Genomic DNA, 57671 nt, shown 5'->3' with positions numbered 1-57671 from the left:
CGTTATGTCATCCAATACGACGGACATACTAGCGAGCTGACTCAAAAAGAATCCGTTCTGCTGGAGGCCTTATTGCTAAAAGAAGGACGTGTCGTTAACCGGGAGCGTCTACTTGATCTCATGTGGAAGGATCAGCATTTTATAGATGACAATACATTAAATGTGTACATAACCCGTGTCCGCAAAAAACTCAAGGATCTTGGTCTTGGCGATATTGTGGAAACTGTAAGAGGCGCTGGGTATCGGCTTAATGTCACTAAGGATATGCCATGAGGCTATTTTGGAAAGACCAGATTCCGCTAATCCTGTTCTATCTGCTTCAAATGTTGCTTATTCCCTTGCTGTATTGGCTGTCTGGTGAGAACCGACCGATCTCTATCATGCTCTATGGAATCGCTCTTAGCACCGTAGTTCTTTTACTATTTTTAGGCTACCGATATGTTCAGCACCGGAAATTGTATGCAGCACTAAGCGATCCTATGGACTCACTCCAAAATCATCCCGTATCCTTAGGGGAAACGCCTCTGTCAGAAGCAATTCATGAGCTATTGCAGCTTATTGACTGTCAGTATCAGGAGCAGGTAAATGGGCATATCCGTCAGATGAATCAGCATATCGTATTCATGAATCGCTGGGTTCATCAGATGAAGACTCCACTCTCTGTCATTCAGCTCACGCTAAAGGATCTTGAAGAGGAAACCGCCGCAAGTATTCAGGAGGAATTAGAACGTCTGCGCGGGGGGCTGGAGATGGTTATTTACACGGCAAGGCTTGACCGATTTGAAAATGACTTTCAGGTTGAACCGTTACTTCTGCGCAAAATAGTTAGTGAGGCGGTAGCCGAGAATCGCAGACTATTCATACGCAGAGGTATACAAGTAGATGTACAGGTGGATGCCAATCTAGCAGTATATAGCGATGCCAAATGGTTGATGTTTATTCTTACCCAAATCTTAACCAATGCCGTGAATTATACCCCCGCCTCCAATACTGCCAAAACTGTTACCCTCTCAGCCCAGCGTGTGGGCACCGACACGGTTCTGGATATTACCGATCAAGGCATCGGCATTTCTCCTGAAGATCTAAAGCGTGTGTTTAATCCCTACTTTACGGGGGATCGTGGACGCCATTATCATGAATCGACAGGTATGGGTCTGTACCTCGTAAGGGAGATTTGCAGCAGGCTTGAACATAAGGTGGAAATTCAATCTCAACTCGGAGAAGGAACCCGTGTGCGACTCATATTCAGCAATAGTAATCATCTATAGAGATAAGAACGAGAGGACTTCGTAGTCAGCAATCATGGCTATGAGGTTCTTCTTCTTTGCATATCTGTTCATCCCAGTCCAGTACGAACATAACCTTAAGCACGTTGTAAGATAACGTTAAGGTAAATCCATAGCAGCTTATCGCTCAATTTTATACATTATACACATAACCCGTCCCCGCTTCGTGAGGGATGAGAAACTCACTTTTGCAACGGAAGGAATGGATGATATGAATGTTTTAGAGGTCAAAGGACTTCATAAGGTATACCCCGGGAAAATAGCGACCCAAGCTCTCACCGATATCCATCTCAATATTGAACAAGGTGAATTTGTAGGCATCATGGGCCCCTCCGGTAGCGGTAAAACAACACTGCTTAACATGGTTTCCACGATCGACCAGCCCTCCTCTGGCGAGGTGAATATCAATGGCAGCAACCCTTATCTTTTGAATAAAAAAGAGCTCGCACACTTTCGCCGCAAACAACTAGGCTTTGTGTTTCAGGATTTTAACCTGCTTGAGACATTAACCGTTGCTGAGAATATTGTACTGCCCCTAACGCTGGACAATCGTAAACTCTCGCAGATGGAGATTTTGCTGCAAAGAGTCGCAGAACGCTTAAACATTACCGATATTCTGAGCAAACGCACCTATGAAATTTCGGGTGGCCAACGTCAGCGGACCGCAATTGCCCGGGCAATCATCACCTCTCCTTCAATTATATTGGCAGACGAGCCTACAGGTGCGCTTGACTCTAATTCTTCACGTACGGTGATGGAATCGCTGGAGAATATTAATCATAAAGAGGGCACGACGATAATGCTTGTCACGCATGATCCACTGGCAGCGAGCTACTGCAACCGAATCGTCTTTATAAAAGACGGAAAACTAGCGGCAGAAATTCATCGTGGAGATAACCGTCAAACCTTCTTCCAAAAAATCATCGACACACTTTCATTTTGGGGAGGGAATAGTCATGAACTTTCCTCAATTCGCGTTTAACAATGTGCGGCGTAATTCGCGGGCTTATTTTGCTTTTTTCTTAAGCAGTGCTTTTATGGTCATGATCTTTTTCTCATATTCCGTGTTTATTTACCATCCTGGGGTTACGAACATCAAGCTAGGCCTGAATTCAGCCGCCGGCATGCAAATCGCTTCTTATATTGTGTTTATCTTTGCTTTCTTTTTTGTCCTATACTCGATTAGTGCTTTCCTGAAAATGCGTAATTTGGAGTTCGGCCTACTGATGATCTTAGGTGCACGTCCAGGCCAGATCAACAAGTTGATTCTTATCGAAAATATGCTCATCGGACTGCTCTCTATCGTCACAGGTATGTCTTTCGGAATGCTTTTATCCAAGCTATTCTTGCTGTTGAGTACGACCATTATGGGCATGGACCCTCTACCATTTTATTGGCCAATGAAGGCATTAATGATGACCTCTATCTCATTCATTTCATTATTCTTGGTCATTTCGATCTTCACATTATTGTTCATTCGCAAGCATCAAGTCCTTGAACTACTTAAGGGAAATGTTAAACCTAAAAAAGAGCCCCGTGTCTCCTGGTTGTTCTCGCTGTTCGGATTTCTACTGTTGACTGCTGGAGCTCTCGCGATTCGTAAGCAATTATCTCCGAGCTCACTACTGGTTGCTGCTGTCACAGGTATTGCCGGAACCTATTTTTTCTACTCTCAGTTATCCGTACTAGGGATACGCTTGCTTAAGCTACGCCGTAAACGTCTTTGGCGTGGGACCAATCTGCTGTGGATTTCTGAGATGAGCTACAAGATCAAAGACAATGCAAGAATGCTGTTCCTTGTTACAGTAGTCACCTCGATTGCTTGTATGGCTTCTGGATTTCTTTTATCCATTAATCAAGCGAATACGGAGCACTATAAAAAAACACCATTCGCTATAAACTATTCGAGCTATAATCCGAAGGGAAAAGCGCCAGACTTAGAACCTATTCATAATAAATTACTGAATGCTAAAGTCGAATATACAGAGAATAAAGTTGATCTAATCTCCGCTTCCATTCAAGGAATCGATAAAGAAACCCTCCTTAACCTTGATATCATCTCCCGATCAGAGTTCAATCAATTGGCTCCGCAAATGAATGTGCCCGAGGTGGGACCCCTATCTGAGAAAGAAGCTGTATTAATGCTAAGCCCTCATATAGAGACACAGAATTACGCTGTGAATCGAACGATTCTTTTGAAAAATCAGAAAGATGAAGAGCTGCTGCTAAAAGAATTTCGAACGCCAAAGATACATCCAATGGACCCCATGGCAAGCTCACTCTTAATCGTAGATGACGGTTTTTATGATAAGTTTTCTTCAGCAGCGGAATACACAAGGCCCTATGTACGATATCTATATAAAATCCCTGCATGGGATGGCCCTACGCCTGAGGATAACTCCCCTGAAGCTGTGATCACCAGAGAACTTATCCAGTGGAGTAAAGTATCCAACAGTGCTAATAATCATCAATACAACGGCTTACTAACAGCGCGAGCGGACAGCTATCTATCAACCAAACAGGGAACAGCCATATTTAGTTTTATTGGCATCTTTATCGCTTTGATCTTTTCACTTTCATCGGCCAGCTTTCTCTTTTTTAAGCTTCATACCGAGCTGAACACAGATAAGCAAATGTACACCGCTTTATCCAAAATCGGTTTAAGTACCAAAGAAATGTCAGCTTCTGCTACCAAACAGATCTCTGTGCTCTTTTATATTCCGATTGTGATTGCCACCATTCAGACCCTTGTCGTGATTCGGCCCATCCTGAAGCAAATGAATATCACCGATGTCACGCTTCCCGTGCTAATGACATCCGGTACATTCCTTGCTGTGCAGACTCTTTATTTCATTATTGCACGATCCCGGTACATTCATAGTCTTAAAAAAATAATGGTATAGATACTTCTCTTTGTGTTGGCGGAACCGTGCTTACACGTTACACTTGCTATATTATTCAATAAACCTAGCAAGGAGGTTCCGCATTCATGTCTAAGGCTGATCACATGTTATCCATTCTCTGGATGCTCAAGCAACGGGGAAGAACGGCCGGGGAACTGGCGGAAGCGTTAGAGATCAGTGTCCGCTCCGTTTACCGGTACATTGACGCACTATGTATCAGTGGCGTTCCAATTATCGCGGATAGCGGACCTGGTGGAGGGTATAGCCTTCCGGAGCATTTTTTCGAGGCTCCATTATTCTTTGACACCGATGAACAACGTTCCCTTCTGCAAGCGGCCTCCTTTGCCCGAGGAACCGGATATCCTTATGTAGAAGCGCTAAATCAAGCGATTTCCAAACTCAAACGGTACAGCAATGCACAGCAATTAGAACAAATGGAGCGCCATGAAAGTGGGATTGAGACTATCCACTCCCCTGCCGTTCCGCTTCCCCATCTACTGCAAGAGCTAGAATTAGGGACGGCTAATGGACATACCCTTCAAATGGAATATCGCAAAGGAAATGGAGAGACAACCTCCTCCCGCGCCATTGATCCTTATGGGCTTGTACTGTGGAAAGGGCAATGGTACACCGTTGCTTATTGCCATCAGAGACAAGAGATTCGTAGCTTTCGAGTCGATAGAATAACTGAACTACACCGTACAGAGGCTGTCTTTACTCGTCCTGCTGACTTCTCTGCACGTGATTTTTTGTTAAAAAGCCTACTGCCAGCGTCAACTACTCAGGAGAAATGGATTACCGTAGTCATTGCTTCTGACGAGGGAATTTTGAACGATCTATGCAGCCACTGGTTGTTCGGACATACACTGGTACAGCGCATGGAAGGACAAGCCCGCTTTCAAGTGGACGAACCTTCTTTGCTGAGTTATATGCCATATTTCTTATTGCCTTATGGAACAACGCTACGAATTCTAGAGCCTCTGGCTCTGAAACAAAAACTTTTCTCTATCGCTACCGATCTAGCAGCTTATTATAAAGTTTAAGATCATTTTCTTGGGATCACTGACCGTAGTTGTCAGTGATCCTTTTGTATAGTGTAAATAAGTCTATGGGAATAAATGAGGCTACAAACCAAGGAGGAATAACGAATGAAAGAACTTCACTATGAATTTTATATTGGCGGCACACCTGAGCAGGTATGGGACACTCTGATCTCTCCGGAAGGTACCAAACAGATTTATTACGGGAGCGTAATCCATTCAACTTTTAAGGAAGGCGAATTATTGGAATATGTAGGTCCTGGAGAAGATGGAGATGAAACATTACATGTGTATGGAACGCTGCTGGAGTTTACTCCGCAAAAAGCACTGCGTTTCACGCATAATGTCGGCCCCTCCTATCATCAAGGACATGAAAGATATGAATCGCGTATTTCCTGGCTGCTTGAAACGGTAGGTGAAACCACTAAGCTCACGCTTATACATGATGAATGGCATCCTGAAGATCCTTCGTATGCTGGCAGTATCAACGTATGGTGGCAAGTTCTAAGTAATATTAAAACCTTGGTGGAAACCGGACGCACGCTTGATTTTGGCAGCTGGACGTAACTTCACGACTAATAAAACCTTGGATTAGACTATTCCAATTAAAGACAAGCCTATGAGTAGACTCAATCTTAGCCCCTTGGCTGGAGAGCGCAAGCCTTCTTTCCGTTAGGGGCTTTTCTGCGTCTAAATTAATTTTGCCTTAGGGAAACATTCTTGTTGCAGGGACAAAGTTGTTCACATATACTAATATTGTGTCAGTCCACAAGAAAAATTCCATTGCACAAAATAATAACCATAAAAATACAAATATACAATAACTGAAAGAAGGGGGTTCTTATGTCGGGAACTAGTATTCCATTATCAGAAGCGGCTAAAGGCAGTATGTTGCGCATCAGCGGCATTGAAGTTCAGGGTGTGCTTAGAAGAAGATTACTGGATCTCGGGTTTGTAGTCGGTAATGCCGTTGAGGTGTTGCGCCGTAGTCCTTTAGGAGATCCTATAGCTTTTCGGGTAAGCAACACGACCATTGCATTACGTAGAGAAGAAAGCTCTTTAATATTTGGAGAAGTCATCGGAGGTGTAGAAGCATGAGTCATTTCACTGTCGCTTTTGCAGGCAATCCTAACACTGGAAAAAGCACGCTTTTCAATCTGCTGACCGGCATGCGCCAGCATACAGGAAACTGGGCAGGTAAAACCGTCATTACTGCTGAAGGCGAGTTTAAGCATAAAGACCATACGTATCTTGCAGTAGATCTTCCTGGTACCTATTCCCTATACTCGAATTCTGCTGATGAAGAAGCGGCTAGAGATTATATTATTTTTGAACAGCCAGATGTGACACTAGTCGTGCTTGACGCTACCTCGCTAGAACGAAATCTCAACCTTGCCTTGCAAGTGCTGGAGATTACCGGGCGGGCTGTAGTCTGCATCAACCTCATCGATGAAGCCCGTAAACTCGGTATCGACATTAATCTGAAACGTATTTCCAAACGTCTCGGCGTGCCAGTTGTAGCGATATCGGCTCGCAATAAAATCGGTATTGAAGCGTTATTGGATCAGGTGGAGCGAGTGGCTACCGGCACTTTCACCGCACAGCCGCTGGTTATTACTTATAACGAAGAGATTGAACGAGGGATCGCAGAGCTTACACCTCTGGTAGAGCAAACCATTGGCAGCAAATATCCAGCACGCTGGATTGCACTGCGCTTATTGGATGGTGACGACAGCTTGCTAACTTCGCTTAAGGAGAATATGAAAAATAAAGAATTGCCTGAAGCAAAGGAGGTCATCGGTCATGGAGTCACCGCCTATCACTAAGGGATTAGATCCTCTAGATTCCTTGCTGTCCACAGCAAAAAAGCTCGCTGACGGCGGAGCGATACGGGATGAGATTGTCAGTGGTATCTATGGCGTATCCGCAGGCATCTGCGGGGATGCAGTCACCTATAGGGATAAGAAGAAGCTGAACAGCACTTATAAGCTGGATAATATCGTAACTTCAAAAATATGGGGATTCCCCATTATGCTCGCCATCCTCGGTATCGTGTTCTGGATTACGATTGCCGGCGCCAACTATCCTTCAAGCTGGCTTGCTTCTTTCTTCGGCTTCATTGAAGGTTATCTGACGGCCGGATTTGCGGCGATTCATGCCCCCGCTTGGCTACACGGTGTACTTGTGCTTGGATTATATCGAGGAACCTCATGGGTTATCAGTGTCATGCTGCCACCAATGATGATATTTTTTCCAGTGTTTGCACTGCTTGAGAATTTCGGGTATCTGCCGAGGGTTGCTTTTAACATGGACCGGTTGTTCAAAAAATCAGGTGGTCACGGCAAGCAAGCTTTGACCATGTCTATGGGTTTCGGCTGTAATGCCGCCGCGATCCTCTCAACACGAATCATCGAATCGCCGCGTGAACGGATGCTCGCGATTTTAACTAACAATTTCGTTCCATGTAACGGCCGTTGGCCGACATTGATTCTATTGTCTTCCTTATTCATGGCAGGAGCGGCTACGACAGGCGCACTCCGTACCCTCACCACCGCCTCCGTACTTATGGGGATGGTGCTAATCGGTATCATCGTTACCCTGACGGTTTCCTGGGTCATGTCGAAAACTGCGCTACGCGGTGTTCCAACACACTACACACTGGAGCTCCCGCCCTATCGCCGGCCGCAAATTTGGAAGACCATACTTATTTCTTCAAAAGATAAGTCGCTTAACGTACTTACTCGGGCTATCGTTGTTGCTGCCCCTGCCGGTATTATCACTTGGATTCTTGGCAACCTGTTTATTGGTGGAGATTCTGTCCTGAATCATATGGCTGCCTTCTTTGATCCTTTTGCACACATGCTCGGCATGGATGGCTTTATCATTATGGCCTTTATTCTCGGACTTCCCGCGAATGAAATCGTACTGCCTATTCTGCTTATGGGCTATATGTCCTCAGGCGCTATGGTCGATATCGACAGCTTGGGCAGCATCAAAGATGTCTTTTTATCACATGGCTGGACTTGGCTGACTGCGCTTAACATGATGCTGTTCTCCCTGCTCCACTATCCTTGCGGCACTACGCTCGTGAACATCTATAAGGAGACGAAAAGCATGAAGTGGGCTGTTCTCTCAGCAGTCATTCCGCTCGGTATCGCCATAGGAGTAACCTTTGCAGTCGCACAACTCGCTCGGTTGTTCGGGTGGGTGTAACGTAAGCTTGCGGTATGAAATTCCCCCTCTTCACCTTGATTACCTGCAGCACCTTACATCACCTTCATTACCTAACTTCAGCTGGTTTCACAGATTTCTAACCTCCTTGAAATATTTATAGGGAAATCCTCCCTCTAATTCGGACTTTATAAGTGAAAGTTGAACTTTTTGCGGAAATTCTCCCTATAAATGAGCGGATTATTGCCAAAATGGGCAATTTCTGCTGAATTAAAGGGAGGAATTCCCTGAACATTGATGATATCGATTAAAACAAGATAAATTACAGGGAGGAATTCCCTAATTATTGATCTCATTAAGATCAGCTTAAATAAATAAGCGGCCGCCCGAATAACTCTCCGGCGACCGCTTATTTCATCACCACATAACGTGACCTACAGTTAGTGTCATTTTTTTCGCGTTCCACCATCTCTACGACGGTAGAGCACAGCGCCAGTTATCGCTATCAGAACGATAATGACTCCACTGATCCCTACATTAACAAGTGGTACGGAATCGCTCTCCGCAGCTGGTTTCCCCGCCACATCCGTCGACTCATTATTCCCATCTGCAGATTTCGGCGAAGGATTCGATGTTGCCTTCGGAGAAGCTGTAGGTGTTCCTGCCGATATACTAGATCCAAGCTCCTTCAGGTCCTCCGATGCCGAAGCAAGCAGCTTCGTTCGACTGCATAAACTGGCCTCTAATTTACCAGAGTCATCTTCGTCATTAGCATACGCATAGACGATATAACTTTCCCCTTCCACGAATTCAAACCCACAGCTGGCAGACGATAAAGCAGTGGTCAATGTTACTTTATTCCCCTCGACCCCTTTCCAGCTGGAATCGACTTCAAAGGTTACTTTTACTGGATCCGCAGATGAGATTATAGTCCCCTTCGGCTCCTTTATGCCCACTACTTTCCCAGTAAAGACGGCTGAACTTGATTCAAGCGCCTCAAGTGGTTCCGCAGGTACAACACAGGAACACGCATAAGTAACGGAGGGGCGCACCGTCAGCAAGGCCATAAATATTAACGTTATACTTAGAATGATCAGCACTGGATTTCGCAGATTACCCTTTCGCACCTTAATGACCTCCTTCTTTATCTTACAGACGGAGCAAACGTGGAAAGTGTTACAACAATTCCCAAACAAGTTATACAAATCTAATCCATTCCGTCCGAATTAGACTTCACTAGTCTCTCATCTCTTCTGAATTTACTCATCCCCCCCGCGCAATTGCAATCAACCGCTGAATCCCCTCACGTAGCACCCCTTCGCTTGCAAAAGAGTAGCTTATTCGAATGCTCGACTTCATTTTCCCCAGCGGATCGAACAGCTCTCCTGGCACAAAAGCAATCGACTGCGCCATACTTGCGGCAAACAATCGCTCCACCGAGAGATGATCCGGCAGCTTCACCCACAGATTTAGCCCCCCTTGCGGAGGCGTCCACTCCCACCCGGTCCCAGCCAGCTCCTCCTCTACAATCTCCTTATGCACCTGAAGTGCAATGCGCAGCTTACCGAGATGCTGTTGCAAACGTGATGACGTGTAGTAATGTAGGAATATCTTCTGGTTAAGCAGCGGAGTACCATTGTCCGCGAGTGATTTGGCCGTGATCAAGCGCTCCATAAACGGATAACGACAAGCCACCGCACAGATCCGTAAGCCTGGGGCTACATATTTACTGAAGCTGCTAATATAAATCACCCAACCTTCGGTATCGTAAGCAAAAAAGGGCGGCGGGGGCTCCTCTTCAAAATACATATCGCGGAACGGATCATCTTCGACTAACAGACAGCGATAACGCTCGGCAAGCTCGACCAACAGTTTACGTTGCTGCGCTGGCACCGTATATCCAGTTGGATTATGATGAGTCGGATTGATATAGAACATGCGCGGTCTATGCTTTTTCATCAGAGCTTCAACTTCCTCCAAGTCATAGCCCATCGGAGTGATCTCCACCGGAATCAGCCTTGCCCCCTCCCGGCGAAAAATATCCATGGCCACACTGTAGGTCGGTCGCTCCACCAGCACCGTGTCCATAGGCCCGAGCACAATTCGTGATATCAGATTGATCGCCTGCTGCGCACCTGAAGTAATAAGCAGCTCTTCCGAGGATAACTGTAACCGATGCTTCTTACGAAAATGACGACTTAGCGTCTCCCGTAACTCCTCATCTCCCTGAACCGAAGAGTACGTCCCCATGACCTTGGGATATAAATCGAACACTTTTTTGACATAGTCGGATAGAAAAAGATTTGGCAAAAGACCTGGATCAATCAGCGCCTGTGAGAACTGATACTTAGCAGGCATTCTCTGTATATCCGAAAGAGGATTAGTGAGCGCATAGGCAGTGACTGCTGCGCCTTTTTCTACAATAGGAACCAAGCTAACAGGCGATACGTAATAACCCGATTTATCTTTTACATAAACTTTCCCATCCTCTGTCAGCATTCTATACGCTTTGAATACTGTCAGTCGATGTACCTTTAATTCCTCCGCCAGCAGCCGTATAGAAGGAAGCTTATCATGTGCCCCCCACTCCCCTCGCTCTATGCGATTCACTAAAAATTCATATACCTGCCGGAATAAGGGATGATTATGCTCCACGCTCGCTGACTTTTTCACTTCACTGCAACTCCTCTCCGAACAACTCCTATTTACAGTATTGTACACGATTTCTAAAGTCATCTGTTCTATTCAACATCATCTGTTCTATGTTCTCCCCTATATGATTAACGGACTGGTTCAAGGATCGCTATATACACACACTAAAGGGGACTTTCAAAATGATCTTATTCGCTTATGCACTTGTATGTCTGATCTTCGGCACGACCTTTCTAGCTATCAAAATCGGTGTGGATGCTGGTGCGCCGCCCTTCTTTTCAGCAGGCTTACGCTTTTTTGTGGCAGGTGCTGTTCTATTTCTATGGATGGTCTGGAAACGAAAGGCTAGCTTCTCCCTGCTCCTGCGTAAAGAAATGCTCTTCACCGGATCTGCGTTAACCTTTGGCACCTTTGCAGGTCTCTACTGGGCCGAACAATATGTATCTTCTGGGTTAGCAGCTGTCCTCTCTGCCACTGGTCCGATCATGATTCTGTTGCTCCAAACTTCTATTCTTCGGCAAAAAGCACCTGCCATCTCCCTATATGGTTGTATCATCGGGTTGACTGGCGTACTGCTGCTCGTTCTTCCTAATCTTGTCGTTGATATTTCACCTTTATGGCTCATCGGCTGCGCAGCTGTCCTTATTGGGGAGTGCTGTTACGCGGTAGGTGCAATTTATTCTAAAAAAGTAATTAACAGTATGCCTGAGGTCTCTCCCATCGCACTAAATGCAGCCCAAATGATGTATGGCGGAGTGTTATTATTCATTCTTTCCTTAGCCACCGAAAATGTACATCCTGAGTTTCTGCTTTCTTTCGAGACAGCAGGTTCACTGCTCTATCTGATCGTAATCGGCTCGATGGTCGGTCATTCATTGTTCTACTGGCTTGTCGCTAAGACAAATCCTGTGTTTCCTTCTACCTGGCTATATATATCTCCACCGATTGCCGTAGGGGTTGGCTTTTTCTTTTATAATGAAGCTGTGAATTGGGTTACGATCCTCGGTGTATTCACCATCATTGCCGGAACTATCCTCGTAAACGCTGACGCCTTGAAGCAATTAATGCTAAAGCGAAGGATCAGCACCTCTGGGTTAAAAAAAACAAATATATGACCTGACTCTTTATAAAATCACAAAAAACAGGCTATCTCAGCAGCTCACCCATGGCTAGTGAAATAGTCTGTTTTTTACTAAAAGTTATTCATTTCTTATTTATTTCTAATGCGCTCACTTGCTAAGGTATCCATGGCATCCATAGTTCCGGTAGCTTGAGCTAGGTTTCTCGCCTCTTGTTGATCAGCTGCCCGGAGCGCATCGCTTTCCTTTACACTACCATCATAATTTCGATTCTCAGCTGTATTCATATTCGCAATATCCTCAAAACGATCCCCATTCAGACTATTATGCTGTACGAAGATCCGCTTCACTTCTTCCTCCTTCTGCTCGCCCTCTACATCCACCATTACAAGAATATGGCCTTCATCCACGTAGTTATCGTAACGCTTGGCTTCCTCTTCAGGAATGCCAAGTCCAATTAGGCCGCCTACTAATCCACCGCTGCCTGCACCTATTGCCGCTCCAGCAAGTGTTGCCGCAAGCGGTCCGGCTGCAATGATCGGCCCGATGCCTGGAATAGCCAAAGCGCCTATCCCCATCAAGAGCCCAGTTAATCCACCCAACAGACCACCCGTAGCTGCACCAGTAGCTATTCCTTCCGGCGCTTGGGTCCCTGATTCATCTCTAATCGTATCCGCACTCTCTGAATTTCTCGCGATAATCGATATATCCTCTGTTCTGCAGCCTTGACGTTTCAACTCTTCAATAACCCTCGAAGCTTCGTATTCGGCAGCAAAGACACCCACTATTCTCTTATTCATCTCCATTACCTCCTAGTGATCAAAGTTAGCTCATACGTTCAGCTTCATAGCTTACTTAACCAAACTGAGCTGGGATAAACTTCTATCACAGAATTCGCAAACCATTCCAAGTAATGTTCCCACTAAAATATGCTGTATAATAAAAGAAAGTGGGCACAATCACCCTTAAGTTAACTCTATAAAAGAAAGAGACTGAAGCATTCATGGCGATATTTAATTATAATTCTGAGCGACCCTTCAGAGGTAATCCCGATCTGCATCTCCATTACTGGGGGCGGGAGCAGTGTCTGCCTGGGCATTTTTTCGGACCCGGGGTTCGTGACGTTTACAAAATACATTTCATTCATGAGGGAACTGGAAAGGTATCTGTGGGTGAACAGACCCATATCCTGCAAGCGGGACAAGCTTTTCTTACTTACCCTCATATCGTTACTTCTTATGCAGCGGACCTGACTAATCCCTGGATCTATTCCTGGGTAGCCTTTACCGGAGAACAGGTATCTTATATTTTATCCAAAACCTCCTTGTCGCCTGAGCAGCCAATCTTCCCGATGGATGAACAGCTTATGCCTAATCTCTACGAACGTCTGACAGAAGCAGCCGACACTTCAGATTGTCTTGACCTGCCGCTAAAAGCGATTATGTATGATTTTTTCTCCCTCTTACTACAAGCGGTGCCAGCTATTCCGGATGTACTTCCTTTACCGCGTCAAAAGAGTATTTACGTCGAGCAAAGTCTGCACTTTTTGCATACACATTATTGTGAGAACATTTCGGTGGAAATGCTGTCTTCTTCTCTCAAGCTGGATCGCAAATATTTATCTTCCTTGTTCAAACGGACCATTGGTATGCCACCACAGCAGTATTTATTGAATTACCGTGTCGCTAAAGCATGCGAGCTTCTGACAGAAACCTTCTGTACTATTGGTGAGATCTCGCGTTCCGTCGGCTATCAGGACCCCTTACTCTTTTCGCGGATGTTCAAGAAGGTGAAAGGTTGTTCTCCAAAAGAATACCGTGTCCGTCATCTCAAAAATGACATTGTGCTATAAACTTCTTCCTTGCTGACATACGTTTGTCCGGGATCTTTCGCTACAATAAGGACGTAACTTAATCAGAAATAAGTCTTTTTAGGAGGAACTAATGATGTATAACGCAAGCGCTACCAGATATGACAATATGAAATATAACCGCACTGGAAAAAGCGGTCTACTCCTTCCGGCGATCTCACTTGGACTATGGCATAACTTTGGCGGAAACGACTTATTCGAGAATGGTCGCGCGATGGCAAGAAGAGCTTTCGATCTTGGAATCACGCATTTTGATCTCGCTAATAACTACGGTCCCCCAGCTGGCTCCGCAGAAGAAAGCTTTGGTCAAATCCTTAAGAAGGATCTTGCTCCTTATCGTGATGAAATGGTCATCTCTACTAAGGCTGGATATTATATGTGGGCCGGTCCTTATGGCGAATGGGGCTCCAAGAAATATCTCGTCTCCAGTCTGGATCAAAGCTTGAAACGTATGGGCCTTGATTATGTAGATATTTTCTATCACCACCGTCCAGATCCGAATACACCACTGGAAGAGACAATGGCTGCGCTGGATCTTATTGTACGTCAAGGTAAAGCGCTGTATGTTGGGATTTCGAATTACAACCCTGAACAGACACGCGAAGCGGCACAAATTCTGCGTCGACTCGGAACGCCATGCCTGATTCATCAACCTAACTACTCCATGATGTCCCGCTGGATTGAAGATGGCTTGCAGGATGTATTGGCTGAGGAAGGTATCGGTTCGATTGTGTTCTCCCCACTACAAGGAGGCATTCTGACAGACCGCTATCTAAACGGAATCGCTCCTGATTCTCGTGCTGCTGGACCTAGTGTATTCCTGTCCGAGAATGCTATTACTGAAGAGGCGATTGGCAAAGTTCGCAAACTGAACGAGATTGCTGCTGCACGTGGACAAAAAATGTCTCAGCTAGCATTGTCTTGGGTACTCCGCGGAGGTAAAGTCACGTCTGCTCTGATCGGCGCAAGTAAGGTGAGCCAGATTGAAGATGCTGTCGCTTCCTTGAATGCACCGGAGCTAAGCACAGAAGAGCTGGAGCAAATCGAGACGATTTTGCGAGGATAATTATAGATTAAACCATAAAGACGGCCTATGAGGTCAGGCAGCTTAAGCTGCTCTGGCGCTTCATGGGTCTTCTTTTTGATATAGATATTGTATGTCTTCAGTACGGGTAGATTTATGCGCTACTCACCCAAAGATCTGCGTGATATACACCATAATTAATAATCCAAAAATAAATGAATACGTCGAAGGCCGTTCGTAACCATGACCGTGACTCTCCGGAATCAGCTCCTTGTAGACGATAAAGAGCATCGCTCCTGCGGCAAAAGCGAGACCATAGCCCACTACATTCTGTAGGTAGCTTGCAGTGAAATACCCAATAACCGCAGACACCATCTCCATTAGTCCGGTAAGTGTAACGATTCCCAACGCTTTTAGCTTGCTTGTTCTAGAATTCATCAGGAAGACTGCGAGTATTAATCCTTCTGGCATGTTTTGCGCACCAATAGCTATTGCCACGGTCGGACCCAGACTCGCCTGCTCGCTGGCATAACTGAATCCTGTACTGAGACCTTCTGGGATGTTATGAATAAACAGCGCAATCAAAACGAGCAGTGCCTTCGAATCCATATTGGTATATCCGGGTTTATTCTCCACGTCGATATGCGGGATGTTGTTTTCAATTAAATCAAGCAACAGCACTCCTGTAATCAGACCTAAGGTTAAAGCGATAATACCTGATTCTTTAATCGCTTGTGGCATGAGTCCAAATGTAGAAGCCGATACCATTATACCTGCAGTAAAAGCCACGAGAACGTCCTTCCATTTCTCAGATAACCTCTTCACGAACAAGATCGGAAATGCTCCAAGAACGGTAGCCATTGCCGATACAAAGCTCCCAATAAGCGCAGATTCCAAGCTTTCAACTCCTTTGGTACAAGTTCGGATAGACCAACATATGTTAACACAAAAAATATTAGTACTTATATAGCTTTTCCGAAGGATACGTTAATCATTAAAAGACCTCCCATAGGTATGATTCATACCCTAAGGAGGTCTTGTCTAACCTGTAATAATGCGATTCCGTTACACTAGCTTCTTCCGAATCATGCCGGAAATCAAATCAATAATCGTAATCATCACAATGATGCCTAATAGTATGATCCCGACACGATCCCAATTCCGTGAACTGAGTGCGAAGATTAACGGTGTGCCAATCCCACCTGCCCCAATCATACCCAGAATCGTAGCCGAACGAACATTAATTTCGAACCTGTATAAAGTATAGGATAGAAAGCCTGGCAATACCTGTGGCACAACAGCAAACCATAACACCTGCATACGGCTGGCACCAGATGAGATTAAAGCCTCAAGTGGACCGTTATCAATATTCTCAATCTCATCCGCGAACAATTTGCCGAGCATGCCCACGGAATGCAGACCCAGAGCCAGTACACCCGCAAATGAACCCGGCCCAACAGCCTTGATGAACAGCAAGGCCATAATGATCTCAGGGAATGTCCGTATAAAACTTAATACCAGCTTACCGGAACTTGAAATAGCCTTTCCCTTACTCATATTGACGGCTGCCCAAAATGCAAAAGGAATACATAAAAAGGTCGAGATAAAAGTCCCTAAGATTGAAATTGCTAACGTCTCAAGCAAGCCCCGAAGCAGATCCTCCCCATCCGGTAAATAAACGAAGGCCCAATCAGGTGAGAATATCCCAGCAAAGATTGCCTTAGTAATGATCCCGGCGGTTTCTTTAAATCCATTAAACGGTACTCCCGAAAAAGCCCAAATATATACTGCCGCTAATGCCACATAAATCAGCCAGCGGAAGCGGTTTTTACGAGGTTTGGGGACAAGGGTATTCCATGATTTACTCATATTAATTTCTCCCGCAGCTTAGTGCTTACATAATCAATAATCAATACTACTGCTAATGTGAACAAGATAATGGTGCAAGTCTTATCGTATTCTAAGAAACCTAATGTCACTTCATAGTAATGGCCGATTCCGCCCGCTCCTACCAGACCTAGAACCGCTGCAGCACGGACATTGATTTCAAAAGCATACAGCACATAAGACATGAAATGAGCCTGTACTTGCGGAATGACTCCGAAGATAATTCGTTGAGTCTTATTCGCTCCGACTGAAGTCATGGCTTCCAAAGGCCCCTGTTCAATCGTCTCCAACGCTTCATAGGTAAGCTTAGCGATCAGCCCCAGCGAAAATACTGTCAAAGCAAAGATCCCTGGAAGTGCACCGAGTCCGAAGATGGCAACAAAAATAGAAGCCAGCAGTAGATCGGGAATGGTGCGGATCAAATTCAGCAGCATACGCACCGGATAATGAAGCCATCGGCTGTGCGTAATATTGCTTGCACACAGCAGTGCAACGGGAACCGCGAGAATGGCACCAAACGTTGTACCGACTAGTGCCATCCGGATCGTCTCCAGCATCGCATCTATAATATTGTCAAAATACCCCCAGTTTGGAGGGAACATTTCCTTAAGCAGATCAAACATATTCGGCAGACCAGAGATTAGCTCTCCTAAGGATGAATCGGTCAAGACCGCACTTCTCCATAGTAATACTACTAATATAAAGGCTGTAAAATAATGCTTTATCTTCCTTGGCGGTTTGGGATGTAGCTTCTCTGCATTCACACTCATCTCACATGCCTCCGATTACAGGCTCACCTAACAACTCATCCTGATGAATCGGTCTGCCGTAAATCTCAGCAAACTTCTCATCGGTTGCCTCCGATACAGGACCATCGAAGACAACCTCTCCTGCGCGGAGTCCTATAATCCGGGTAGCGTATTCTCTAGCGAGATCGATAAAATGCAAATTCACAATGGTCGTAATTCCAAGCTCTACATTAATCTTTTTCAAATCATCCATAACCTGCTTGGTCGTGAGTGGATCCAGTGAAGCGACAGGTTCATCTGCGAGGATAATTTGCGCCTCCTGTGCAAGAACACGAGCAATAGCCACGCGCTGCTGCTGACCACCAGATAGCTGATCTGCACGGATGTACGCCTTCTCAACGATATTGACGCGATCGAGTGACTCGAAGGCTAAATCGATATCCTTTTGCGGGAATTTACCGAGTATCGTCCGTAGGGTGGAATGATAGCCCACCCGTCCTGCCAATACATTACGAAGCACAGTCGTACGTTTCACTAAGTTGAAGCTTTGGAAGATCATTCCGATATTCCGGCGAATCATTCGTAGCTGGCTTCCCTTCGCATTCGTGATGGAATGCCCGTTTATAAGAATATCGCCTTCCGAAATATCATGAAGCCGGTTAATGGAACGCAGCAAGGTTGACTTCCCCGCTCCGGAAAGACCAACAATAGCTACAAATTCCCCAGCTGGAATCGTCAGATTAATGTTGTTTAAGCCTTTAGTTCCGTTTTGATACGTCTTGGATACATTCTGAAGCTTTATCATGAAATCATTCCTTTGTGTGTTTTCGTATATTCGTATAAAAGAGATAGCCAGATCCGGGGGGGAATCCGGAGCTGGCTATCCTTAATGCCTGTTATACACCAACATCGTTGTATCCTTGAACGGCTTGAACTACTCGGTTTTTACTTTATTGTTGTATTCACGAACAATGTCAAAGTTGCTATCTTGTGACTTCACATAACCTTCATGAGAATAAATTTCTTTAACAATTGCATGTCCTTCTGTGTCAGCTGCGATATCCATGAACGCCTGTTGAATTTTCTCCATCCATTCCTTATTCATATCTGAACGGACCGAAATTGTATCATTAGGGATTTTATCCGTAAAGGCAAGAACACGGGTATCTTCAAATACTTTCGGATAATCTTTAATAACAATATTCCGGGCATCTTGGAAAATAGCAGCTGCGTCTACGTCACCGTTCAGTACAGCAAGTACGCCTTGGTCATGTCCCTTAACCGTAATGGCTTGTACATCCTTCAGCGGATCAAGTCCTGCATCCATCAGTGTTGCTGCCGGCCATACAAAACCTGCAGAGGATGTAACGTTTTGATAGGCGATTTTTTTGCCTTTCAAATCGGCAACGGATTGGATGGCAGAATCTTTCTTAACGATGATCATAGATTTATAGAAATCAGCTAATTCATCTGTTGGAGCGCCAGTTTCATCATTTACACCAAAACGTTGAGCTTGAAGAATAACTTCAGCAGCTCCTTTTTCTTTAGCTAATACATAAGCTGTTGGAGGAAGGAAACCTACATCCACTTTTTTGGAAGCCATAGCTTCGATAACCGTGTTGTAATCAGTAGAGACACTTACTTTTACAGGAATACCGAGTTTATCACCCAGTAATTTTTCAAGAGGTTTTGCCTTAGCTTCGAGCGTATCTGCATTTTGAGAAGGAACAAATTGTACGGTAAGCTTCTCTGGAACATAACCCTCTGCTACAGGAGCTGCCGTTTCCTTCGGTGCATTTGTTGCATCTGTTGATCCTTGGTTTGCAGTATTAGCAGTGTTATTAGCACCACAACCACTAAGCAATGTAATAGACATCATTAGCGGCAATACGAATTTACTTATTTTTCTCAAACGAAAGACCTCCACTGTTTTCTTTTTTTTAGTACTTCTAGACTATAAAGTTTTTGTATTAAATCTAGAGCATCTAACTATCAAATAAATGTAAAATTTATTCCAATCTCTTAAAGTTTCCAAATTATCTGATAGAATGGGGTCTGAACTTATTATCCGTAGGAGGCTACCCATGAATAAAGACAATAACTTAACCTGTGAAATCCTCATAACAAGTGATCTCCATGGGCATTTAAGTCCCATTGATTATCGTACGGGTGAGAAACAACAAAAAGGCTTAGCAACCATTGCCAGCCTCATTAAACAAGAAAGAGCCCATTGTCCGGAGCTGATTCTTCTGGATAACGGTGATCTTATTCAAGGTACACCGCTAGCTTATTATGCAGCAACACAGTACAGTAATGAATTAAATCCAGGGATCGCTGCACTGAACGAATTAAAATATGATGCCGCAATTATCGGCAACCATGAATTTAATTTTGGGAAGCCACTACTCCATAAAGCCATTCAAGATTCCAAATTCCCTTGGTTATCGGCTGGAATAATAGATCAAACGACAAGTAAACCGGCATTCGGTAAACCTTATATCATCAAATGGGTAGACGATAAAATCAAAGTGGCCATTCTTGGAGTTACCACACATTACATTCCACACTGGGAGAATCCTGTCCATATTGAAGGGCTTCAATTTAAAGATGCTTTAGAGACTGTAAAACTTTGGTGTGCCACTATACGAGAAGAAGAGCAACCCGATTTGCTCGTTGTAGCTTATCATGGCGGGTTCGAGCGCGATCTACTTAACGGAGAACCTGTTGAGAGATTAACTGGAGAGAATCAAGCTTACGCTATGTGTGCAGAGGTAGAAGGATTAGACGTATTAATTACCGGACATCAGCATCGCTCTATTGCTAGTGAATTAAATGGTATAACGATCATACAGCCTGGTTGTAATGGACATTCCCTTGGTAAAATTTCAGTAGTCTTTCAAAAAGAAAACGGGCATTGGAAGATTAAGAGTAAACATGCCGAGCTTCTTACTCTGGACGACAAAACAGCTGTAGATGATACAATTGTAGGTCTGAGCAGCACGCTCGAATCAGAAACAGAAACCTGGTTGGATGAGAGAATAGGTACAGTGATCGGTGACCTATCTATTTCTAGTGCAGATGAATGCCGAATGGCTGACCATCCCTTTATAGAATTTATGAATAAGGTTCAAATGGAGGCTTCAGGCGTAGAGATTTCGACAGCCGCTTTACTCAGTAACGATTGCAAAGGTTTCAGTAATACCATTACACGGAGAGACATTCTTTCAAACTTCATTTATCCTAACACGCTAACGGTTCTTAGGCTGACCGGGCATGATATTAAAGAGGCACTGGAACAAACCGCCAACTATTTTCAAAAGGATACTGAGGGGAATGTAATTGTTAACCCTGCTTATGTAGAACCTAAATCGCAGCATTACAATTATGATATGTGGGAAGGCATCCACTACGAGCTTCATATTGATAACCCTGTAGGCAAAAGAGTCCTCCATCTGCTGTATCGTGGACAGCCTGTAGAGGACGCTAAAGAATATGATGTGGTTATGAATAACTATAGAGCCAGCGGTGGCGGAGATTATGAGATGTATAAAGGTAAACCGATTGTCAAAGAAATACTGATCGACATGTCTGAAATTGTCACGAATTACATTGAAAACCGCGGCCAAATTGAAGCTACCTGCGATCACAACTGGAGAGTGGTTTAGGTTGTGCTGATGAATGCCTCAATATCAGTTTCAATCAGCTTTAAAGCACCTCTCCAAAAATCAATGGAGTGAACATCTATATCCATAGTTTTCGCTAATTCAACAATATCAAGATTGCTAGTGTCACTAAGGAACGCACGATATTTAGAAGCGAAATCCTTACCCTGCTTTAAATATTCTGCATACAATCCTTTAGAGAATAACAGACCGAAAGAATACGGAAAATTCATAAATTCATAACCAGCCATAAAATATCCGGCCTTGTTCATCCACATGTACGGATGGATCGTGTCAGTTGCAATGCTCTCTCCATAAGCTTCCTTCATACAAGCAATCATCAATTCATTTAATTCTTGCACAGGCAGCGGACCTAATGCTCTTTTCTCATATAATTTAAGCTCAAATAAATAACGGGCATAGAAATCCACAAGATAATATCCGGCATCGGAAATGCTTCTCTCCAAAATAAGATGAGCTTCCTTCTTGGCGGAGCTTGCGATTAAAGCTTGATTCACAATCGTCTCGCAAAAGATCGAAGCCGTTTCAGCTATTGGAATCGGATAATCCGTGTTCAACATCGTTTCATGCGCTAGACAGGAGCTATGATAGGCATGACCAAGCTCATGGGCAAGAATACTAATATCTATAGCATTGCCAGTGAACTGAGTCATGATCCTGCTCTCGCCTATCGGAAAAATATCAATGCACAGCCCAAAGCCGCCCTTACCGGCCTTTGGTTCTGCATCAATCCATCGCTGATCAAAAGCCTTTTGAGCTAAGTTGGCCAATTCCTCGCTAAAGGTTGCGAAGCTTGAGACGATTGTTTTTTGAGCATCTTCGTAAGAAATTTTCATACTTTCTTCACCTATAGGTGCAAATATATCGTAAAAAGGCAGCTTTGTGGAATGTCCCAGCAGTTCGGCTTTCTTTTGATAATAGGTATGAAAAGCTGGCAAACTCTCCTGAAGAGCGGCGAGCATTGCCGACAAAGTTTCACTGTCCATTCGCGATGCCACTAACACCTTTTCCAGAGAAGATTGATATCCACGCATGCCATAAATCGTTAGCGCCTCACCACTTATTCCATTCATGCAAGCTGCACAAACCCCAGCAATACGGCTGCAAGCTTCAGCCTCGGCTTCATAAGCCGCTTTTCTTAATGCAGCGTTATTCTCATAGGCCATACTCCTTAGTTCCGCAAGCGTTGCTTGTTTCGACTCCCCTTTCACCATCACATCTGCTAGAGTACTTGAGGCGGTCTCCATGTATAACCTTCCCCAAGCTTTGGACCCTGTACTTTGCATTTGGGCAATGGCAACCTCCACGTCCTCATTTAACACATAGCGGGATTGTAAAAGAAGCTCATTCAAGTAGAATTGATGCTGCAAAAGATAAGGTGAGCTATCAATAAGCTCATCCAGGTGATCACATGTACTAATCCAACGTTTAAAACCCGCAGCTACACCAGCAATCTCTGAGCTGACCTGTTCGATATCATCGGCAAGATTCATAGCCTGTTCACAGTTGCTATCTGCACTAAGCGTTAACTCCGCATAAGCTAACAAGCATACATATACACTTTTATAATCGTTGTAGAGTCTTAGAAAGTCCTCGATCGCTGCGACGGAAACACCCTCACGCTTTAGATTGCCCTCAGCCCAGGCTTTTAAATCTATAATAAGTTGACCTAGTAGCTGGCGATCCGCTTTTAACTTCTCTGATTCAAACGAAGGATATAAGCTATCCAAATTCCATGTCATATTCATTATTGATTCTCTCCTAACCTTTGCCCATCTCCAGATTTACTCATTATAACGTCCTATGCGGATAAAGTCTGGATATTGCTTTCGAACGGGAAAAAACATAAAAAAAAGGACCCCGCCATCGTCCGGCGGGGTCAAGGTCTATATTATAAGGGGGTTATGTGATTACTATAACCCTCTTAGCTTAAAAGAACATGAAAGAGACATAAAGATTGGCTTAATCTACCGATCTCTGTCCTCTGCATCAACAAAAAAAGGACCCTGCCATCGTCCGGCAGGGTCAAGGTCTATATTTAAGGGGGTTATGTGATTACTATAACCCCCTTAGCTTAAAACGATATGAATAGTACCTAAAGATTAGCTTAATCTGAAATTCCCCTTATTGACTTAAAGCTGAAGGGTTACTTCTAGACTTTGTAATCTGAATCCCAATATAAATCATTAGAAACAACACCATGAATCCAGCAGAATAACGATACATCATCCCATAATTGGATGCTGCCGAAATCGCCCCAAGAATGATGGCTCCACTCGCTACCCCTAGATCCGTTGAGTTATAAAACATACTGTTTGCCATGCCATACTGTGCAGGTGTAGAAGTTCGAAGCATCCATGCCTGTATAGTTGGCTGAATAGCTCCAAAGCCGAGTCCATAGAGCAATGCCGATACAATGAGCATTGGCATGGATGTTGTATACGAGAGCACTGCTAAGCTCGCGACGACACAAAACGCTGCGGGAATCAAAACAGCAGCGGGTCCTCTTTTATCAAATAATCTGCCGGAAATCGGTCTAATGATGATGATCGTAATTGCGTTAAATAAGAAGAACAAACCCACTTGCTCTAAATGTACCGATTCGCCGAACAAAGCGATAAAACTAAGTAATCCCCCATAAGTGATCGCGAGCAGGACATTCAGAATTGCGGGCAATACTAACTTTTTATTAAAAGGAACCTTGAGAGGTTTAGGTGATTCAATGGTTTGCTCAATCGATTGTTTTTTGCGGTGAGCTGGAAGCGAACGTGAGAACAATAGGACTGGAAAGGCAAGAAGCAGGGTGAATGTTCCGATCATCGCCAGTGTTCCAAACCCCGAATGCTTCATTACGTTCAAACCAATCATTGGACCAATGGACATTGCAAGACTGCTTGATAAGCCAAAATAGCCGATCCCTTCGCCCATTCTTTTGCTAGGAATAATCTGTGAAACAATTGTGGGAATAATCGTGCTGGCAATCCCGAATCCAATCCCATAGCCTACACGCATCAGCAGTAGTGACCCGATTGAATCTGCTGCCACATAAAGACCGGTTATGGCGGCCGCGATGGCTAAGCCAATATACAATAATACATTGCGGCTAACCTTTCGCATCAGAAAAGCAGTCATAAAACGTGAAGCAATCGCAGTTAGTGCAAATACACTTGTGACCAAGCTGACCATAATATCACTGGCTTGAAATTCACTTTTCACATAAGACGGAAATGAAGATAGCAGCATCTGTAAATTCATAAATAAAAATAAAGCACTAAACGTTAAAGCAATAAAAGATTTAGTCCAAAGTTTCGTACGTAATTCTTGTTGTTCTGGCATAACTTACCTTCCTACTCTCCATCATTTATTTGATCAATGTGATTGTTTATTCTTAGCAGCAACCCCATGAGTTGCTCATATTCATCACTAGAAATACAGTTCTTAATTTCATCTGTGACCTGATCCTCAATAGGGAAGGTTTCCTTAATTAGAGCTCTTCCTTTTTCCGTAATATAGACTTTAAAAGAACGTCGATCATTCTCCCCGGTTTTTTTATAGATCAGTCCTTTTCCCTCCAAGTGATCCAGAATTCGCGTCGTAGTTGGTTTATCCTTACCCGAACGCTTCGCGATGTCCTTCTGAATCAGCCCTTCCGTCCTGTCGACTTGAAACAGAACTGACCATTGCTCAGGTGTTATATCATATTCTTTTAACCCATTTTGGAATAACGCACTTAATTTACGATAGGTCGTTCCCATCATAAATCCTAAAGTAAGTTCAGATGAGTTATGCTTTATCGTCATGATCAGCCCTCTTCTCATTTCATTTTCGTTTTAAATAGTTGCATAAACAATTATATTCTAGACAACTAAATTTGTAAAGGTGAGACAAAATTATAAACTAACTATTATTAAGTAGCTTGACAAAGTTAACTGAACACGGTATTATTATCTCATGTTAAAGATACTTAACTTAAAGACAACTAGAGCTAAGCACTCTTAAGATTATTTTTTTAAAGGTTGTGTAATTCATGGGATTTCTAGCCAAACTATTTGGTAGAACAAAAATCGAGGAGGAACAAACAATGTCTAAATTAACCATCGGTATCATTCTAGGAAGTACTCGTCAAGGCCGTTTAAGCCCACAAGTAGGGGAATGGGTTAAAAAGGTAGCAGATGCACGTGGAGATGCTAATTATGAGATCGTTGATATCGCGGACTTTAAACTTCCACTAATGGGAGAAGTAGATGCTACTGAGCAAGCAACTGCTTGGAATACAAAACTTGCTACGTTAGACGGTTTCGTATTTATCGTTCAAGAATATAACCACAGTATTTCCGCATCACTGAAAAATGCACTCGATTACGCACGTGAAGCTTGGAATAACAAAGCAGCGGGAATCGTAAGTTATGGTTCCGTAGGCGGCGCTCGTGCAGCTGAGCATTTACGTGGCATTTTGGGGGAACTTTCTGTAGCAGACGTTCGTGTCCATCCTGCCCTGTCCCTGTTCACTGATTTCGAGAACGGTTCTGTGTTCAAACCAGCAGATCTTCACCTGACCAATGTAAATGGCATGCTTGATCAAGTGTTGGCTTGGAGCGGTGCGCTCAAGACGCTTCGTTAAGATTAGCCTGCTTTAATATGATGAAATACACCTCTTAGAATAGACATTGATAAACCTATGGTTTGTCCGGTCGATTCTAGGGGGTGTATTTTTTGTGTGTGATGAAATAACCACTGTATAGAGTCTTTTCTCGCATAATCAGCGAGGATATCAATCTACAACAAGGAGCAATGATCATATGGTTTGTGCTTGCATTATTAACAGCTCACGCTTGGGAAGAGCGGGTGTTTGGGATGAAGTGCCCGGGCCATCGCATCTATATAGCACTGAACGGCGCGCTGACTCACTTCCGCTTCTGGAACGAATATTTCGAAAAGATGAAAACATCCGGGATACAGGTGAAATTCGATATCTACACCTGCTTGCGCAAGTCGTGTTACATATTCGATCGTCTCATCTCGGAATAGATCAAGCTGACCTACACAGGTATAGGTTGGTGGCAGTCCAGCTAAATTCTCCGCTCTCGTTGGTACCGCATAGGAAGATATCCTGCTGGCATCGTTCTCCTCGCCCAGGTACATGTTCCAAGCCGTTAAGTTGTCCGTCCGGTTCCAGATTGCACCTTCTTCCGTAATCTCATGGCTTGATGGTGTAATGTTACGGTTGTCGAGCATCGGGTACAACGGCATCTGAAAGATAATGGATGGTCCACCTTTATCTCTTGCCATCAGCGCAAGTGCTGCAGTCAGCCCGCCGCCACCGCTTGCACCAGCAATCGCAACCCGATTCTCATCAATGCCAAGTGATTCCGCTTCCTCCGTCATCCATACTAAGCCAGCATAACAATCTTCGATTGCAGCTGGATAGGGGTGCTCGGGTGCCAGCCTATAATCAACCGACACGACAACACATCTAGCCGTCTGAACAAAGCGTTCACACAACTCGTCGTCCATATCAGGATGTCCTAACACGTATCCGCCCCCGTGAATCCACAGCATAGCTGGAAGCTTGTCAGCATTTCGCCCAGCAGGTTCATAAATTTTTACCAGTATCTCCCCTGCAACACCCGGAATTTTTCGAATGGTTGAGTTTACATGCTCTGACTTCTTCACTGGCGGAGCCGACACTAAACTTCTGCTCCACTCTAAATTCTCTTCCAATTGAAACCCTGGAAATTGTGAATATGCCTCTCTTAATTCTGGTAGTATACGTTTATCGATACTCATGAAAATCCTCCAATACAATAATGATTGCTTGTATAATCCTTATTCCTTCTCAGCTTCCCACTTAGCAATTTCCTCTCGTACTCGTGGAGCAACCTCCGTTCCGAGCAATTCTATAGCCCGCAAGACAAGTTCATGCGGCATCGTGCTTAGTGGAACATACATCATAAAGCGTGTTATTCCTACATGCTTCCGTAGATGAATGATCTTCTGAGCAACTGTTTCCGGATCTCCAACGTACAATGCACCCTCAAAGCTTCGGGCGGCATCATAGCTGTAGCGGTCATAATACGACCATCCTCGCTCTTTGCCGAGCTTGTTCATGCCGTACTGGGTAGATGGAAAAAAGATATCTGCTGCCCGTTCCGTATCTTCTGCGACGAATCCAATCGAATGAGATCCCACCTGAAGCTGCGATACATCATGTCCAGCGCGGGCCGCCGCCTTCTTATACAGCTCTACAAGCGGAGCAAAATTCATTGGATTCCCGCCAATGATCGCCAACATCAATGGCAGACCCAAAAGTCCTGCACGAACGGCGGAGCTTTGCGTACCTCCGCTGCCAATCCATATAGGTAAAGAGTTCTGGACGGGCCGCGGGTATACGCCCAAATTATGAATTGCTGGCCGATGGCCTCCCTTCCATGTTACTTTCTCGGATTCCCGTATTTTCATAAGCAGTTCGATATTTTCATTGAATAGCTCATCATAGTCATGTAAGCCATAACCAAACAACGGAAAGGATTCAACGAATGAACCCCGGCCCGCTATAATCTCGGCTCGTCCATTGGAGATGCCATCAAGCATAGCGAAATCCTGAAACACACGTACAGGATCAGCAGATGAAAGGACCGTCACAGCACTAGTCAGGCGAATCCGTTTAGTTAAGGACGCAGCAGCGGACAACACGATTGCTGGTGAAGAAGCTGCATAATCTTCACGATGATGCTCACCAATACCAAAAACATCAAGTCCCACCTGATCCGCAAGGACGATTTCTTCAACTACTTCTCGTAATCGCTGTGCGTGACTCATCACAATTCCAGTCTCAATATCAGGCTTTGTTTCTACGAACGAAGTAACACCTATTTCCATGATTTATCACACCTCTTTTAATTTTTCTCCTGCACTACTTTTCATAAGTCTCTTCTTCACATTAAGGATGATTTACAATAACGGAACGATTGTTCCATAATAACCAAAAAAAATTATATTCCTGCAATTACAAAGCTTATCATCTCTTTGGCACGTTGCTGATCTTGATCTGCTTTTGCCATGATATTTATGCTTTGATGTAGATTCAGCAATAAATAAGACCACGCTTTGACATCAGTGGTTTTATCAATTTCACCTGATTGTCGGCCTTTTTCCAAAAGCTCGCAAAAAGCCTGTTCTAAATTCAAAAAACTAGTTTTTATCAATTCATTTATTTTTTCATCCCGCGACTCTAATGTTGTAGCTGCATTCGTTACAAAACACCCGCCGGGTAGGCTCGTATCGTACGCTGAAGTAATATGTTGCTCAAAAAATTGTTGAATCCCTGCTCTAACGCTTGACGCCCGTTCAAGAATAACCTGTCTATTGAAGCTAACCTTTTTGTAATGTTCCAGTGCGGCAATGTACAACGTTTGCTTGTCAGAAAAAGTATCGTAAAGACTAGATCGGCTAATGCCCATAACCTGCAGCAAGTCCGGTATGCTTGTTGCCTCATAACCCTTTTTCCAAAACAACAGCATCGCTTGATGTAATGCTTGATCCTCGTTAAACTCTCTTGTCCTTGCCATGAGTAACACCTCCTGTAATGGCAATATAACATATCTGGAACGATCAGTCCAGATAAACTTCGAGAGAAAACCTTACGGTTTGCTTAGCATAGCTGATGACTATAATTAGCCCACAAAAAGACCTGCTCGGTAGGCTTCATCGCTTACGAACAGGTCTTAGTTTATTATTCCGGTCTTTCTATTGAAAATATCTCACCAATCGTAGCGTAATTTGATCCCGCCAAACGACTCACTGCATTTAAGGCTCTAGGGTCAATCCGCCCCTCCTGATAAATCGATTCATCGATATGAAACTGAACAATTTCGCCGATGAACAAATCACTCCCATGTTCTTCTGCTCCTAGAGGTATCGCTTGTACAAGCTTACATTCCATTCGAACCTTTGCTTCCAATACACCAGGTACAGCTATATTTTTACTTGGGACCGGTGTAAGATTGGCAAGTTCAATTTCACTTTCTGCTCTTGGCAATGAAGCAGCGGTTTGATTGATTTTCCCAACATTCTCATCATCTACAATATGCACAACAAACTGATGATTGTTATAGATATTACGGGCTGTATCTTTTAATCGCCCCGCTGGTCTTTGAATAGACAGGGAAACCATTGGAGGATTAGACGAGACGATATTAAAATAGCTAAACGGCGCACCATTCAAAATGCCATCTTCTGATTGAGTAGTGACAAAAGCAATGGGCCTAGGAATAACAGTACCAATTAATAACTTATAATTTTCCCGCTCACTATTTTGCTTCGGATCAATCGAAATCAATCTCCCCAGCTCCTTCTTCACTCTTTCACGAAATCGATCGTGCTTCTAACGGTATCAATAGGGCGTACTAACTTCTCAATTTGCTCACGTTTAGGTTCCAAGAATGGTGGCAATGAAAGCTTTTCTCCAACCGTTTCGTATTCCTCGTCTCCCATAAATCCAGGTCCATCTGTCGCAAGCTCAAACAGGATTTGTGGAGCAACACGTGTATACAGCGACTCGAAGAAATGACGATCCACATAACCTGAGGTACGGAACCCAAAGTCTTCAAAATGCTTAGTCCACTCATCCAGCATGGCCCGATCCTCTACTCGGAAAGCAGCATGGTGAACCGTACCAAAGCCTTGACGCGAATTCGGTAAATCCTCATTATGCTCTACAATAATTTGCGCACCATTTCCGCCTTCGCCGACTTCAAACAAATGATAAGCACCCTCCTGAGCGATTTCTTTAAACAGCATGACTCTTTCCAACATTTCTTTAAAATAGCTGAAGTCAGCTATACGTACAAAGATCGGTCCCAAACCAGTGATCGCAAACTCTAAAGGAATCGGTCCTTTTTGCCATGGTGTGCCTGATGCGACCCCTTCATTAAATTCATCGGAGATAAGTTGATATTGCTGGTCATCAAAATCTACGAAGGATAATGTCTTTTTGCCGAATTGCTCTTTAATTCCAGAATGCTTCACATCCAGGCGATCAAAACGTTTTACCCAGTAGTCTAATGCAGCATCAGTTGGTACTCGGAAGGATGTCTTGGCGATCTCATTGGTTCCGTGAACACCTTTAGGGATATTAGGGAAGTCAAAGAACGTCATATCCGTACCTGCACTGCCCTTATCATCTGCAAAAAACAAGTGATACGTTTGTATATCGTCTTGGTTGACGGTTTTTTTCACTAGACGCATTCCTAATACGTAAGTAAAAAACTCGTAGTTTTTCTCTGCGCTGCTTGTGATGGCTGTTACGTGGTGAATACCTTTTAAATTTCTCATGATTATACACTCCTAAAGTTTAGTTTGATTTTGTACTATAATTCCCTAGATCAAGGAAGATTAAATAAATTATCTTAATGTTAAGATATCAATGAAAAATTTTTGTTCGATATTTGAACGTTATACTATTACTGCCTTCACGCTTATATCTTTACGTTAAATATCTTTACCTTAAGATAAATTTAACACAACTTCGCTATTTATGTCAACCAAACAGACCAAAATAAATCCCTCCACAATTCAATCCTGGAGGGATGATCCGTTTGAAGTCTATTTTGTCTCTCTCTAATTCTGCTATTTATTTACCAAATTATAAATCGCTTGAGCGGCTTCCGCACGTGTGGAAATGCCTTTTGGTTCAAATATCCCGTCAGAGCGTCCTGTAATCAACAGTAAGCTTCCTGCCCCCTTTACATATTGTTCAGCCCACGGCGAAACTTTAGAATCATCCTTGAATGAGAAGTCAGGGTTTATCGCTGTCTTACCGTTTATGATTTCGTATGCCCGCATCAACATCGTAACCATTTCTTCACGTGTAATTTGAGCGTTTGGAGCAAAAATCGTGTCACTCTTTCCTGTCACAATACCTGCTTGGGCGGCGATAGAAATGGATTCGGTATACCAATCGTTCAACATCACATCAGCAAAACTGATTTTCAATTCGCTTGTTTGCTTATGTTTAAACGCTCGAACCAGCATTGTCGTAAATTCAGCACGGGTTACCTTACGTTCTGGCTCAAACACTTTTTCGTTCGTTCCACTTAAGATCTGCTTCGACGCCAATTCTTGAATGACATTAGCAGCCCAATGACTAGCCGGCACATCAGTGAATGTCTTCGTTACTTCTAGAACAGCATATTTACTGAGATGGTTAATCTGCGCAACCCATTCGCCATCCATATATTCCCCACCAATATAATCGAGTACTCCACTATCGGAGATATAGTAGATACCCACCAATTTGGAATTTTGATATGGATCCTCTTTTAAGCGAATAGTGATTGGTTTATTGAATGTAGTAACGCGAGTTTCCTCCCCGTCTTTCATGATCGACAAGCTAATATTAAACACTTCACCTAACAACTTAACCCGTTGGGAATAATCGCCATTAACTAGGAGTTTATCAGCCTCGGCTTCCGGCAATGGGTTGATCGTAAATTTGATACTACTGTCCTTCAGGTTATCGTTAGAAATACTGTTGACCAATTGTTGAACCCATTCGCTCGAAAGATCTAGCGTTAATCTATTGGTCTGGATCGTTAACTGATTTTGACCGAGTAGCTGAGCTGTATTAGCAGGTATTACAATATACTTTTGATCATCGGTAGCTGAAATAGTTACCTTTCCGTTTGCTGCTAATTTCGCAAGATCTTCACTCCTTACAACTAGCGTATCAGGTCGAGTGGTCTCCGGTTTAGGATTGCTTGGACCTGGATCTTCAGGAGAACTAGCGGTCTTGGCTGGCACAATAACTACTATGCTTGTTGTACTTGCTTTGGTATCATCGGACGCTCTCGTAACTTCCAATACAAGATCTACGACCGTCTCTTCGCTAGGTGGCACGATTGTCCCGTCAAGTGCAATTACATTAGTCGAACTTGATGTCTTAATTGCAATAGTATACCCTTCCGGTACAACTGGCAGCGTTAATTTCGTAGCATCTTTTGCTGGTGCCGCGATCGTTGTAAGGGTCGCTGCGATTTCAGCCGCTGTCGGTGAAACTTCAGCTTTACGCGGTATCAGCTGAGCGTCAGCCCAATCAGCATGGTCGCTGTTCGTTGGATTATTCACTGGCGTGCCTGCATCATTCACAAATAAGGTGAGCTCATATATACCTGTTACATCCACTTCTATAGGAATGCCTGGTGCAGGGCCGTTTATGGTATTTAAAGTTGGACTTTTATAAAGTGATAATCCATCCCCTAAAACTTCAAACCACATCGTGCTTGGTGAGCCTTTGGTGTTCTTCACATCGTCTATACCAATAACAGCCTTAAATGTCCCATAGGCACCGCCTATGTTATATACAATGGTTGAAGTGGCGTGAGTTCCGATTCCTTTTTCAAAAGTTTCTCCATTAATTTTAATTGGTGTTTTGTTGTTGTTAATCGCTCGATCCTTAAGCGGTGGATGACCTGCCCAGCCACTTGTTGCGCTTACCCAGTCCAAGTCAGAAATATACACAGATTTAGTGGCTGTTTCAGGGAGTGAGTCCATGATGATATATGCAAAAGATACGATCTCGCTGTTCGTATACCCATCCTTTACAGCAATAGCCTTTAACGAAGTCGATCTGGATAGATCGATTGTACCTGTATACAGGGTGCTCTCCTTCGTAGGCATATCGCCGTTTGTTGTATAGTATATTGAAGCGCCTTCCGTTCCAGATTCAAGGCTAACCTGGATACCCTTATCGTAACGTCCTGATGCCTTGCTTGCTGTAGGGATAGTAGTCTTTGGCAAAACAATTGCATAGTTAAAAGTCTCTACCGGACTATCTACCCAGTCCTTCTTATAAGCTATCGTTTTTATTGTAGTTGTTTCTAAAATCTTAATAGGCCCTTTATATTTCAAGCTGCTTTTAGTCGGAGTCTTACCATCAGTCGTGTAATAAATGTCTGAATCTGCAGTGGTTGTGCTTAACTCAAGCGAAAATGGTGCACTATACGTGCCAGGCTCCACATTAGAAGTTGGCTTTTCAACAGTCATTGCATCAATAGTATAGTTATAAGAAATCACATCGCTGTCCAAAATCGTTTCGCTAGCTGCAAACAACTTTAATTCAGTAGTTTTTTGAATGATAAACGGACCCGTATAGAGGTTTGAGTCTCTTGTCGGTCTTGTTCCATCCAATGTGTAATAGATTTTCGCATCAGTTGTAGCAGTCTCTAAAGCAACGGTAATTGTTGTATGATAAATACCTGTTTGTTTATCACTAGAAGGAGCTACTGTCTTCTCATCCACTGTACCGGATGCAACTGCCTCTGCAATCACTGTTGAGCCTACTTCAACCGTTGTCGTAACATAGCTTACTTTAACGCCATTTACTGTTTTATGCAGAGCCTTCTGGTCAACTCCATCAAGATTAATCGTAGGATATTCGCCATAAAAACGCGCTTCCCATGTGATGGGGAGTTCTCCTGAAGTATTCTGGAGCTCCGTTTTGGTATTGCCAGCATGAGCTACACTAATTTCGTTGTCTCCAAGCTTGAGGGCATTCACCTTTACGTTTGGAACTTCTCTGGACAACCTTGGAGCAGTCACAATAACATGCTGCGGCGCGTTAGGTTCAACCCCCATCAACCCTTCAATGATGTTACCGATAATTGTGTAAGAAATCTCCGGATATTCTCCATTTGTCAACGTACCCGAGTTATATAACTCATGTCTATTCTCCCTCGTTTCCATGAGGAATTTTAGCCATCTCCAACCTTCATCTACTCTATTATATGGATAGAACGTATCTGGCAAATAGGAATATGCTTCAATATTCGCAGGCGAATTTGGCTTGTCCAGCTTGGCTTTGGAGTTCTTATCTGCATAAATCAATCCATTACCAATTTCACTCGAAATATAATCCAGGTATTGACTATTTCTTTGGCCTGGGTCGGTGATAAGTTTCATGGGCATGAACCAGCTGTTCTCTTTGCCGAAATCGTTGTATTTTGTTACCCCGTCAATATTCAACGCTCTAGCATAGTTTCCTATTGTGTCACCGTCCTTGACGCTCCATTCCTTGTTAAAATAATCTTTCAATTCTTTCGCTTTGCTAAAGAAAGTAGTAGCTTCAGCATTCAAACCTTTTGCCAGTAACATATTTGCATACGCTAGTGTTGCTTGATATTGCGATCCTATTGCATCCCCAGCTTCGATAATAGGTTCGTCACTTCTTTCGTTATAGCTTACTGCTCCTGAGAAGATACCTCCGCCAGTACCTTCAGCAACGCCATTGCCGTTTGAATCATGTGCCTTAATAAAATCAGTCATAACCTTCGTATAGAAATCCCACATATATGGATCATTAATATACTCGTCATTTCCTGTCCAAAGGTATTGCTTGTATGCTTTTTCGACTAACTCAAACTGGGCCGGTACCTCCCGTACGAAGTTGTTATCGTTCTTCCAGTCAATTGTATAATTAGAGCCATCAAAGTTAAACGCCCAAAGGGTGTACCACTTTCTGGCCTCGGTCATCCCTTTGGCAAATGTATGAAACATACTAAAATTCTCTTGATCAAGTCCAATCATATGCGCCCCTGCAGACTGGTGGACAAAGTCTCTACTATAAAACGCAGTACGATGCTTATATCCCGCCCAATAAGATGGGATATAGGTAAAAGGGCCGGCTTGACCGCCACCATTATTCACGTTATTCGGTCCGGATTTACTCGTTTGTACAAACCCAAGCGCCTGGCCAACTGCCCATGTGAAGGTATCCTCCAACAGCCTATTTGAAGATTGCAGCGTTATGGGCTTGACCTCGTCTGATAGGGTATACACGGCTTTAGCTACAGTATTTGGATGGTCTATCACATCTTCATAGACCGTTTCAGCTACCGTGCTCGGGTTTACGATCAAATTCCTGGATTGCGCATGGGCCTTTGTGACAGGCCAAAATCCTGCAGGAAACAACGATCCGATTATGCAGAACAACAAAATCACACTTACCATCCTTTTATTCATTTTAGACATGTAATTTCTCCTTTTATATATTTGATAACGCTTACAACTAAATATTATCATGGTCATAATTTGATTTATATGTATCAGTTCTACTGTCGAAGCGTTCATTTCTCCTGTCTACCTCTCCATCCAGACAAAAAATAGAGCTATCTTTAGCTCACAACGTTTCGCCATGAGAGAAGATAGCCCTATTCTATATTCTATGCGTTCGTTACACGCCGGAAATGCCAGCTCACACTTTGAAAATCACCTAACGTGATTGGGATTTGTACACCTGCATGCATTAATGTGTCTCCATGTAATTCCATACCTGTCGTTTGTTCCACATATACATCCGTCGGATTTAAGCCTCTCAGTTTCAGACGACGTAGCGGTTCCGCTGGCTCAGCCAAGACCTTAATCCAGAAGACTAATGCTTCCTCTTGATCTTCAGACACAAACATCCAAGCTGTCTCATTGCCTTCAAATGGACTGCTTAAGCGATAAAAATCCCCGTTAAACGTCAAATATCTGACATCCTTACATTGCTTAATCTGCTCCTGAACAAGCCTCTTCTCCGCTTCTGTCATCTTCTCCAAATCCAGCTCATAACCAAAATTACCAGACAACGCGACATCTCCACGTGTACTCAGCGGCGTATTTCGATGTACCTGATGATTGGGTACAGCAGTGACATGGGCTCCCATCGAGCTTATAGGGTAGACTATGCTAGTGCCATATTGGATCTTTAAACGTTCAATTGCATCTGAGTTATCACTCGTCCACGTTTGCGGCATGTAATACAGCATGCCTGGATCAAATCGTCCTCCACCGCCTGAGCAGCTCTCGAAAAGAATATGCGGAAAGCGTTCTGTGATCGTCTCCAAAACATGATACAAACCCAACATATATCGATGAGCGGTCTCCCGCTGGCGCTCTGGGGATAGAGAGAGCGAGCCAATCTCTGTCATATTTCGATTCATATCCCACTTCACATAGCTAATAGGTGCAGAAGATAACACCTCACTTAAATTGTTTATCAAGGTATTACACACCTCTTGTCGAGATAGATCCAACATAAGCTGGAACCTACCCTCAGTTCTACGACGATTAGGGATGTGTAGACACCAATCGGGATGAGCTTGATACAACTCACTTTGAGCAGAGACCATTTCTGGCTCCAGCCAAAGTCCGAATTTCAACTTTCGATCATTAAGCTCCTTTGCTAATCCAGCGAGTCCGTTCGGTAATTTACGGCGATTCTCGAACCAATCGCCAAGGGAAGTGCGGTCATTATCTCGTCCTCCAAACCAACCATCATCCAGTACAAACAATTCAATTCCCATGTTCTGGGCTTCATCTGCCAGGCTTATAATCTTCTTTTCATTGAAATCAAAATAGGTCGCTTCCCAGTTGTTCACAAGAATAGGGCGAACTTGATCGCGATATAACCCACGACTCAACCGCGTACGATACAGCTTATGATACTGTCGTGACATCCCGCCTAATCCTTGACTCGAATAGACCATCACCACTTCCGGTGTCTGAAATGACTCACCCGGTTCAAGGAGCCAATTAAAATCAAATGGATTGATCCCCACACTAACTCTAGTCGTCTGATGCTGATCCACTTCTACGGAAGCTAAAAAGTTCCCGCTGTAAACGAAGCTAAACCCGTAAGCATCTCCATGGTCTTCTGTCGTGCTTGGCTGAACCAAAGCTATAAACGGGTTGTGCTGATGACTGCTTGATCCACGACGGCTTTCAACGGATTGAATACCCGGTGCAAGTGAATTACGATATAGCCAGCGTTCCTTCGCCCATGCTCCTGACAACTGAATCCATTCTAAGGATTGATAATGAAAATCCACACTCGCACTCAAGGCACGGAGTAATTTAATCTCCAGTTCACCACGATTCACATAACGAACTGATCTTATGATGGCTCCGAAACTCTCATAAATGGTGTAGCTCAAACAGACTTCCATCTGAGAAACCGGATCAAGAAGCATGATTTCCAGCGTAGTTGCTTCCTCATCAGACTCAACGTAAGTTGCTGGGAGACCTTCTAACCTCGGCTTTCCAGAAACGATACGATGAGATTGATAGAGTAGCTCCGCTGAGCTTGATCCGTCCGTGAAGGACATCTGGTACGCCGGTTGCCGATAATCCGATGTACCGTAGCCTGGATATTCTTGTGCAACCACATCAAGCGAGAAATAGGGTTCTTCTTTATCCGTCATCGGGGAGAAAGGTCTTTCTACAATGGGTAGGAACTGTGTTAGATCTCCATCCGATACACTTTGTCCCCAATACAAGTGAATTAAATAGCCACGTGAATCAGCTTGAAATATATAACTAGTCTTTTTGGATCGCAGATGAAAAATACGTTTATTTTCGTCATACACAATGCTCATACGATTTCACCTAACCTTTAACAGCACCATCCGCTAGACCACGGATGAAGTATTTTTGTAAGAATAAATAAAGAATTGTAACAGGTAACATCCCGATTACACATCCCGCAGCTACCCAGCTAATTTGGTTCTGGAACTGTGAGATAAACTGAGATAGTGCAACTGGAATCGTCTGTACTGAAACTTTTTGTAAAAAGAAGATAGAGAATTGATAGTCATTCCACACATTAAGTCCCGTAAGAATAATAACCGTTGCTGTTATTGGTTTCAGAAGCGGTAGAATAATGCGAAAGAAAATCATAAACTTGCTACAACCATCAATGGAACCCGCCTCATCCAATTCTCTCGGAACCGAACTAATAAATCCGGTAAATAAGAAAATCGTCAATGGTAGCTGAAATGTCACTTGCGTCAGAATTATAGCCCAGTAAGTATTAATTCCGCCCAATTCAACGATCATCGAATACAGAGGGACGAGAATCGTCAATGCAGGAACGATCATACAAGAGATACATAGTAAATAAATGAACTGATTCCACTTCGTTTGAAAACGTGATAATGGATAGGAAGCAAATGCACCAACCATTACAATTAAGACCACTGAGCATCCTGTAATAATGACGTTATTCATAAGCGCCTGACTCAAATGAGCCTGATCCCAAGCCTTCAAAAAATTCTCCATGGTCATATCCGTTGGAAATATCCACTTTGAGCTTGTATCCTCTGTTGGCTTGAGTGCCATCCCAAGTAAGATGTAGAACGGAATTAAGTGAATGACTCCTATTAAAGTTAGAACACTATATTTTAAAGTTCGCATGTTATAACTTCACCTCTTTTCGCTTCAAGAGGATCAATGAGGTAATACTGACAGCCGCAATAAATAAGAACATAACATTACCTAAAGCCGCTGCATAACCTGCATCTTGTCTGGCAAAGTATAAATTATACATCATCGTGGACAAGGAAGAAGAAGCATACCCTGGTCCCCCGTTTGTCATCGCTACGATTACATCAAACAGCTTCAAACCGCCAATGATGTTCAAGACAACGTTAATCGTTATCGCTGGCATTAACAGCGGAAGTGTAACGTTTTTGAATTGCGACCACCAGTTTGCCCCGTCAATAGAAGCGGCCTCATAGTAATCTTTCGGAATAGACTGTAATCCAGCCACGAAGATAGTCATGGCAACACCCATGAACTGGAATGTGTTTACAAAAGTAATTATCCCAACTGCCCGTGGTCCGTTTGCTAGCCAGTCGACTGGCTGTGCACCAAATATTGCTAAGAGATCATTGACGGCTCCCCCATCAAATTGGAAGAAGAAATACCAGATGTAACCCATAATTAACGAACTGATAATAACCGGTAAATAAACGATGGTTCTTATGAGTCCTTTTGCTCGTAATTGCTGATCTAAAAATAAGGCATAAGCAAGACCCAGGATATTCTGAAATATAGTACTACCAAATCCATAGACTACCGTATTAATCATTGTTGTCCATGTATTCTTATCTGTTAACATATAGATGTATTTCTCAAAACCTACATAGCTGTACTGCTGGGAGTAGCCATCCCAATTTGTAAAGGAAATACGAATCCCTTCAATGAATGGATAAAAAATAAATACGGCAAAAAACAGTAACGCTGGGATGTACATGACATTTAGTATTGTCGAGGAACCCCACACTTTCCGTTTCACTTACACCATCCCTCTCTCCTCGAACTTCAAAATAAACACCCAGGACCTTATTCCAGCTCTCCTGGGTGTCTTCAAAGTTACTTTTTCTCTTTATTTGGTTGCACTAAGACGATCGAATTCTTTCTTCATGTTCTCGGAGTATTCTCTTGCATTAATACCACCTGCAAGGATATCCTGCCCGTTCTTACAGAGCACATCCCACATACCGTTTGGTAAATAGACACGATCAAAGAAAGGTAACACTGGGGTTTCTGCGTATTGTTCATAATAAGCTGTTAGATCACCTGCATCGATTTTCACATTCCCTAATCCTGGTGGTAGTTGGTTTGACTTTGCAACAGCTGAAATATTCTCAGCTTGTGCATAGTAAGCAACGAACTTCTTTGCAGCTTCGATATTTTTGGAATCTTTCCATACGCCCCAAGTTGTCTTCTCTCCCCCAGCAAACGTTGGGATATCCCCAGCTTGGATTGAAGGAATTGGCATAAGACCTGCATTTAGGTTGGCGTTAATTTTCTTTGCCTCTTCAATAAAATAAGGTCCATAGAAGCCAAATACCGCCTTTCCTTCCGCGAATGCCTTAGCAGAATCACTGTATTTAGCAGTTAATACGTCTTTGTTTAAATATCCTTTATCTTGCATATCTTTAAACATTTGCGGTAGCTGATCGAAATTCGTCCAATCAAATGTACCATCGAGCAGAGCTTGTCCTGAATTCTGTTCTGCACTAATCAACAGTGGTGTTGCCATAAAATCAAACCACTGTCCGATAGGCCATGCATCTGCGCCGCCAATGTGAATTGCAGCTACTTCCCCGTTACTCTTTGTCTTTATAACTTCCGCTGCCGCCAAAAACTCATCATAAGTCTTAGGAACATCTAATCCATATTCTTTCAAGAGATCAATGTTATACACCGGACCCGATTTATCCTGATCCATAGGAAGCACATAAAGTTTACCTGAATCGTCCGTTACGCTTGGTTTAATAGATGCATCCAAATCCGCTGCCCATGTTTCTCCCGAAAGGTCAGCCAAATATTCACCATAGCGATTCTTCGACCATCCATGCGTAGCGAATACATCTGGCATATCCTTGGAAGCCATTTTAACCTTCATCATGTTCTCGTAATCTTTCCCCGGTGCACTAAAATCCACTTTAATATTAGGATTGTCTTTCATAAATTGCTCTGCAATCGTTTGAAGCACCGTTGCTTGCTCACCCACGACATTTGTCGAAACCGTTAGGGTGACTTTTTTCTCCGATTTACCCTCTGATGAATTTGAAGAACTGTCTCCTGTATCCTTGGATCCACAAGCCGTTAGCGATGTAGCTAATGCCAGTACAAGACATGACATTGACAACCATTTTTTTCTCATCTTTTCGTTCCCCCTATGGTTAATAAGAATTATTTTATATACTAAATGTATCATTGGTGTAGCCGCTTACATATGTACTAAAACTACGATCGCTCCGACGATATCTACACACCCTATCCGAATGAGAAATACTACGTTATGATGACATTTCAATGCATAAACTTCACTACACAGTAAAGGTGGCTCTTATACTTGAAGCAACATTTATATACTTTGAGGTTTAAGTTAATGATTCTTTTTGCCATAACTATTATGATTCCCGTTCTACTCATTGGTTTTGTCATCCCCTATTACTACCAGACCATGATAACGGAGGAAAAACAAGTTCTAACAGAAGGAACCCTGAAAGCAATGGCTCGTAATATTGAAACTTATTTGGATGATTTGGAACGAATAACCTTGATGCCCTTCTGGAATGAAGATGTTATGAACGCATTGAAGTTTAAAGCTACCAAGCAATATGATACGGCAAACGACTATATAAAGCTTCTTACCGATCGCGCACTAAATGAAACGCTTCCTCTAATGCTACAAAATACGAGAAAAGACATATTAGGCACCCTACTCATCCCAACTGACGGGACAGTATATGTTAACGATACAAAAGAATTTGCGAGACCCATTTCTGATTTTTCTTATCAGCAACAAGACTGGTATAAACAAGCTTTTGCTGCGGATGGGAATGTAGCATTCATAAGTGCACACAAACGTGATTATTTAATGTTTGCTGAAGAAAAGCAAGTATTCTCCGTTGCTAGACTCATTAAAGATCCGGATTCCAAGCGTGCCCTAGCTGTAATTATGGCGGATGCAGATACAAATATATTGAACACGATCGTAAGCGATATCTCTTTTGATGTTAGTTCAATCGTTGTTATTCAAGATAATAATAGTCAGTTGCTCTATTCCAGTGAACCCATCTCAACAGCTGCACTAAATGGTATTGGAGATTCTCAAGAGTTTGTAGATGTCAAAGGGAAAGACTATGCCAAAGTTACTGAGAGCATCTCTCAAGCCGAATGGAAAATAACAGTACTTCTCTCGGCGGAAGAAACCGCCTCCAAAGTAAGATGGTTGTATACAGTAGCCTTTCTATTCTTAGGGATAGGGCTTCTCGTCACCTTTGTATTGTTCCTATATCTGTCACGTAATATCGTAAATCCATTTAAACAAATGATTCTAGTCATGCGAAAAGTACGGCAGGGAAACTTAGAAGCTAGATTCAACACAAAAGGCCGAGATGAGATAGCTCTCCTCGGCGAAGCGTTGAATCAGATGATTATACAATTAAATGAAATGATCAACCGGGAATTCCGCACCGATTTAGCGAAACGAAATGCTGAGTATCGCGCACTACAGTCGCAGATTCAACCTCATTTCCTCTATAATATTTTAAATGGATGGATTGGACTGAATCGTGCAGGTGAACGCGCCGTGCTAGAAAAAGCCATACTCGCCTTAAGCGGCATGCTTCGGTATTCCCTTGAGTATAATGATTGGTCCAGTATTGAAGAGGAATTTCTGTTCCTACAACGATATGGTGAACTTCAGCAATTACGATTCGATGATCGATTAAGCATCCAAATGTCTTACGATCCTGAGCTGAGATCATTCCGACTTCCGAAGCTTCTGCTTCAACCATTATTAGAAAACACCATTATTCACGGGTGTGAACCAGCAAATCATGAATGTACTGTCACCATCTCTGCTTCTAGAACCCATGAGAATGGAGTAGCTTGCATACAGATCAGCATCTCGGATAATGGTATTGGGTTTGTATCCGATAAGCAGTCACCTTCTATAACGAACGGTGTTGGTTTACAGAATGTACGTGAACGCTTGCTTCTTGCCTATGGCAAAGATAACGCACGTTTTGATATTCAAAGTACTGTCGGTGTTGGGACAACATCTACGATTACAATTTCCTTAATGCCGACCTCTGATGCATTTCAGACGGATAACAATCAAAGTGATCCAGAAACAACTTAGTAAAATGACGTGTGCTATAGTAGCCGACTTGCTCGGCTACTTCTTGCACTTTTAGACCAGGGTTTCTCAACAGCAGTTCCTTCGCTTTAACCATTCGAATATGCGTGAGATACTTTGTAAAGGTTTCACCCATTTTTTTATGAAATAATGAGCTTAAGTAATTCGGAGTGACATCCATATCCATAGCAATTTGCCCAATTCCAATATCTTTCATATAATTCAAATTCACATAATGTAATACTCTTTGAACAAGATCTCCCTGCGTTAATTCAACTTGCGATTCTTCAGCCAAACGATTCTCTTGAACACTTTGGAGTACCTTCATACATTGATCTATTGGCATCGTAAATTCCAGTTTGCATCCTAAAGAAATGTTCAATGATTTAAGGAGATGCTCCAAAGCCTTAGGATCCTCATGAGCTAGAGATTTCATCAACGGCTCTAAATGCTTCAGTTCATTCGTATATTGAAAAAAGTCCTTCATGCTCGCAAGCTTACACAGTCTATCAATTCGCGTACTAAGATCTCTATAGTAAGGTTTATCCGTAATTATCCGTACTTCCTCTTCCAACCGTAGTCTTCTGGAAGGTAAGACACGGAGTAATGGTTGCAGCCCCTGAAGTACCAGCAATCTATGTTCAAGATCAAATAACTCCATAAAGCTCTCAGACTGGATTCCCGATATTATACAAAGGTTTGTCTCAAAGTCCTTCATTAACTGATTCAGCACGACATTCAGCTGTGGCGAATAATCTTTCATTCGCTGTTCTACATCTTTATGCCATCCTATAATCTGAGCTATACTCCCGTTTGGAAACGTAAAGAAGGAAATTACATGTTCTAACTTAGAGAACGGTACTTGTCTGGCAAACGTTTCTTTGAGCGTTCGAATCCATTGTAAGCGAAGCTTTGCCTTTTCTTGTTCAGAGATAGGACTGTCTATTGAAAACAAAGTTAAAGAAAACAGATAATCTTGTATTGGGGATTTCAGACTGATCTCTTCTATGGTTCGGGTTTGATGCAACAATGAATTGATAGCGGTTTCAAAAAGATTAGATATTTGCTTGGCTTTTGCTTCATGCTCCCTAGTAACCTTGTCCATAATATGCTTTAAATCATCTGGTCCAAGCGGTTTCAATAAATAGTCTACCACTCGAAGTCGTAAAGCCTCCCGAGCATATTCGAAATCCGAGAAACCTGTAAGGACAACCCACTGTGTATGAGGCGATAATCGGCTTCCTTGATCCATCGCTTCTAGTCCGTTCAATCCAGGCATTCGAATATCCACAAAGACGAGCTCAGGATGATACTCATCCACTAATCTTACTAACTCAATTCCGTTCTTTGCTTCAACAATCTGAATGTTTAAGGAAGTTTCCTCAATCATACTACGAAGCGCCAATCTAATTAATCGCTCATCATCAGCTATGATAACTTTCATCAGAGATACCTCCATTGCTATTTCAATCTATGATGTGGACAACCGTCATATGAATAATACCAAGAGTTAGGTTAAACAACAATTCACTTTAAAAGGATACGCAAAACAGCCTTGTTCAGTACGGAAAGAAACATACTGAACAAGGCTATTCTATTCTGGCGCTTACTCGATCACAAATCTTCCAACCGTCTCATTCATCATTTCCGCAATATTCGCCTGGTGCTCAGAAGAAGCAGCCACATCTTCAAACGCTTGTAATGTATCTGAAATGTGATTGCGAATGCCGCTTACATTGTCTGCAGACTGTTGAGATACTACGGAAACATTCGTCATCGCTTGATCTACCTCTGCCATTGATAACTTCAGTCCATGCATTGAAGATACCATTTCATCTGTGATCTCATGAAACATATCGGCATCATTTTTATATTGCATACTTACTTGCTCGAAACTCTCATAATCACTTATCACCGTCGAATCGATAAAATCCAATAGCGCTTGTGATTGAGAGGACACATTCTCAAAAGCATCTTCCACTAGCAATGTCATTTTCTGGATTTTGCCCACCGATTCCTCCGACTGTACAGCAAGTTTGCGTACTTCATTGGCAACTACAGCGAATCCTCTTCCCTCATCCCCTGCTCTTGCTGCTTCAATGGAAGCATTCAAGGACAATAGATTCGTTTGTGCTGCAATCTCTGAAATGTATCCTGCCATCTCTCTTACTTCATTAACAACTTTTCCAGCCTCGATCGCTTGCATAATGGAATTCTGTTTCTCAGCATACAAACTTGTCGCATATTGAATCGATGCTACAGCCTTTTCCTTCGCGGAAGCTGCCTGTACCAGAATTTCTTCGGAGGTGTGTAGTGCTGCTCCTGCCTTATCACTTAGCATATCTGCATTGGAGATAATCTCTTGTACTGTTGCATTTACCTCTTCTGTTGTAGCGCTTAAAGATTCACTTCCAGAAGCAACCTCTTGCGAGGAATTATAAATTTGATCCATTGTAGCATTTACTTCCTCGACTGTTGCAGATAATTCTTCGCTAAGTGCACCTAACTCTTGTGCTGAAGAAGATGCACTAGCTACGATGGTTTGTACTTGCTCTGCCGAATGATTAAGCGACTTCACGATTCGACCAAACTCGTCTTCGGCATCAAACTTTGCTCTTTGAGTCAGATTCCCTCGACCAAACGCCTCTGAAAATTTCAGGATAGTGGTTACTGCTCGTGAGAAGTATCTTCTCAAAGACAAAAATGAAACGATTGAAATCAAGGTAACTAGAAAAGCAATAACGATATTGATCGTAAGTCCTTTTTGAAATAGCTTCTTATTCTGAAAATCTGCATTTTGAGCGCTTCCTAAGTTCATTTCAACTAATTTTTCAAGGTCTTCATTTCGTTTCGTATTTAACGCTTCAAGATTAGAGGTGATATCTTCAGCAGGATCATATGTAGGGGTATTTAGCATCTGTTCAAGCATTGGAAGCTGAATTTCCCGATACTGTTTCGTTAATGATAAAACCTCACCATAAATCTCCTTTTCGTTTGGAAGGGAACGTGTTTCCTCATACTTACTCAAGAGTTCATTATTAGCAGCCTGAAGATCGACAATTTTCTGATAACTCAATTGAAGTTCACTTGAATCATGACTAACGATCATCTTATTCGTTAAGGTTACTACTTCATGATTATTAGATTCGAATTTCCCAAGTGCATAGACTGACGTAAGATCGTTCTTATACATACTTCTAGAGTTTGTATACATATTGCTGAAATATACACTACCAACGATTGCAATGATCAGAGCACTTACTAGTAGTACCATATTAGTAGCAGTAATTTTAGCGACGACGGTCCAATTTCTCATTTTCTTCATGATTTGCACTCCCTATGTACTTTTAATTAGATCTTCATATTCTTCTACTGGCATTGGTTTCGCGAAATAATACCCTTGTGCGATTTCACAATCCACTTGTTTCAAAAAATCAATTTGCTCCTCTGTCTCAACTCCCTCTGCCACAACCTTCATATTTAAATCCGTAGCTAGCTTGACCATACTGGCAATTACTATTTTTCCTGTCTCATCATTAGATTTACTCATTAGAAATGCTCTGTCTAACTTAATGACATCAGCAGGGATAAATTGCAATACATTTAAGGAACTATAACCTGTCCCAAAATCATCGATAGCTATAGAAAATCCTTTACGTTTCAAATCCAACAAAATATCTCTAATATATTCTAAATTTTGGAATACAATAGACTCGGTCAGCTCTAACTCTATCAAGTTAGCAGGTACCTGGTACCTGTTAATAATATTCGTCAAATGGATCAGGAACTCATTATGGTATAGGGTTATAAGCGATATATTTACTGAAATCGGAAGTGGCTGGATTCCTTCCTGGATCCATTTACTCAACATAACGCATACTGATTTAAACACCATTAAATCTAATTTTACGATAAAGCGATTCCTCTCAAATATCGGGATAAATACTGCAGGGGATATAAGTCCCTTCTTAGGATCGTTCCATCGAACCAATGCCTCAGCGCCATGAAACCTATTCACTCGCAGATCCATTTTCGGTTGTAAATATACTATAAATTCACCATTTGTCATCGCAGCATCCATCTTTCTTACGATGTCTTGCTCTTCGTGCATCTGCAATAACAATTGTTCGTCAAAGAAAGTGCATGAGCTCTTGTATCCACCTTTAATGGACTTACAAGCGATTCCTGCTCGGTCAATACATGTGAGGATATCGCTCTGACGATCATCTATACAGTAAATTCCACAATTAATCACTAGCCTAAAACCTTCTTCATTTCCAAACGTATAGTCGCTCATTTGTTCAGTAAGTACTTGTATACGGATGATTAATTCCGCCTTATTGTCATACGAAGTGAAAAGAATAAAACGATCACCCCCTAAGCGTCCAATGACATCCTCGTCTAATGTGTTTGCTGTTAAGCTATTAGCCACTTGAATCAAAATGCTATTTCCTTCATGAAAACCGACAATTTCATTTATGTATTTAAATTGTTCAATATCAAATTGCAACACAGCAAACTTTGTATTCGGTTTCTCTTTAAGTAAATACTGAGCATCTTTAACAAATTTATTCGTTCTAGAAAGATGCGTTAACTCATCCTCAAAGGCAATCCTCTCCATCTGTTTCCTAATTTTGCTCTTATTTAATAGAATGTTTACAAATATGATCAATAATAAGACAAACATGATTACACATAATAGAAAAGTCGCCTGGCTCATTTGAGACGCTTTGGCCATGATCACATCTTTCGGTATCACGGAGAGAATATACCAGTCCTCAACCCCCTGGATGCCAGAATAGCCAACCATTTTGCTATCTCCGTTAATCCAAAATATTCCTACTCCAGATTTTTTTGCGGTTATGTTCTCTTTAAAGATTTGCAGTTGTTTCTTATTTCTAGCATCAAGACTTATACTTTCGAATATGTTATCAATTGACTTATCCTCTTCGAGATTCTTCGATTTGATAATGACTTGTCCCTTTTGATCAATGATTTGAGAATAACCATGACCTTTAAAGAAGGAGACTGCAAGAGCATCATAAAGTTCTTGTGTATATCTGCTGGCAGATATAGCCCCCTTCACTTCACCTTTAAACTTAAGTGGGCTGTTAATCGTGATAATTTCTTTATTGGAGATCTTATCTAAGAATGGATCAGAAATACTGCTAATACCCTGCAGCGCTTTTTGGAACCCTACTTCATCTGATACATCAAACATTGTCCCATCCGATGCGTAAGCTTTACCATCTAGGCTGTTGATGCTAATTCGTATAAAATTATATTTTTTATCAAAGTGATGCAGATATTTTTTGGTCTTATCCCAATCCATATAATTGATTTCCGAAATAGAATCAGCAATTCCATCTAAAGAATCTAATCCACCCTGTATCATATTTCCTAGTGATTTACTCGCATGTATCGTAGCTTCTGATGTAGCAGTAACCGCTTCTTGCTCATAAGAGTTAACAGTCCATTTTATAAAATAGTAAGAACACCCCCAAAATATCAACGCTGCCATTATTACGAGGCCTATCATTCTCCATACTCGAAATTGTGTCTGATCCATGTATTATCATCCTTTTTCCGATTTATTACGTTTTTTATTAGAAAATGAGCAAAAAAAGCCGCTATCAGAATGATAACGGCTGCATATGCATCAAAAAATAAGAGCATGAAACTCCCACTGCATGCAACCGGCTGTCATATCTATAAATAGATTTAGACCCTATGGCTTTGTGTCCCTATTTTTCAATAGGTTTACCAATATTTTGTTTTTACTATTACTAGTCCTAAATACTCTATTAAAAATAGGTTACCTCCAAAAGACCTATTTCCGCTGTGATTTAATATTTTTGAATGGGAAATTTTTCACAAACGTCAATGTTAACTTTAATATAATATTTATTAATGTAAAGCAACAATTCTGCGAACAATTATAAAATTAGATAGTAAGTCCCAATGTAACATTTATATATGTCACATTGGGACTTACTTCTCAACACGAACTATGTTTGTCTACAAACGCATAACGAAGAACAGCTTCTTCTAAGATATCAATCCCCATAATGATATCATCCATATCTGTAAATTCATTAGGATGATGACTAAGTCCATCTACAGAAGGAACAAAGATAAGCCCTACTGGGCAAAGTTTGTTCATGTTCATGGCATCATGCCCTGCCCCACTAATCATCCGTTGACTCAATATCCGCTTCTCTTCACAAATGGATTCTAGAACCTGACTGATCTCATCCGATAATAGGACAGGTTCCTCCGAAATAATTTCCGTACTCTCAATTACAAGTTGTCTATTTTCTTGTACTGAGGCTATCGTCTGATACAAATGGTCTAACACACGTTTCCTGGATGCCACTGAAGTAGATCTGATATCAATTTTAATTTCCACTTCTCCCGGAACCACGTTCATAGCGCCATTCAAGATATCTATCACCCCTAGCGTCGCAACCGTTCCAAATTCTTGTTCGAGTTTGGCTGCTTTTTCAAGCTCAAGTGCTATTTCTGAGGCACCCAGAAAAGCATCTTTTCTCATATTCATAGGTGTCGTTCCAGAGTGGGATGCCTTCCCTGATATTTGAATATGAAGCCTCACGGGTGCAGCAATTCCAGTCACAATTCCAATTTTTTTATTATTGTTTATTAAGATAGGACCTTGCTCAATATGTAATTCAAAAAACGCTTTTAATTCTTCATTTTCTCTACTCGCCTGATCAATACTGTTATAATCCAGTGCACATAGCGAAAATGCCTTTTCCATTGTAATACCGTCTTTGTCCTTCAAAGATCTATATTTCTCCTTCTGAAATAACCCTGACATTATTTTGCTGCCAACTGTTGAAATACCAAAACGCGAGGATTCTTCACAGGCAAATGAAATAATTTCGATCGGATGATCCGTTTCAATCCCTTTTTCGTTTAGACGTTTGATCACTTCCAAAGCAGCCGTTACACCCACTACACCATCGTACTTCCCACCTTGATATACCGTATCCAAGTGAGAGCCCATTACAACGGGTGGGAGCCCTTCTATCTTCCCGTTTCTTCTAGCAATCACATTTCCGCAATGATCCATCCGGATATCTAAATCTTCAGCCTTACACATCCGCATAAAAGCACTTGTACATGTCTGCTCTTCATTGGTATAGGCAATTCTAGTGATGCCCTTCTCACCCGAGTTATATTGATTAATATTATCAAATAAAGCCTGATATCTTCTCTTTCTATCCATGCCAGTATCTCCAATCCTGAGTATTTATGATTATGGTTTCATCCAAATTCGTGAAGATATACAATAGAGGTAGCGCTAATCTTTAAAAATCACTTACTTGATGAGGTGTAATGGATAGCTATGAAGAAGACCATTATTTTTAAAGAAAATGATCAATTTACCATTAAAGCTGATTTTTATGAAACAAACCGTCCCCAAGCCCCTGCTATTGTGTACATTCACGGAGGCGGCCTACTTTGGGGGGATCGAGAAGATTTATCCGAGGAAATGATACAACTTTACACGACTAATGGTTTTGCACTATTTTCGATTGACTATAGACTAGCCCCTAGGTCAACACTTAATGACATTCTAGAAGATGTCCAAGATAGCCTTCTTTGGTTAGCGAATAAAGGGCCTCAACAATTCTCCATTGACCCCTCAAGAATCGCTGTGGTAGGAAGCTCGGCAGGTGGTTTTCTTGCGCTGTGCACAGGAATGTTCCCCCATAAGCCACGTGCCATTGTCTCCTTCTATGGCTACGGCGATATTAGTGCACAGTGGGCACTCGAACCAAGTAAATTCTACGCTGAAAAAGATATCGTCTCTAAGGAAATTGCCAAACGTTCGGTGTCCGATCAAATCATTACGAACGCAAGCGTTGATGAGCGCTTCCTTCTTTATTTATATGCTAGACAGTCCGGTAACTGGATCCAAGAAGTGACCGGCTTAACTCCTTCACTACATAAGGAAGAGCTCCTAAAATACTGTCCGATTTATCATGTAACTGAGGAATTCCCCCCAACATTGTTACTGCATGGAACGAACGATGTAGATGTGCCATATGAACAATCTGCATTCATGAGAGCTGCGCTAGTGAAAGAAGGAGTACCGGCAAAGCTTATTACTATTCCAAATGGAGAGCATGTATTTGAAAAAGATTTCAATAACCCTGTTGTGCAAAAAGCTCTTCATCAGGTGATTGATTTCCTCCAGCTTCATCTTACTGAGTAAGTCTGTAAAAGAACAGGAAAATCCGGCACTAAAATAGTGCCGGAAAATATAGGATACCGCCTGGATTATTTCTTGTTTAATTGGTGGAAATGCGTCCATAAATGATCGCAATCTTCTCTTGCTTCCACTTTGATCATATTGACAACACTCTCATCATGCCCCACAAAATATTCGCGAAGGTGGATGTCAGAGAAGCCATGCTCTTTCGCATCGTCTCTTGTGCTGCAATAATGAACTTCTTTAACACCTGACCAAATGATAGCGCCCATACACATTGGACAGGGTTCACAGGTTGCGTATATTACGCAGTCCGATAAGTCCATGGTGTCTAGCTTTTTGCATGCTTCTCGGATGGCTACCATTTCCGCATGTGCAGAAGGATCCGTATCTCTCATCATCGTATTGCTAACCGCTGCAATTACTTCATCGCCTCGAACAATCGTTGCCCCAAACGGGCCCCCGAATTTCTTGTTCATACCCTCGATCGTTGCGTCTACGGCCAATTTCATGTAATCCATTTCAAAATTCCTCCTCTAGTTTAATTAGGATGATTTTAGTTTTTTGCTAAAGATGGTATATAGAATAAACGAAACTATTAAGCCACTAAAGAAAGCAAAATCATTCATCCTAACTAGGAAGGGGATACCCTTAAGAAATGCACCTGACATAGGAAGGATGAAGCTGACTGCTAGAACAGCCATCGCAACAGGATTGTAACCATTCTTATATTCACCGTTGCTGCCTGCTGGGACATAGATATGGTCAAGATTTAATACTCTTTTCCGATGAATAAAGAAGCTTGAAAGCATGATACCCGCAATTGGACCAAAGATGGACCCGATAAAGCTATAGAAATAAAACAACGTCGTAGTGCTTTCTACAAGCTTCCATGGCAAAATCAAAGTTCCAACGACGGCTGTTAAGACACCCGCAGTCTTTACAGTGAATTTTTTCGGGAAAAGAGATGACATTTGCAAGCCAGCTGGCAATAAGTTGGCAAACACTACGAAGGCGATTGCTCCTACGTTTAGCGCAAGAATCAATATAACAACCGCGAAAGTGTTTTCAATTTTATCAATGGCATGAACGATATTGAAGATCGGTTCACCAAACGCAATTTCAGTACCCGCGATTAAAGCCACACAAGTGATGGCAAAAAGAATATAAGACAAGATAAACCCTACAGGCAATCCAATCATAGCCGCTCTTGGTGATTTCGCACGATGGGTGAAGTCAGACATATTTACAACAGGACCCGCCCAGTTAGATACCAATGCACTCACGCAAGCAATAAAGACTAGTGGACTTGAAGTTGGGTTCGCCGGTACATACTCTAAAATCGGGCCAAACCCTCCAGCAATCTTGATCGCCCACAGCGCAGCACCAATAATAAACACATACACTACCGGGGATGACCAGTTACCGAACTTACCCAGTGTTTTCATTCCCCCTAAGAACAACAGCACAGTTGCTGTCCAAAGAATTGCGTAGGAGATCATGGTCGGAAATGCTAACCCGAATAGTGTAAACCCGCCGCCTAAACTCATATAATCCGGAATAAATCTAGCAAATATAACATTTAATGATTCTGCACCTACAACGGTTGTGGTTCCAAAGAAGACTAACCCGGCAATAAGCCCCCGTATTAATGCAGGGATTATGGCTCCTTTTACTCCAAAGGAATCACGAAGCAGCATCGCAAATGGCAGCCCATACTTGGAGGCAGAATACCCATTTAAAGCATAAAATGCAGAGACAATAATGGCTGAAAGCATAACGGCAAAAAGCACCTGTGTTGTATTCAGTCCTAGGACGAAGAAACCTGCCACTGTCATATAAGACATAATATTATGGACAGCGCCCATCCAGAGTGTGATATAGTTGGACATTCCCCAGTCTCTTTGCTCAGGCTTTTTGGGCAGTAATTCCTCACCATAACCGTATGATTTGTACCTGTCATAATTTTGTTCCAATTTTGCTTGATCCATATCTACACTTCCCCTCGCTTAAATTACTTCACGATATGAGTGCCTGCTTGTTCATTCATCGCATCCTTTAAGCTTTCCGGATTCGTAATAATAACTCGCGTTCCGCTGTTCTCTAAGAAGCTTAAACTCGCCTCGATTTTAGGCAGCATACTTCCTGCTGGGAAGTGATTTTCTAGCACATATTGTTTAGTCTCATCAACCGTCATTTTGGAAAGCTCTTTTTGATTCGGCTTACCATAGTTGATGCATACTCTGGACACTCCCGTTGTAATAATTAAGGTCTCCGCATGGATTTGTTCTGCTAAAAGACTCGTTGCGAAATCCTTATCGATGACTGCATCAACACCTTGGTACGTGTTATCCTCAGCCTTCACGACTGCGATACCTCCACCACCTGCAGCAACAACGACAAAGCCCCCGTCGATTAATGACTTAATCGCGTCTTTCTCCACAATATCTATAGGTCTTGGGGACGGAACTACTCTACGATATCCTCGGCCAGAGTCTTCTACAAAGCTCCATTCAGGATGTTCTCTTTTCATTTCTTCCGCTTGCTCTTTGGAAAAGAAGGATCCTACTGGTTTCGTCGGATTCTTGAAATTTGGATCTTCTGAGCTTACTTCGACTTGTGTAATCACCGTAGCCACATTCTTATGGATCCCTCTAACTGCAAATTCATTAATTAAAGCTTGCTGAATTAAATAACCGATTCCACCTTGTGTATCAGCCCCACAATTCACTAGTGGAACAGGAGACATGCCGGCAATTTCATGTGCAATCTCAGATCTTCTTAGTCCAAACCCTACCTGAGGTCCGTTACCATGAGTAACGACGACATTGTAGCCCTCTTGCACCATATCAACAATATTAACGACCACTTCTTTTACTGCTTCAGATTGGTCATGAATCGAATCCAGGCCATTTTCCTTGACCAATGAGTTCCCGCCAATAGCAACGATTACAGTCTCTTTCATCTGATGCCTCCTATGTTGCAATTCTTATACGCTAACCGAGTAACTCAAGAGATTGCTTTTTGTGTGAGTGGTATAACGGATTCGTTGGATCATTCTTAATGGCGTTCTCGATAGCCTCAATGGCCTCTTTATGCTTACCAAGCGATCTTAGACTGTTCGCTTTATGGAAAGAGAAGTCATATCTATGGGGCTGAAGCGCGAGAAGCTTATCCATCTCGATAACTGCTTCTTGGTGTCGCCCAAGTTCTCTTAAATAATTGGTTTTGTGGTAGCGATAGAACGTTTCATTAGGTGCCAGCTCACAGGCTTTATCATATTCCTGAAGAGCTTCCTCCGGTTTTTTCCACAATCTCAAAGCATTCGCTGTATAGAAATAAAATTCTAAATTCATCGGATTCATAGATAAAGCGCTTTCATAGCACTGAAGTGCCTCTTCGTATCTCTTTACTTGTTGCAAGAAATAACCTTTATAATAGATGAAGTCCAGGTTGTCAGCATCCGCTTCCAGCGCCCTGCCCATGACAGATATAGCTTCTTCATATTGCTCTTTGTTAGCAAGAGCCTTTGCCTGCTTCACATATTCGTTATTTTCTTGGAAGCTTTGTTCTAGAATCTTCACGACTTTATGCTGACCGTTCTCTTCGGCACGTTGTAGGGATGAGAGCCCATCCCGATCAGGCAAATGCACATCTGCTCCTGCATGAACAAGCGCTTCAATAATGTCAGAATATAGTCGTCCGCCATTCCCCAATATGACTGCTTCAAGTAGGGCTGACCAGCCTAAGTCGTTGACATGATTCACTGGAACCCCAGCATCAATACACACTTCTACTGTTTTTAAATAGCCCTTTTCACTTGAGGGTAACAGCGCTGTACCTCCAAATCGATTCACGCTCTTCAAATCAGCTCCTCCAGCAATCATGAGACGCAGGATTTCATAAAAGCCATTTGCTGCTGAGCATATAAACGGCGATAATTGTGTAATATCTCTAATGTTTACGTCACTTCCTGCTTCAATTAATCTCTTAGCAATCGTGATTTGATTGTTTTGAGTTGCCACCATTAACGCTGTTCGCCCTGCAGCATCTTTATAATCAACACTGGCACCCTCGTCTAATAGTTTCTCAACAGAAGCCAGTTCTCCCTGTTCACTCGCCTCAATAAGTTTTATATTCAAGGATAGACTATCCAAAATTGTTCACTCCTTCACAGCCTAGCACGAAGATGTTCGTCTAGTTCCAAATAAGAATGGCGGGCTAAGCAAGTTAGCCCTCTTCTTATTTAATATTTTCACTTAATGCAAGTAATGCTTGTTCAAATGCTTCAATTGGAGGGTTAACGATACCTGCACCAATCATTCCAATCCCCGCATCTTTATGTGCAATGGCTGTATTGATAATCGGCATAATTCCTGTTTGGATGACTTTTTGAATATCAATACCTGTTGGAATCCCTATAAAGTCAAGCATTGGAATCGTTACATTAGGATTTTCAGTGATTGTGATTTCTGCCATTTTTGTGGTGTAGCTGATTGCATCATCAACGGTACCCCCCACAAGCGAAACAATAGCCGGTGCAGTTGCCATAGCAAATCCGCCAATTCCATAGGTCTCCGTAATCGCACTGTCACCAATATCAAGACCAGAATCCTCAGGTTTGTAACCAGCGAACATAGGACCTAATACTTGTTGTGCAGGACCTGTAAACCACATGTTTCCAGCGATTCCACTCACGCGGATACCGAATTCCACTCCGTTACGAGCCATCGTGGTAACAATGGTACTGTTCTCAATACCATGCGCAGCATCAAGGGCACATTTACAAAGCGCCATCCAGGTCGGACCCGAGAAATAGTCGCTGCTGCTAACGAATTCAAACACTTCTTTTTTCTGTTCAACAGTGAAATCAGTTTGGATAATATAAGGCGTTAGTGCTTGAATGAGCAGGGTTGTTCCAGCTACATTTCGGTTATGACACTCGTCCCCCATATGAAGGGCTTGTGAGAGCATTAGGCGCAAGTCAATCCCATTGGGATTAAGTTTCATCGCATCTCTTAAAATAGGACCCAATACATCTCGCATCCAAATCAAACGCTGGATAACACTCTCGTCATTGGCACCCATACGAAGGATTTTGGACATTTGTTCACTTAAATTTGTATAGGCAATATTTCCATAAGTTTTATTCTCAACAATATGCATAAACATGGAAGCCGATGTAACGCCAGCCATGGAACCAACACAGTTATGTTCATGACATGGTGAGAAAATAATCTCTCCTGACGCGGCTAGTACAGCTGCTTCTTCAATATTGGGGGCAAGTCCTTCAAATACAATAGCCCCTGTTACCGCACCTTTCATCGGACCATTCATTCGTTCCCAAGTGATTGGCGGGCCCGCATGTAAAATGGTGTTTTTCGTCATACCAGGAACCACATTGATCGCTTGGTCAAAGCCAATCAGTACCGGTTGCGAGTTAATAATTCGCTCAACAGCCTCTTTGTTTGCAGCTTCAATCTTATCTGTAACACTTGGGTCTTCAAGCTTATCCAGCGCAGCAATTAATTCTGGATTCCCTCTGCCTGGCGGCATCCACTCCAAGTGAGTTACATTCGTGTTTTGTTTTAACAAATCATCTCTAAAGTTCTCAATGCCTACATTTATGACATTTAGTTTATTCGTAAAAAGTTCATTGATTTTACTCATGACTATTCTCCTTTCACAACGAATTCTCTTGCTAGTAGACCTGCGTTCTGACTGCTGCTAGCATGTGTAGCACCAGAAGCTAACAATTTATTAATTTGACCTTCAATATTTTGACTATCTAGCTCGGTTCCAAGAATGTATCCAATAATCTCTAGATGTCTTCCTTCATCTTTAGCGGCTTGCTTCGCTTCGATAATCGCTGGAAGCATTGCGCCTACAGGATCTTCGTGCGCTCCGAAGCCTAGAACAAAGTCCATCACAATAACACCGACAGAAGGATCTTTTGCTTCTTGAATAAATCTTTCAATCCGAGTGGATGGATCTATCATTGGATGTGGTTTGCCTTGTGTAAATTGGTCGTCTCCGAAGTCAATAAAGGTATGATCTTGGCTTACTCTAACATCTTTTAAGCGATATTCAGGATCTCTCTGAATGTTACTGTAGACATTATCGAATTTCTCCATAGCAATGTGCATCGCTTCATCACAGAGCGTACCGCCACTGAATAGTCCACGGATATATTTTTGCTGAGGATTTAACTTCGCACGCACTTCTTCAATAAGTGGAAGATTTAACGCACGTTTGTTAAGCTTCGATTCGTCTGCTCCAGCTAAAAGTACCGCTTTAAGTGCCGCTTCTTTTGACATTTTTGCAAAATGACCGCCAGCTTGGGCGACCTTTTCTTCATTCCCACCCACAAACCAAACCACGACTGGTTTTTTACATTGTTTAATTTGTGCTAGTACTTTCTCTTCTACACTTGGTGCTGGTGGTTTAGATACGAGAACAATAACCTTTGTTGCATCGTCCTCTTCTAACGCTTTAATTCCGGCCAGCATCATAATACCGCCAACCTCTTCACTTAGATCTCTGCCGCCTGTACCGATCAACTGTGTGATTCCACCGCCAAATTCATGAATACGAACCGTTACCTCTTGGCTAC

The 57671-nt window shown here is 42.6% G+C and carries 47 protein-coding genes and 1 riboswitch (2 of these 48 running past the window's edge); of the genes, 16 read left to right on the top strand and 31 right to left on the bottom strand.

The features are described 5' to 3' along the window. The 9 genes from M2444_RS19580 to M2444_RS19540 all read left to right on the top strand — a co-directional run. Positions 1-273, top strand: the 3' end of a protein-coding gene (locus tag M2444_RS19580) for a response regulator transcription factor (RefSeq protein WP_094872327.1). Its footprint begins 426 nt before the window's first position; 273 of the gene's 699 nt are visible here — the last part of the coding sequence; the start codon falls outside the window, past its left edge; the stop codon is at positions 271-273. Then, positions 270-1268, top strand: coding sequence for a sensor histidine kinase (locus M2444_RS19575; RefSeq protein WP_280787815.1), 999 nt, complete (start codon positions 270-272; stop codon positions 1266-1268). Before M2444_RS19580 ends, M2444_RS19575 begins: the two co-directional genes overlap by 4 nt. A gap of 229 nt (positions 1269-1497) precedes the next feature. Beyond that, the gene (locus M2444_RS19570; protein ID WP_280787814.1) at positions 1498-2268 is read left to right on the top strand and encodes an ABC transporter ATP-binding protein; all 771 of its coding nucleotides are present in this window, start codon (positions 1498-1500) and stop codon (positions 2266-2268) included. Then, entirely contained in the window at positions 2243-4189 is a 1947-nt protein-coding gene (locus tag M2444_RS19565) for an ABC transporter permease (protein WP_280787813.1), read from the top strand. Before M2444_RS19570 ends, M2444_RS19565 begins: the two co-directional genes overlap by 26 nt. An 86-nt stretch (positions 4190-4275) precedes the next feature. Beyond that, positions 4276-5232, top strand: a complete 957-nt coding sequence (locus M2444_RS19560; RefSeq protein WP_280787812.1) for a helix-turn-helix transcriptional regulator — start codon at positions 4276-4278, stop codon at positions 5230-5232. Between the two features lie 105 nt (positions 5233-5337). Then, positions 5338-5796, top strand: coding sequence for an SRPBCC domain-containing protein (locus tag M2444_RS19555; protein WP_280787811.1), 459 nt, complete (start codon positions 5338-5340; stop codon positions 5794-5796). Between the two features lie 276 nt (positions 5797-6072). Next, the gene (locus tag M2444_RS19550) at positions 6073-6327 is read left to right on the top strand and encodes a FeoA family protein (protein WP_060621666.1); all 255 of its coding nucleotides are present in this window, start codon (positions 6073-6075) and stop codon (positions 6325-6327) included. Beyond that, on the top strand, positions 6324-7055 hold the full coding sequence (locus M2444_RS19545) for a FeoB small GTPase domain-containing protein (protein ID WP_094872336.1): 732 nt from the start codon (positions 6324-6326) through the stop codon (positions 7053-7055). Before M2444_RS19550 ends, M2444_RS19545 begins: the two co-directional genes overlap by 4 nt. Then, complete coding sequence (locus tag M2444_RS19540) at positions 7033-8442, top strand: nucleoside recognition domain-containing protein (protein ID WP_094872337.1); 1410 nt, start codon at positions 7033-7035, stop codon at positions 8440-8442. Before M2444_RS19545 ends, M2444_RS19540 begins: the two co-directional genes overlap by 23 nt. A gap of 404 nt (positions 8443-8846) precedes the next feature. Here the strand turns inward: M2444_RS19540 and M2444_RS19535 are convergent, their stop codons facing one another. Both M2444_RS19535 and M2444_RS19530 read right to left on the bottom strand, forming a co-directional pair. Then, on the bottom strand, positions 8847-9527 hold the full coding sequence (locus tag M2444_RS19535; RefSeq protein WP_280787810.1) for a hypothetical protein: 681 nt from the start codon (positions 9525-9527) through the stop codon (positions 8847-8849). Positions 9528-9663: 136 nt separating this feature from the next. Then, entirely contained in the window at positions 9664-11073 is a 1410-nt protein-coding gene (locus M2444_RS19530) for an aminotransferase-like domain-containing protein (protein WP_280787809.1), read from the bottom strand. A 161-nt stretch (positions 11074-11234) separates the two neighbouring features. Here M2444_RS19530 and M2444_RS19525 point away from each other — a divergent pair, with 161 nt between their 5' ends. Beyond that, positions 11235-12167, top strand: coding sequence for a DMT family transporter (locus M2444_RS19525; RefSeq protein WP_280787808.1), 933 nt, complete (start codon positions 11235-11237; stop codon positions 12165-12167). 95 nt (positions 12168-12262) lie between these two features. On the opposite strand, the gene M2444_RS19520 is transcribed toward M2444_RS19525, so the two are convergent. After that, entirely contained in the window at positions 12263-12931 is a 669-nt protein-coding gene (locus tag M2444_RS19520; RefSeq protein WP_094872343.1) for a general stress protein, read from the bottom strand. A 203-nt stretch (positions 12932-13134) separates the two neighbouring features. On the opposite strand from M2444_RS19520, the gene M2444_RS19515 reads away from it, so the two are divergent. Beyond that, on the top strand, positions 13135-13983 hold the full coding sequence (locus tag M2444_RS19515) for an AraC family ligand binding domain-containing protein (protein ID WP_094877598.1): 849 nt from the start codon (positions 13135-13137) through the stop codon (positions 13981-13983). A gap of 94 nt (positions 13984-14077) precedes the next feature. Then, complete coding sequence (locus M2444_RS19510) at positions 14078-15067, top strand: aldo/keto reductase (RefSeq protein WP_373455898.1); 990 nt, start codon at positions 14078-14080, stop codon at positions 15065-15067. Between the two features lie 123 nt (positions 15068-15190). On the opposite strand, the gene M2444_RS19505 is transcribed toward M2444_RS19510, so the two are convergent. The 5 genes from M2444_RS19505 to M2444_RS19485 all read right to left on the bottom strand — a co-directional run bounded on the left by M2444_RS19505 (position 15191) and on the right by M2444_RS19485 (position 19573). Next, positions 15191-15922, bottom strand: a complete 732-nt coding sequence (locus M2444_RS19505) for a ZIP family metal transporter (RefSeq protein WP_094877600.1) — start codon at positions 15920-15922, stop codon at positions 15191-15193. Positions 15923-16090: 168 nt separating this feature from the next. Then, entirely contained in the window at positions 16091-16894 is an 804-nt protein-coding gene (phnE, locus tag M2444_RS19500) for a phosphonate ABC transporter, permease protein PhnE (protein WP_094877601.1), read from the bottom strand. Continuing rightward, entirely contained in the window at positions 16891-17682 is a 792-nt protein-coding gene (gene phnE, locus M2444_RS19495) for a phosphonate ABC transporter, permease protein PhnE (protein WP_094877602.1), read from the bottom strand. The genes phnE (M2444_RS19500) and phnE (M2444_RS19495) overlap by 4 nt, the downstream gene beginning before the upstream one ends. Position 17683: 1 nt before the next feature. Further along, complete coding sequence (gene phnC / locus M2444_RS19490; RefSeq protein ID WP_094872356.1) at positions 17684-18466, bottom strand: phosphonate ABC transporter ATP-binding protein; 783 nt, start codon at positions 18464-18466, stop codon at positions 17684-17686. A 129-nt stretch (positions 18467-18595) separates the two neighbouring features. Beyond that, the gene (locus tag M2444_RS19485) at positions 18596-19573 is read right to left on the bottom strand and encodes a phosphate/phosphite/phosphonate ABC transporter substrate-binding protein (protein ID WP_094872358.1); all 978 of its coding nucleotides are present in this window, start codon (positions 19571-19573) and stop codon (positions 18596-18598) included. A 172-nt stretch (positions 19574-19745) separates the two neighbouring features. Between M2444_RS19485 and M2444_RS19480 the strand changes: the two genes are divergently transcribed. Continuing rightward, positions 19746-21326, top strand: a complete 1581-nt coding sequence (locus tag M2444_RS19480; RefSeq protein WP_094877603.1) for a bifunctional metallophosphatase/5'-nucleotidase — start codon at positions 19746-19748, stop codon at positions 21324-21326. Here M2444_RS19480 and M2444_RS19475 read toward each other — a convergent pair. The 3 genes from M2444_RS19475 to M2444_RS19465 form a co-directional block, all read right to left on the bottom strand. Next, positions 21323-23092 (bottom strand): M3 family oligoendopeptidase, encoded by a 1770-nt coding sequence (locus M2444_RS19475; protein ID WP_280787807.1) that lies wholly within the window; start codon positions 23090-23092, stop codon positions 21323-21325. The two genes, M2444_RS19480 and M2444_RS19475, sit on opposite strands and share 4 nt — an antisense overlap. A gap of 376 nt (positions 23093-23468) precedes the next feature. Continuing rightward, the gene (locus M2444_RS19470) at positions 23469-24680 is read right to left on the bottom strand and encodes an MFS transporter (protein ID WP_280787806.1); all 1212 of its coding nucleotides are present in this window, start codon (positions 24678-24680) and stop codon (positions 23469-23471) included. An 11-nt stretch (positions 24681-24691) separates the two neighbouring features. After that, a complete protein-coding gene (locus M2444_RS19465; protein ID WP_094872365.1) occupies positions 24692-25144 on the bottom strand; it encodes a MarR family winged helix-turn-helix transcriptional regulator in 453 nt (150 codons plus the stop codon). Between the two features lie 281 nt (positions 25145-25425). Between M2444_RS19465 and M2444_RS19460 the strand changes: the two genes are divergently transcribed. After that, entirely contained in the window at positions 25426-25965 is a 540-nt protein-coding gene (locus M2444_RS19460; RefSeq protein ID WP_280787805.1) for an NADPH-dependent FMN reductase, read from the top strand. A gap of 197 nt (positions 25966-26162) precedes the next feature. On the opposite strand, the gene M2444_RS19455 is transcribed toward M2444_RS19460, so the two are convergent. From M2444_RS19455 to M2444_RS19410, 10 genes are all read right to left on the bottom strand, one after another. Further along, positions 26163-27131, bottom strand: coding sequence for an alpha/beta hydrolase (locus M2444_RS19455; RefSeq protein WP_280787804.1), 969 nt, complete (start codon positions 27129-27131; stop codon positions 26163-26165). A gap of 39 nt (positions 27132-27170) precedes the next feature. Next, positions 27171-28223, bottom strand: a complete 1053-nt coding sequence (locus tag M2444_RS19450; protein WP_280787803.1) for an LLM class flavin-dependent oxidoreductase — start codon at positions 28221-28223, stop codon at positions 27171-27173. Positions 28224-28336: 113 nt separating this feature from the next. After that, complete coding sequence (locus M2444_RS19445) at positions 28337-28912, bottom strand: TetR/AcrR family transcriptional regulator (protein ID WP_143812169.1); 576 nt, start codon at positions 28910-28912, stop codon at positions 28337-28339. Positions 28913-29076: 164 nt separating this feature from the next. Beyond that, positions 29077-29682, bottom strand: coding sequence for a flavin reductase family protein (locus M2444_RS19440; protein WP_280787802.1), 606 nt, complete (start codon positions 29680-29682; stop codon positions 29077-29079). Positions 29683-29699: 17 nt separating this feature from the next. Next, positions 29700-30677, bottom strand: a complete 978-nt coding sequence (locus M2444_RS19435; RefSeq protein ID WP_280787801.1) for a ring-cleaving dioxygenase — start codon at positions 30675-30677, stop codon at positions 29700-29702. A gap of 294 nt (positions 30678-30971) precedes the next feature. Beyond that, entirely contained in the window at positions 30972-35369 is a 4398-nt protein-coding gene (locus tag M2444_RS19430) for a chitobiase/beta-hexosaminidase C-terminal domain-containing protein (RefSeq protein ID WP_280787800.1), read from the bottom strand. A gap of 191 nt (positions 35370-35560) precedes the next feature. After that, the gene (locus M2444_RS19425) at positions 35561-37756 is read right to left on the bottom strand and encodes an alpha-galactosidase (RefSeq protein WP_280787799.1); all 2196 of its coding nucleotides are present in this window, start codon (positions 37754-37756) and stop codon (positions 35561-35563) included. 10 nt (positions 37757-37766) lie between these two features. Further along, entirely contained in the window at positions 37767-38573 is an 807-nt protein-coding gene (locus tag M2444_RS19420) for a carbohydrate ABC transporter permease (RefSeq protein ID WP_280787798.1), read from the bottom strand. A gap of 1 nt (position 38574) precedes the next feature. Continuing rightward, positions 38575-39414 carry a carbohydrate ABC transporter permease gene (locus tag M2444_RS19415; protein WP_149646616.1) on the bottom strand — a complete coding sequence of 280 codons (840 nt, stop codon included), beginning with the start codon at positions 39412-39414 and terminating at the stop codon, positions 38575-38577. 132 nt (positions 39415-39546) lie between these two features. Further along, a complete protein-coding gene (locus M2444_RS19410; protein ID WP_280787797.1) occupies positions 39547-40833 on the bottom strand; it encodes an ABC transporter substrate-binding protein in 1287 nt (428 codons plus the stop codon). A 192-nt stretch (positions 40834-41025) separates the two neighbouring features. Here M2444_RS19410 and M2444_RS19405 point away from each other — a divergent pair, with 192 nt between their 5' ends. Then, on the top strand, positions 41026-42822 hold the full coding sequence (locus M2444_RS19405; RefSeq protein WP_280787796.1) for a cache domain-containing sensor histidine kinase: 1797 nt from the start codon (positions 41026-41028) through the stop codon (positions 42820-42822). Here the strand turns inward: M2444_RS19405 and M2444_RS19400 are convergent. From M2444_RS19400 to M2444_RS19385, 4 genes are all read right to left on the bottom strand, one after another. Then, positions 42749-44263 (bottom strand): response regulator, encoded by a 1515-nt coding sequence (locus tag M2444_RS19400; RefSeq protein WP_280787795.1) that lies wholly within the window; start codon positions 44261-44263, stop codon positions 42749-42751. The two genes, M2444_RS19405 and M2444_RS19400, sit on opposite strands and share 74 nt — an antisense overlap. Positions 44264-44425: 162 nt before the next feature. After that, positions 44426-46144 (bottom strand): methyl-accepting chemotaxis protein, encoded by a 1719-nt coding sequence (locus M2444_RS19395; RefSeq protein ID WP_280787794.1) that lies wholly within the window; start codon positions 46142-46144, stop codon positions 44426-44428. A gap of 12 nt (positions 46145-46156) precedes the next feature. Then, positions 46157-48388, bottom strand: a complete 2232-nt coding sequence (locus tag M2444_RS19390; protein ID WP_280787793.1) for a bifunctional diguanylate cyclase/phosphodiesterase — start codon at positions 48386-48388, stop codon at positions 46157-46159. Between the two features lie 119 nt (positions 48389-48507). Then, a riboswitch (cyclic di-GMP riboswitch) is annotated at positions 48508-48594 on the bottom strand. A gap of 223 nt (positions 48595-48817) precedes the next feature. Continuing rightward, positions 48818-50068, bottom strand: a complete 1251-nt coding sequence (locus tag M2444_RS19385) for a Zn-dependent hydrolase (RefSeq protein WP_280787792.1) — start codon at positions 50066-50068, stop codon at positions 48818-48820. Positions 50069-50188: 120 nt separating this feature from the next. On the opposite strand from M2444_RS19385, the gene M2444_RS19380 reads away from it, so the two are divergent. Beyond that, positions 50189-51061, top strand: coding sequence for an alpha/beta hydrolase (locus M2444_RS19380; RefSeq protein ID WP_094872376.1), 873 nt, complete (start codon positions 50189-50191; stop codon positions 51059-51061). Between the two features lie 65 nt (positions 51062-51126). Here M2444_RS19380 and M2444_RS19375 read toward each other — a convergent pair whose 3' ends face one another. The 6 genes from M2444_RS19375 to fdrA all read right to left on the bottom strand — a co-directional run. Then, positions 51127-51579: a nucleoside deaminase gene (locus M2444_RS19375; protein ID WP_280787791.1), complete on the bottom strand. Its 453-nt coding sequence runs from the start codon at positions 51577-51579 to the stop codon at positions 51127-51129. A 24-nt stretch (positions 51580-51603) separates the two neighbouring features. Next, positions 51604-53049, bottom strand: a complete 1446-nt coding sequence (locus tag M2444_RS19370; protein WP_280787790.1) for a cytosine permease — start codon at positions 53047-53049, stop codon at positions 51604-51606. Positions 53050-53072: 23 nt separating this feature from the next. Beyond that, the gene (arcC, locus tag M2444_RS19365; RefSeq protein ID WP_094872379.1) at positions 53073-54023 is read right to left on the bottom strand and encodes a carbamate kinase; all 951 of its coding nucleotides are present in this window, start codon (positions 54021-54023) and stop codon (positions 53073-53075) included. A 31-nt stretch (positions 54024-54054) separates the two neighbouring features. Further along, positions 54055-55215, bottom strand: a complete 1161-nt coding sequence (locus tag M2444_RS19360; RefSeq protein WP_280787789.1) for an ankyrin repeat domain-containing protein — start codon at positions 55213-55215, stop codon at positions 54055-54057. 85 nt (positions 55216-55300) lie between these two features. After that, on the bottom strand, positions 55301-56728 hold the full coding sequence (locus M2444_RS19355; RefSeq protein WP_280787788.1) for a YlbE family protein: 1428 nt from the start codon (positions 56726-56728) through the stop codon (positions 55301-55303). 2 nt (positions 56729-56730) lie between these two features. Beyond that, on the bottom strand, positions 56731-57671 hold the 3' portion of the coding sequence (fdrA, locus tag M2444_RS19350; RefSeq protein WP_280787787.1) for an acyl-CoA synthetase FdrA. 607 nt of this gene lie beyond the right edge of the window; 941 of the gene's 1548 nt are visible here — the last part of the coding sequence; its start codon lies beyond the right edge, outside the window — the gene reads right to left on this strand; it ends in the stop codon at positions 56731-56733.

The sequence above is a fragment of the Paenibacillus sp. PastF-3 genome (genome assembly GCF_029893135.1).
Lineage (GTDB): Bacteria > Bacillota > Bacilli > Paenibacillales > Paenibacillaceae > Paenibacillus_AQ > Paenibacillus_AQ nitricinens.
The sequence above is the reverse complement of the archived record's forward strand: the minus strand, read 5'-3'. Positions and strand labels throughout refer to the sequence as shown.

Coding starts and splice junctions, on each gene's coding strand:
- M2444_RS19380 (WP_094872376.1), top strand. CDS start 50,189: ATGAAGAAGACCATTATTTTTAAAGAAAATGATCAATTTACCATTAAA.
- M2444_RS19460 (WP_280787805.1), top strand. CDS start 25,426: ATGTCTAAATTAACCATCGGTATCATTCTAGGAAGTACTCGTCAAGGC.
- M2444_RS19560 (WP_280787812.1), top strand. CDS start 4,276: ATGTCTAAGGCTGATCACATGTTATCCATTCTCTGGATGCTCAAGCAA.
- M2444_RS19570 (WP_280787814.1), top strand. CDS start 1,498: ATGAATGTTTTAGAGGTCAAAGGACTTCATAAGGTATACCCCGGGAAA.
- M2444_RS19510 (WP_373455898.1), top strand. CDS start 14,078: ATGTATAACGCAAGCGCTACCAGATATGACAATATGAAATATAACCGC.
- arcC (WP_094872379.1), bottom strand. CDS start 54,023: ATGAAAGAGACTGTAATCGTTGCTATTGGCGGGAACTCATTGGTCAAG.
- M2444_RS19385 (WP_280787792.1), bottom strand. CDS start 50,068: ATGGATAGAAAGAGAAGATATCAGGCTTTATTTGATAATATTAATCAA.
- M2444_RS19375 (WP_280787791.1), bottom strand. CDS start 51,579: ATGGATTACATGAAATTGGCCGTAGACGCAACGATCGAGGGTATGAAC.
- M2444_RS19420 (WP_280787798.1), bottom strand. CDS start 38,573: ATGCGAACTTTAAAATATAGTGTTCTAACTTTAATAGGAGTCATTCAC.
- M2444_RS19395 (WP_280787794.1), bottom strand. CDS start 46,144: ATGAAGAAAATGAGAAATTGGACCGTCGTCGCTAAAATTACTGCTACT.
- M2444_RS19475 (WP_280787807.1), bottom strand. CDS start 23,092: ATGAATATGACATGGAATTTGGATAGCTTATATCCTTCGTTTGAATCA.
- M2444_RS19455 (WP_280787804.1), bottom strand. CDS start 27,131: ATGAGTATCGATAAACGTATACTACCAGAATTAAGAGAGGCATATTCA.
- phnE (WP_094877602.1), bottom strand. CDS start 17,682: ATGAGTGTGAATGCAGAGAAGCTACATCCCAAACCGCCAAGGAAGATA.
- M2444_RS19470 (WP_280787806.1), bottom strand. CDS start 24,680: ATGCCAGAACAACAAGAATTACGTACGAAACTTTGGACTAAATCTTTT.
- M2444_RS19465 (WP_094872365.1), bottom strand. CDS start 25,144: ATGACGATAAAGCATAACTCATCTGAACTTACTTTAGGATTTATGATG.
- phnE (WP_094877601.1), bottom strand. CDS start 16,894: ATGAGTAAATCATGGAATACCCTTGTCCCCAAACCTCGTAAAAACCGC.
- M2444_RS19415 (WP_149646616.1), bottom strand. CDS start 39,414: ATGTACATCCCAGCGTTACTGTTTTTTGCCGTATTTATTTTTTATCCA.
- M2444_RS19550 (WP_060621666.1), top strand. CDS start 6,073: ATGTCGGGAACTAGTATTCCATTATCAGAAGCGGCTAAAGGCAGTATG.
- M2444_RS19565 (WP_280787813.1), top strand. CDS start 2,243: ATGAACTTTCCTCAATTCGCGTTTAACAATGTGCGGCGTAATTCGCGG.
- M2444_RS19545 (WP_094872336.1), top strand. CDS start 6,324: ATGAGTCATTTCACTGTCGCTTTTGCAGGCAATCCTAACACTGGAAAA.
- M2444_RS19555 (WP_280787811.1), top strand. CDS start 5,338: ATGAAAGAACTTCACTATGAATTTTATATTGGCGGCACACCTGAGCAG.
- M2444_RS19400 (WP_280787795.1), bottom strand. CDS start 44,263: ATGAAAGTTATCATAGCTGATGATGAGCGATTAATTAGATTGGCGCTT.
- M2444_RS19430 (WP_280787800.1), bottom strand. CDS start 35,369: ATGTCTAAAATGAATAAAAGGATGGTAAGTGTGATTTTGTTGTTCTGC.
- M2444_RS19480 (WP_094877603.1), top strand. CDS start 19,746: ATGAATAAAGACAATAACTTAACCTGTGAAATCCTCATAACAAGTGAT.
- M2444_RS19410 (WP_280787797.1), bottom strand. CDS start 40,833: ATGAGAAAAAAATGGTTGTCAATGTCATGTCTTGTACTGGCATTAGCT.
- M2444_RS19515 (WP_094877598.1), top strand. CDS start 13,135: ATGGCGATATTTAATTATAATTCTGAGCGACCCTTCAGAGGTAATCCC.
- M2444_RS19445 (WP_143812169.1), bottom strand. CDS start 28,912: ATGGCAAGGACAAGAGAGTTTAACGAGGATCAAGCATTACATCAAGCG.
- M2444_RS19425 (WP_280787799.1), bottom strand. CDS start 37,756: ATGAGCATTGTGTATGACGAAAATAAACGTATTTTTCATCTGCGATCC.
- M2444_RS19525 (WP_280787808.1), top strand. CDS start 11,235: ATGATCTTATTCGCTTATGCACTTGTATGTCTGATCTTCGGCACGACC.
- M2444_RS19575 (WP_280787815.1), top strand. CDS start 270: ATGAGGCTATTTTGGAAAGACCAGATTCCGCTAATCCTGTTCTATCTG.
- M2444_RS19370 (WP_280787790.1), bottom strand. CDS start 53,049: ATGGATCAAGCAAAATTGGAACAAAATTATGACAGGTACAAATCATAC.
- M2444_RS19390 (WP_280787793.1), bottom strand. CDS start 48,388: ATGGATCAGACACAATTTCGAGTATGGAGAATGATAGGCCTCGTAATA.
- M2444_RS19520 (WP_094872343.1), bottom strand. CDS start 12,931: ATGAATAAGAGAATAGTGGGTGTCTTTGCTGCCGAATACGAAGCTTCG.
- M2444_RS19355 (WP_280787788.1), bottom strand. CDS start 56,728: ATGAGTAAAATCAATGAACTTTTTACGAATAAACTAAATGTCATAAAT.
- M2444_RS19435 (WP_280787801.1), bottom strand. CDS start 30,677: ATGAGAAATTTAAAAGGTATTCACCACGTAACAGCCATCACAAGCAGC.
- M2444_RS19540 (WP_094872337.1), top strand. CDS start 7,033: ATGGAGTCACCGCCTATCACTAAGGGATTAGATCCTCTAGATTCCTTG.
- M2444_RS19450 (WP_280787803.1), bottom strand. CDS start 28,223: ATGGAAATAGGTGTTACTTCGTTCGTAGAAACAAAGCCTGATATTGAG.
- phnC (WP_094872356.1), bottom strand. CDS start 18,466: ATGATAAAGCTTCAGAATGTATCCAAGACGTATCAAAACGGAACTAAA.